The sequence below is a fragment of the Kluyvera sichuanensis genome, from assembly GCF_014218705.1.
Taxonomy (GTDB): Bacteria; Pseudomonadota; Gammaproteobacteria; order Enterobacterales; family Enterobacteriaceae; genus Kluyvera; species Kluyvera sichuanensis.
The window spans coordinates 1-42702 of record NZ_JABBJF010000038.1; the positions used below are offsets into that span (position 1 = coordinate 1).

At 56.3% G+C, this 42702-nt stretch carries 42 protein-coding genes and 5 tRNA genes; 24 read left to right on the plus strand and 23 right to left on the minus strand.

Annotated features, from left to right (window positions below; translation table 11 throughout):
• The first annotated feature begins 111 nt into the window (after positions 1–111).
• The 3 genes from ypfJ to ypfH all read left to right on the plus strand — a co-directional run bounded on the left by ypfJ (position 112) and on the right by ypfH (position 3776).
• Positions 112–984 carry a KPN_02809 family neutral zinc metallopeptidase gene (ypfJ, locus tag HII27_RS24030; RefSeq protein WP_185669885.1) on the plus strand — a complete coding sequence of 291 codons (873 nt, stop codon included), beginning with the start codon at positions 112–114 and terminating at the stop codon, positions 982–984.
• Between the two features lie 16 nt (positions 985–1000).
• Positions 1001–3001 (plus strand): tRNA(Met) cytidine acetyltransferase TmcA, encoded by a 2001-nt coding sequence (locus tag HII27_RS24035; RefSeq protein ID WP_185669886.1) that lies wholly within the window; start codon positions 1001–1003, stop codon positions 2999–3001.
• Between the two features lie 76 nt (positions 3002–3077).
• Positions 3078–3776, plus strand: a complete 699-nt coding sequence (ypfH, locus tag HII27_RS24040; protein ID WP_185669887.1) for an esterase — start codon at positions 3078–3080, stop codon at positions 3774–3776.
• Positions 3777–3865: 89 nt separating this feature from the next.
• Here ypfH and HII27_RS24045 read toward each other — a convergent pair whose 3' ends face one another.
• Genes HII27_RS24045 through HII27_RS24055 form a run of 3 tightly spaced genes read right to left on the minus strand, consistent with a single transcriptional unit; the run spans position 3866 to position 5633 of the window.
• A complete protein-coding gene (locus HII27_RS24045; protein ID WP_185669888.1) occupies positions 3866–4066 on the minus strand; it encodes a YpfN family protein in 201 nt (66 codons plus the stop codon).
• A 25-nt stretch (positions 4067–4091) separates the two neighbouring features.
• Positions 4092–5219: a succinyl-diaminopimelate desuccinylase gene (dapE, locus tag HII27_RS24050; protein ID WP_185669889.1), complete on the minus strand. Its 1128-nt coding sequence runs from the start codon at positions 5217–5219 to the stop codon at positions 4092–4094.
• A 54-nt stretch (positions 5220–5273) separates the two neighbouring features.
• Positions 5274–5633, minus strand: coding sequence for an ArsC family reductase (locus tag HII27_RS24055; protein ID WP_185669890.1), 360 nt, complete (start codon positions 5631–5633; stop codon positions 5274–5276).
• A gap of 357 nt (positions 5634–5990) precedes the next feature.
• Between HII27_RS24055 and ypfM the strand changes: the two genes are divergently transcribed.
• A complete protein-coding gene (ypfM, locus tag HII27_RS24060; RefSeq protein WP_001386977.1) occupies positions 5991–6050 on the plus strand; it encodes a protein YpfM in 60 nt (19 codons plus the stop codon).
• 140 nt (positions 6051–6190) lie between these two features.
• Here the strand turns inward: ypfM and acrD are convergent, their stop codons facing one another.
• Positions 6191–9304 (minus strand): multidrug efflux RND transporter permease AcrD, encoded by a 3114-nt coding sequence (gene acrD, locus HII27_RS24065; RefSeq protein ID WP_185669891.1) that lies wholly within the window; start codon positions 9302–9304, stop codon positions 6191–6193.
• A gap of 327 nt (positions 9305–9631) precedes the next feature.
• Here acrD and aegA point away from each other — a divergent pair, with 327 nt between their 5' ends.
• The 3 genes from aegA (at position 9632) to HII27_RS24080 (ending at position 13402) form a co-directional block, all read left to right on the plus strand.
• Positions 9632–11614 (plus strand): formate-dependent uric acid utilization protein AegA, encoded by a 1983-nt coding sequence (aegA, locus tag HII27_RS24070; RefSeq protein WP_185669892.1) that lies wholly within the window; start codon positions 9632–9634, stop codon positions 11612–11614.
• A gap of 57 nt (positions 11615–11671) precedes the next feature.
• A complete protein-coding gene (gene nudK / locus HII27_RS24075) occupies positions 11672–12250 on the plus strand; it encodes a GDP-mannose pyrophosphatase NudK (RefSeq protein WP_185669893.1) in 579 nt (192 codons plus the stop codon).
• Positions 12251–12352: 102 nt separating this feature from the next.
• A complete protein-coding gene (locus HII27_RS24080) occupies positions 12353–13402 on the plus strand; it encodes a DUF1176 domain-containing protein (protein WP_185669894.1) in 1050 nt (349 codons plus the stop codon).
• Here HII27_RS24080 and HII27_RS24085 read toward each other — a convergent pair.
• Positions 13399–13725 (minus strand): EthD family reductase, encoded by a 327-nt coding sequence (locus HII27_RS24085; protein WP_185669895.1) that lies wholly within the window; start codon positions 13723–13725, stop codon positions 13399–13401. The genes HII27_RS24080 and HII27_RS24085 overlap by 4 nt on opposite strands.
• A 215-nt stretch (positions 13726–13940) precedes the next feature.
• On the opposite strand from HII27_RS24085, the gene HII27_RS24090 reads away from it, so the two are divergent.
• The gene (locus HII27_RS24090) at positions 13941–14852 is read left to right on the plus strand and encodes a LysR family transcriptional regulator (RefSeq protein ID WP_185669896.1); all 912 of its coding nucleotides are present in this window, start codon (positions 13941–13943) and stop codon (positions 14850–14852) included.
• A 245-nt stretch (positions 14853–15097) separates the two neighbouring features.
• Positions 15098–17377 (plus strand): NADP-dependent oxaloacetate-decarboxylating malate dehydrogenase, encoded by a 2280-nt coding sequence (gene maeB, locus HII27_RS24095; protein WP_185669897.1) that lies wholly within the window; start codon positions 15098–15100, stop codon positions 17375–17377.
• A 43-nt stretch (positions 17378–17420) separates the two neighbouring features.
• On the opposite strand, the gene hemF is transcribed toward maeB, so the two are convergent.
• Entirely contained in the window at positions 17421–18320 is a 900-nt protein-coding gene (gene hemF / locus HII27_RS24100; protein WP_185669898.1) for an oxygen-dependent coproporphyrinogen oxidase, read from the minus strand.
• The gene (gene amiA / locus HII27_RS24105) at positions 18320–19189 is read right to left on the minus strand and encodes an N-acetylmuramoyl-L-alanine amidase AmiA (protein WP_185669899.1); all 870 of its coding nucleotides are present in this window, start codon (positions 19187–19189) and stop codon (positions 18320–18322) included. The genes hemF and amiA overlap by 1 nt, the downstream gene beginning before the upstream one ends.
• A 213-nt stretch (positions 19190–19402) precedes the next feature.
• On the opposite strand from amiA, the gene HII27_RS24110 reads away from it, so the two are divergent.
• From HII27_RS24110 to HII27_RS24125, 4 genes are all read left to right on the plus strand, one after another.
• A complete protein-coding gene (locus HII27_RS24110) occupies positions 19403–19828 on the plus strand; it encodes a GNAT family acetyltransferase (RefSeq protein WP_035891508.1) in 426 nt (141 codons plus the stop codon).
• Positions 19815–20264 (plus strand): DUF2919 domain-containing protein, encoded by a 450-nt coding sequence (locus tag HII27_RS24115; RefSeq protein ID WP_185669900.1) that lies wholly within the window; start codon positions 19815–19817, stop codon positions 20262–20264. The genes HII27_RS24110 and HII27_RS24115 overlap by 14 nt, the downstream gene beginning before the upstream one ends.
• Positions 20265–20325: 61 nt before the next feature.
• Complete coding sequence (locus HII27_RS24120; protein WP_185669901.1) at positions 20326–20901, plus strand: RpoE-regulated lipoprotein; 576 nt, start codon at positions 20326–20328, stop codon at positions 20899–20901.
• Positions 20902–20997: 96 nt separating this feature from the next.
• Positions 20998–21897: a Dyp-type peroxidase gene (locus tag HII27_RS24125; RefSeq protein ID WP_185669902.1), complete on the plus strand. Its 900-nt coding sequence runs from the start codon at positions 20998–21000 to the stop codon at positions 21895–21897.
• Positions 21898–21982: 85 nt separating this feature from the next.
• On the opposite strand, the gene HII27_RS24130 is transcribed toward HII27_RS24125, so the two are convergent.
• A complete protein-coding gene (locus HII27_RS24130; protein WP_185669903.1) occupies positions 21983–22345 on the minus strand; it encodes an endonuclease domain-containing protein in 363 nt (120 codons plus the stop codon).
• Positions 22346–22542: 197 nt separating this feature from the next.
• Here HII27_RS24130 and HII27_RS24135 point away from each other — a divergent pair, with 197 nt between their 5' ends.
• From HII27_RS24135 to cysM, 5 genes are all read left to right on the plus strand, one after another.
• A complete protein-coding gene (locus HII27_RS24135) occupies positions 22543–23559 on the plus strand; it encodes a sulfate ABC transporter substrate-binding protein (protein WP_123650234.1) in 1017 nt (338 codons plus the stop codon).
• Positions 23559–24392, plus strand: a complete 834-nt coding sequence (gene cysT / locus HII27_RS24140; protein WP_185669904.1) for a sulfate/thiosulfate ABC transporter permease CysT — start codon at positions 23559–23561, stop codon at positions 24390–24392. Before HII27_RS24135 ends, cysT begins: the two co-directional genes overlap by 1 nt.
• On the plus strand, positions 24392–25267 hold the full coding sequence (gene cysW, locus HII27_RS24145; RefSeq protein WP_185669905.1) for a sulfate/thiosulfate ABC transporter permease CysW: 876 nt from the start codon (positions 24392–24394) through the stop codon (positions 25265–25267). Before cysT ends, cysW begins: the two co-directional genes overlap by 1 nt.
• Positions 25257–26351, plus strand: coding sequence for a sulfate/thiosulfate ABC transporter ATP-binding protein CysA (gene cysA, locus HII27_RS24150; protein WP_185669906.1), 1095 nt, complete (start codon positions 25257–25259; stop codon positions 26349–26351). Before cysW ends, cysA begins: the two co-directional genes overlap by 11 nt.
• A 113-nt stretch (positions 26352–26464) precedes the next feature.
• Entirely contained in the window at positions 26465–27376 is a 912-nt protein-coding gene (gene cysM / locus HII27_RS24155; RefSeq protein WP_185669907.1) for a cysteine synthase CysM, read from the plus strand.
• On the opposite strand, the gene HII27_RS24160 is transcribed toward cysM, so the two are convergent.
• From HII27_RS24160 to ptsJ, 3 genes are all read right to left on the minus strand, one after another.
• The gene (locus tag HII27_RS24160; protein WP_185669908.1) at positions 27373–27774 is read right to left on the minus strand and encodes a YybH family protein; all 402 of its coding nucleotides are present in this window, start codon (positions 27772–27774) and stop codon (positions 27373–27375) included. The two genes, cysM and HII27_RS24160, sit on opposite strands and share 4 nt — an antisense overlap.
• A gap of 99 nt (positions 27775–27873) precedes the next feature.
• Positions 27874–28578: a type 1 glutamine amidotransferase gene (locus HII27_RS24165; protein WP_185669909.1), complete on the minus strand. Its 705-nt coding sequence runs from the start codon at positions 28576–28578 to the stop codon at positions 27874–27876.
• Positions 28579–28591: 13 nt separating this feature from the next.
• The gene (ptsJ, locus tag HII27_RS24170; protein ID WP_185669910.1) at positions 28592–29887 is read right to left on the minus strand and encodes a MocR-like B6 salvage transcription factor PtsJ; all 1296 of its coding nucleotides are present in this window, start codon (positions 29885–29887) and stop codon (positions 28592–28594) included.
• Between the two features lie 84 nt (positions 29888–29971).
• Here ptsJ and pdxK point away from each other — a divergent pair, with 84 nt between their 5' ends.
• Together pdxK and HII27_RS24180 are read left to right on the plus strand one after the other, a co-directional pair.
• Positions 29972–30838 (plus strand): pyridoxine/pyridoxal/pyridoxamine kinase, encoded by an 867-nt coding sequence (gene pdxK / locus HII27_RS24175; protein ID WP_185669911.1) that lies wholly within the window; start codon positions 29972–29974, stop codon positions 30836–30838.
• Positions 30835–31074: a cytoplasmic protein gene (locus tag HII27_RS24180; RefSeq protein WP_115073804.1), complete on the plus strand. Its 240-nt coding sequence runs from the start codon at positions 30835–30837 to the stop codon at positions 31072–31074. Before pdxK ends, HII27_RS24180 begins: the two co-directional genes overlap by 4 nt.
• Before the next feature lie 60 nt (positions 31075–31134).
• Here HII27_RS24180 and crr read toward each other — a convergent pair whose 3' ends face one another.
• The 5 genes from crr to cysZ form a co-directional block, all read right to left on the minus strand.
• Positions 31135–31644 (minus strand): PTS glucose transporter subunit IIA, encoded by a 510-nt coding sequence (gene crr / locus HII27_RS24185; RefSeq protein WP_185669912.1) that lies wholly within the window; start codon positions 31642–31644, stop codon positions 31135–31137.
• Between the two features lie 40 nt (positions 31645–31684).
• The gene (ptsI, locus tag HII27_RS24190; RefSeq protein ID WP_185669913.1) at positions 31685–33412 is read right to left on the minus strand and encodes a phosphoenolpyruvate-protein phosphotransferase PtsI; all 1728 of its coding nucleotides are present in this window, start codon (positions 33410–33412) and stop codon (positions 31685–31687) included.
• 45 nt (positions 33413–33457) lie between these two features.
• Positions 33458–33715 carry a phosphocarrier protein Hpr gene (gene ptsH, locus HII27_RS24195; RefSeq protein ID WP_002913505.1) on the minus strand — a complete coding sequence of 86 codons (258 nt, stop codon included), beginning with the start codon at positions 33713–33715 and terminating at the stop codon, positions 33458–33460.
• 385 nt (positions 33716–34100) lie between these two features.
• On the minus strand, positions 34101–35072 hold the full coding sequence (cysK, locus tag HII27_RS24200; RefSeq protein WP_185669914.1) for a cysteine synthase A: 972 nt from the start codon (positions 35070–35072) through the stop codon (positions 34101–34103).
• A gap of 156 nt (positions 35073–35228) precedes the next feature.
• Entirely contained in the window at positions 35229–35990 is a 762-nt protein-coding gene (cysZ, locus tag HII27_RS24205; protein ID WP_185669915.1) for a sulfate transporter CysZ, read from the minus strand.
• Positions 35991–36220: 230 nt separating this feature from the next.
• On the opposite strand from cysZ, the gene zipA reads away from it, so the two are divergent.
• The 3 genes from zipA (at position 36221) to HII27_RS24220 (ending at position 39531) form a co-directional block, all read left to right on the plus strand.
• The gene (zipA, locus tag HII27_RS24210) at positions 36221–37231 is read left to right on the plus strand and encodes a cell division protein ZipA (RefSeq protein WP_185669916.1); all 1011 of its coding nucleotides are present in this window, start codon (positions 36221–36223) and stop codon (positions 37229–37231) included.
• 70 nt (positions 37232–37301) lie between these two features.
• Positions 37302–39317, plus strand: coding sequence for an NAD-dependent DNA ligase LigA (gene ligA, locus HII27_RS24215; protein WP_185669917.1), 2016 nt, complete (start codon positions 37302–37304; stop codon positions 39315–39317).
• A 1-nt stretch (position 39318) separates the two neighbouring features.
• Positions 39319–39531: a DUF3820 family protein gene (locus HII27_RS24220; protein ID WP_035896906.1), complete on the plus strand. Its 213-nt coding sequence runs from the start codon at positions 39319–39321 to the stop codon at positions 39529–39531.
• Here HII27_RS24220 and HII27_RS24225 read toward each other — a convergent pair.
• The gene (locus HII27_RS24225) at positions 39528–40523 is read right to left on the minus strand and encodes a bile acid:sodium symporter family protein (protein WP_185669918.1); all 996 of its coding nucleotides are present in this window, start codon (positions 40521–40523) and stop codon (positions 39528–39530) included. The genes HII27_RS24220 and HII27_RS24225 overlap by 4 nt on opposite strands.
• Before the next feature lie 89 nt (positions 40524–40612).
• Between HII27_RS24225 and HII27_RS24230 the strand changes: the two genes are divergently transcribed.
• Positions 40613–41539: a LysR family transcriptional regulator gene (locus HII27_RS24230; protein ID WP_185669919.1), complete on the plus strand. Its 927-nt coding sequence runs from the start codon at positions 40613–40615 to the stop codon at positions 41537–41539.
• Here the strand turns inward: HII27_RS24230 and HII27_RS24235 are convergent.
• The 6 genes from HII27_RS24235 to HII27_RS24265 all read right to left on the minus strand — a co-directional run bounded on the left by HII27_RS24235 (position 41530) and on the right by HII27_RS24265 (position 42702).
• Positions 41530–41871 carry a FlxA-like family protein gene (locus HII27_RS24235; RefSeq protein WP_185669920.1) on the minus strand — a complete coding sequence of 114 codons (342 nt, stop codon included), beginning with the start codon at positions 41869–41871 and terminating at the stop codon, positions 41530–41532. The two genes, HII27_RS24230 and HII27_RS24235, sit on opposite strands and share 10 nt — an antisense overlap.
• Before the next feature lie 309 nt (positions 41872–42180).
• Positions 42181–42256 (minus strand) — tRNA-Lys (locus tag HII27_RS24245).
• A gap of 4 nt (positions 42257–42260) precedes the next feature.
• Positions 42261–42336: transfer RNA gene (locus HII27_RS24250), tRNA-Val, on the minus strand.
• 46 nt (positions 42337–42382) lie between these two features.
• A tRNA-Val gene (locus tag HII27_RS24255) sits at positions 42383–42458 on the minus strand.
• Between the two features lie 46 nt (positions 42459–42504).
• A tRNA-Val gene (locus HII27_RS24260) sits at positions 42505–42580 on the minus strand.
• 46 nt (positions 42581–42626) lie between these two features.
• Positions 42627–42702, minus strand: a tRNA-Val gene (locus HII27_RS24265).

Sequence of the window (42702 nt, forward strand, 5' to 3'; positions counted from 1 at the left end):
CGGCCGAGCAAAGCGACGCCGGGAAATCCCCGCACAACATTTCCAGTGGTAATCCCCCCCGTAACCGCCTACGATCATCTCAGTATTTCTGAGAATAAGACTGAGGTAGTTATGCGTTGGCAAGGTCGTCGCGAAAGCGACAATGTAGAAGACCGGCGGAATAATTCTGAATCCCCGATGATGGGCGGGCGCGGCCCGGGTTTTCGCATCCCAAGCGGCAAGGGCGGCATTGTCCTGCTGGTTATCGTGCTGGTGGCGGGCTACTACGGCGTGGATCTGACCGGCCTGATGACCGGCGAACCCATCGGCCAGCAGCAAACTTCCCAGCGAGTTAGCGGCCCGAAAGATGACGAAGCCGCAAAGTTCACTTCGGTGATCCTCGCGACGACGGAAGACACCTGGGCGCAGGAGTTTAAGGCGATGGGCAAAACCTATCAGCCACCGCGTCTGGTGATGTACCGCGGCGCGACCCGTACCGGTTGCGGTACCGGGCAATCGGTGATGGGGCCGTTTTACTGCCCGACCGACAGCACGGTCTATATCGACCTCTCATTCTACGACGACATGAAAAACAAGCTTGGCGCGGGCGGCGACTTCGCTCAGGGCTACGTGATTGCGCATGAAGTCGGCCACCACGTACAAAAACTGCTGGGTATCGAACCGAAAGTGCGTCAGATGCAGCAGGGCGCCTCGCAGGCGGAGGTGAATCGTCTCTCCGTACGTATGGAGCTTCAGGCGGACTGCTTTGCGGGCGTCTGGGGGCATAGCATGCAGAAACAGGGCATTCTGGAAGCCGGTGACCTGGAAGAGGCGCTGAATGCTGCCGAAGCCATTGGCGACGACCGTCTGCAGCAGCAGGGGCAAGGGCGCGTGGTGCCAGATAGCTTTACGCACGGTACCTCACAGCAGCGCTATACCTGGCTGAAACGCGGCTTTGATAGCGGCGACCCGGCGCAGTGCAACACTTTTAGCAAATCACTCTGACGGCGGGTCCTGAGTCATGGATGAACTGCTGGCGCAGGCTGAGCGCATGGCGCAGGAGGGCATTCGCCGCCTGCTGGTGATAAGCGGCGAACGCGCGTGGAGCGAACAGCAGGCCACGGCGTTTCGCGCAGCGGCGGGGGAAGAGGTGCTCTGGGTTGGTTTGAACCCGGCCACCGCGCCATTCTGCCCGTCCTCTAAGCTGGTGACGCTGCTGGGGCGCGAGTTCCAGCACGCTATCTTCGACGCCCGTGATGGCTTTGATGTCTCGGCCTTTGCCGCGCTGGCGGGCACGCTCCGGGCTGGAAGCTGTCTGATACTGCTGGTGCCGGAATGGGCGCAGTGGCCCCATCATGCCGATGCGGATTCACTGCGCTGGAGTGATTCGCTGGAACCCATCGTCACGCCGAACTTTGTTGACCATTTCTGCCGGGCGCTCTCCCGCCATCCAGAGACGCTACTCTGGCTGCAGGGCACACCGCTGCCACCGCTCACGACAATTGAACGACCGGACTGGCAACGCGCGAGCGGCGAGCCCGCACGTGAGCAGCAGGCGATTCTGGCGGCGCTGGAGGAGACGACCGCACCCGTATCGGTGGTGACGGCAGAGCGTGGGCGAGGAAAGTCAGCGCTGGCGGGGATGCATATCCAGCGCCTGCACGGCGAGGCTGTTGTCACCGCACCTTCCCGGGCGTCGGCGGAGGTGATTGCCGCCTTTGCCGGTGAGCGTTTTCGCTTTATGGCCCCTGATGCGCTGCTGGACTCAGACGAATGCGCTGACTGGCTGGTGGTGGATGAAGCCGCCGCTATCCCTGCACCTCTCCTCCAGAAGCTTATCGCTCGCTTTCCCCGTACCCTGCTGACCACCACCGTGCAGGGCTACGAGGGTACCGGACGCGGTTTTTTACTCAAACTCTGCGCCACGTTTCCCAAACGGCAGGTTTTCACCCTTAACCAGCCTATTCGCTGGGCGGCAGGATGCCCGCTGGAAGCGCTGGTTAACGATGTGCTGATTTTCCACGATGAAGCGTTTACCACGTCGCCAGCCGGTGAGGTGACGCTGCTTCCCGTTCCCCAATCGGTCTGGCAGTCCAGCCCTGAGCAACCCATCGCGTTGTATCAACTCCTTTCCGGCGCGCATTACCGCACCTCGCCGCTCGATCTACGGCGGATGATGGATGCGCCGGGGCAGCATTTTATCAGCGCACAAACGCCGCAGGGGCCAGCAGGTGCGCTATGGCTGGTGGATGAAGGGGGATTGTCGCCTGAGCTGAGCCAGGCCGTGTGGGCGGGCTACCGTCGCCCCCGCGGGAACCTGGTGGCGCAGTCGATGGCGGCGCACGGAGGCAGCCCGCTGGCGGCGACGCTTATCGGGCGGCGTATTAGTCGAATTGCGGTTCATCCGCAGCGTCAGCGTGAGGGGATAGGTCAGCGGCTGATTGCGCAGGCGTGGGCAACGGCGGCGGAATATGATTATCTGTCGGTGAGTTTTGGCTACACCGAGGAACTCTGGCGCTTCTGGCAGCGCTGCGGCTTTACGCTGGTGCGCATTGGCACCCAGCGGGAGGCGAGCAGCGGCTGCTATGCAGCGATGGCACTGCGTCCACTCACGGCGGCGGGAGAAGCGCTGATGCTGCGTGAGCACCATCGGCTGTGTCGTGAGTGGCGCTGGCTCTCGCAGTGGGTCGATGAAAAAGTGCCGCTAGCCGATGTGCCAGAGGCTATCCTTACTGAAGATGACTGGTTGGATCTGGCCGGGTTTGCCTTTGCTCATCGCCCGATGCTGGCGGCGCTGGGTAGCCTGCACCTACTTTGTGGCACTAGCGAATTGGCGCTTCCGGCGCTGCGTGGACGTTTATCCGGCGAGAATGAGCAGGCGCTCTGCGCCCGCCTTGGCCTGCACGGGCGGAAAGCGCTGCTGGTCAGGCTGCGTGAAGACGCGGCGCAGGCGATGCTGAACCTCGATGAGGTTCGGACAAATCAGCTCATGAAACAGGTTCAACAACTGCAATTTTTTTAACTGACTCATTCAGTTAAATGGCATGGTCATTATTTTGGCGCGGCGTAAACTGACCGTCAAAACCAAGGAGACAGCCATGACACACGATCATTTTGTTGTTCAAAGCCCCGCGAAGCCCGCTCAACAGCTGCTGCTGTTGTTTCATGGCGTGGGCGATAATCCGGTGGCAATGGGCCAGATCGGCAGCTGGTTTGCGCCGCTGTTTCCGGATGCGCTCATCGTTAGCGTAGGTGGCGCAGAGCCTTGTGGCCCGGCACCGGGCCGCCAGTGGTTCTCGGTGGCGGGCGTGACGGAAGAAAACCGTCAGGCGCGTATTGATGCCATTATGCCGACCTTTATTGAAACCGTGCGCTACTGGCAGAAACAGAGCGGTGTGAGTCCACAGGCGACGGCATTAATTGGCTTCTCGCAGGGGGCAATTATGTCGCTCGAGGGGATTAAAGCGCAGCCGGGGCTGGCATCACGGGTGATTGCCTTTAACGGCCGCTACGCGACGATGCCGGAAAAAGCGGATACCGCGACGACCATCCACCTGATTCACGGCGGGGAAGACCGGGTTATCGATCTTGCCTGGGCGGTGAAAGGCCAGGAAGCACTACAGGCCGCAGGCGGCGATGTGACGCTGGATATCGTTGAGGATTTAGGCCACGCGATAGACGATCGCAGTATGCAGTTCGCGCTGGATCACCTGCGTTATACCGTGCCGAAGCACTATTTCGATGAAGCGTTGAGCGGCAGTACGCCGAAAAATGACGATCTTATTGAGATGATGTAAATCTTGTGTGTTCCCCGGCGTCACTGCGTTCGGCCGGGCTACTATCTGGTAGCCCAGCCGAGCAACGCGACGCCGGGATCGACACCGAACTATTTCTTCGGCTGGTCCTTCTTCGGCCAGTCGTCGTCATCGTCCCACTTGTCGTTAAAGTCGCGGTGCGGCGGAAGGTCCGGTTTATTGGCAAGGAATTTTTTGTGATCGACGCGATTGAGATCTTTGATCACGTTGATAATCACCCCCACCAGAAACACCAGCACCAGAATCCACCAGTATTTTGACAGCCAATCCATGTGCATTACCCCTTATGTTGTGCCGTCAGGCGACAAGTTGTTCCATGATGCGCTGATACATCCGCGCCAGCATCTGCAGGTCTGCCGCGTTCACACACTCATTAATTTTATGAATGGTGGCATTCACCGGACCCAGTTCAACAACCTGCGCACCCATCTGGGCGATAAAGCGACCATCTGACGTGCCGCCGGTGGTCAGCAACTGCGGTTCTATTTCATTATAGTGCGCGATAGCGTTCACCACCGCGTCGACCAGTTTACCGCGTGCGGTCAGGAACGGCTGTCCGGAAATCCACCAGTCAACGCTATAGCGCAGCTGATATTTATCCAGCAGGGCAATAACGCGTGCTTTGATCATCTCATCCGTCAGCTCGGTGCTGAAACGGAAGTTGAACTGCACGAACAGATCGCCCGGGATCACGTTGTTGCTGCCGGTGCCGGCCTGAATGTTGGCGATCTGCATGCTGGTCGGCGGGAAGAATTCGTTGCCCTGATCCCACTCAATCGACACCAGTTCGTTCATCCACGGCGCGGCGCGGTGAACCGGGTTATCGGCGAGGTGCGGATAGGCTACGTGTCCCTGTACGCCATGAATGGTCAGGTTGCAGGTCATTGAGCCACGACGGCCGTTTTTCACGACGTCGCCAACCACTTCGGTGCTGGACGGTTCGCCCACCAGGCAGTAGTCCAGACGCTCGTTACGGGCCATCAGGGCTTCGACCACTTTCACCGTCCCGTGCGTGGCGCTCGCTTCTTCATCGGAGGTGATCAGGAACGCCAGGCGGCCTTTATGGTTCGGATGCTGAGCGACGAAGCGCTCTGCCGCCACGACCATTGCCGCCAGCGAGCCTTTCATATCGGCAGCACCACGGCCAAACAGCATGCCGTCGCGAATCGTGGGTTCAAACGGTGGGTTAATCCAGCGGTCAGCATCGCCTGCAGGCACCACGTCGGTGTGGCCTGCAAATGCCAGGGTTTCTCCTTTGCCGCGCCAGGCCCAGAAGTTCTGGGTATCGCCAAAATCCATCGGCTCAATGGTAAAACCTGCTGCGCGTAGGCGTTCAATCATTAACGCCTGACAGCCCGCATCGTCCGGGCTAAGAGAAGGGCGGCGAATAAGCTGCTGAGCCAGCTCAATGACTGGGCAAGACATAAACTAGACCTCGTTATTTTCGTTATCTGAAACTGTAAAACAGGGCCAACGGCATTAGCGCGTCTGGGCGACCCATTGGCTATAACTGGCATCACTGAAACCCAGCAGCATAGGCTGTGCGGGCGCGCAGAGCAATGGGCGTTTGATGATTGCCGGCATTTCCAGCATCAGCGCCGCAGCGGCATCGGCGTTGTTGATTCCGGCGCGCACCTGTTCATCCAGCTTGCGCCAGGTGGTGCCACGGGTATTCAACAGCGCTTCCCAGCCCAGCTCGCCAATAAAGGTTGCCAGCAGCTCTGGCGTCAGGCCATCGACGCGATAGTCGTGAAAGCGATATTCAACCTGATGCTCATCCAGCCAGCGGCGGGCTTTCTTGATGGTGTCGCAATTCTTTATTCCGTAGAGGATGGTCATGTTGCACCTTTATATCTGCAGGTTTTAGGGGACTCGAATATACACGTAATTCCCGCGGCTGCCTGTTTTAATTTTATCCGGCTAAAGTGGCTGAAAAGCGTACAGTTTATCATGCTATCTACGCGCTTTGGCGTAGCGGGTTTGCGTTGTCATAGGTTAAATATGTATCATATGATTCACATTCTGATAACTATTTCAGAATGTTGCTGTTGGTCACATTAAATGTCAAAATTCCGGCCCATAGTGACCTCAAGCAGTAAACAAAGGTTGGCAGCGTCAATCAAAGTAATCGGATTAACCGTATTCACAGGTCATACATTTGTACGTAAAATACGCATAATAATAAGAGAGGTAGTTATGATCGAACGTGAACTGGGGAACTGGAAAGATTTTATTGAAGTGATGCTTCGTAAATAATTTTCAGCAATGTGATTTAAAAGCGCTGTGTTCTTTCAATAACCATGATGGTGTTGTTTGCAGTACAGAGTCGTTGCATCACATAAAGGTCAAAAGGCGACATTCATCATGTCGCCTTTTCTGTTTTTAGCGTTTACCCGTTATTCCGGCTTCTCTTTTAGCGGGAAGCGGCGGCGCACCAGCACAAAGAACAGCGGCAAAAAGAAGATAGCCAGAATGGTTGCGGAAACCATCCCTCCGACCACGCCGGTACCCACCGCGTGCTGCCCGCCGGAACCCGCACCGGTGGTGAGCGCCATCGGCAGTACGCCGAAGATAAACGCCAGCGAGGTCATCAGGATAGGGCGCAGACGTTGGCGACAGGCTTCAAGCGTCGCTGTCAGCAGATCTTCCCCTTTCTGATTCAGATCGTTGGCAAATTCGACGATCAGAATGGCGTTTTTGGCGGATAGGCCGATAACCGTCAGCAGCCCTACCTGGAAGTAAACGTCGTTTTCCAGCCCGCGCATCCAGGTCGCCAGCAGCGCGCCGATAACCCCTAGCGGTACCACCAGCATGACTGAGAACGGTACCGACCAGCTCTCATACAGCGCCGCCAGACAGAGGAAGACGACCAGCAGTGAGATGGCATAAAGTGCCGGTGCTTGCGCCCCTGACAGCCGCTCCTGATAGGACATCGCCGTCCATTCAAGGCCGAAGCCGGTTGGTAATTGCTGCACCAGGTTTTGCATCACGTCCATGGCAGTACCGGTACTGACGCCCGGTGCGGCTTCACCGATAATCTCAACCGCCGAGTAGCCGTTATAGCGCTCCAGACGCGGTGAACCGGTCTCCCAGCGTGAAGTAGCGAAGGCGGAGAATGGCACCATCTGCCCGGAATTATTACGCACGTACCATAGGTTCATGTCTTCCGGCAGCATGCGGTACTTCGCCGCCGCCTGAACGTAGACCTTCTTCACGCGTCCGCGATCCATAAAATCGTTCACGTAGCTTGAACCCCACGCGGTTTGCAGCGTGTCGTTGATATCATCGATCGACACACCCAGCGCCTGCGCTTTACGCTGGTCGATATCAACCTGCAGCTGCGGGCTATCGTCCAGACCGTTGTGGCGTACGCGCGTCAGCTGCGGATCGTTACCCGCCAGCTCCAGCAGCTTATCGCGGGCGGCCATCAACGCGTCGTGCCCGGCACCGGCGTGATCCTGCAGCTCCATATCGAAACCGGCAGAGCTGCCCAGGCCGCTGATGGCCGGCGGGCTGCTGGCGTAAACGCGGGCCTCTTTAATTTTGTTCAGCGCTTTGGTGGCACGTTCGATAATGGCGAACGAGGAGCCGGTTTTACTGTCACGCTCGTCCCAGTCTTTCAGGCGCACGAACATGCGCGCCACGTTCTGGCCGTTACCGCCGGGGCCGGAGCCAATGGTGGCAAATATTGATGTGACGTTGTCCTTCTCATTTTTGAAGAAATAGTCTTCAACCTGCTCCACCACCTTCAGCGTCTGCTGTTGCGTCGAACCGCTCGGCAGCTGTACGGAGGTAGTGAACATGCCGCGGTCTTCCAACGGCAGGAAGGAGGAAGGCAGGCGCAGGAACAGGAATACCATGCCGCCCAGCAACAGCACGTAAATCAGCATCCAGCGGATACTGCGATGGAGAATTCTGGCCACGCCGGATTCGTAGCGACGCGCGCTGGCATCGAAATGACGGTTAAACCAGCCGAAGAAGCCTTTGGTGCCGTGCACTTCGCCTTTATGAATCGGCTTGAGAAGGGTGGCGCACAGCGCCGGGGTGAGGATCATCGCCACCAGCACCGACAGCACCATTGCTGAAACAATGGTAATAGAGAATTGACGATAGATAGCCCCGGTGGTGCCGCCGAAGAAGGCCATCGGGATAAAGACCGCCGACAGCACCATGGCGATACCCACCAGCGCCCCTTGAATCTGCCCCATTGATTTACGCGTCGCCTGCCGCGGTGTGAGCCCTTCGGTACTCATTATTCGCTCAACGTTCTCGACCACCACGATGGCGTCATCCACCAGCAGGCCGATGGCGAGCACCATCGCAAACATCGTCAGGGTGTTGATACTGTATCCGCAGGCGTAAAGAATGGCGAAGGTACCCATCAATACCACCGGAACGGCAATGGTCGGAATCAGCGTTGCGCGGAAGTTCTGCAGGAACAGGTACATCACCAGGAACACCAGCAAAATGGCTTCCAGCAGCGTTTTTACCACATCCTTAATTGAGGCTTTGACGAACGAGGTGGTCTCGTAGGCCACTTTATATTCCAGCCCATGTGGGAAGTACTGCTTGAGTTCATCCAGACGTTGGATCACGCGCTCGGCGGTCGCCATTTCGTTGGCGCCAGAGGCGAGCTTAATCCCCAGGCCAGAGGCCGGATTACGGTTGTAGCGGCTGAGGTAGTCGTATTTTTCTGCACCCATTTCGACGGTCGCCACATCGCCCAGGGTCACTTCTGAACCGTCCTGGTTGACGCGTAGCGTAATGTCGCGGAACTGCTGCGGTGTTTGCAGCAGCGATTGGGCGTTAATCGTGGCGTTCAGCGCCTGCTTGTCGATGGACGGCGTGCCGCCAAGTTGGCCGACCGCAATCTGGGCGTTCTGGGATTTAATCGCATTTGTCACGTCGGCCGTGGTCATTTGGTAGCTGTTAAGCTTGGCCGGGTCCAGCCAGATGCGCATCGAATACTGTGAGCCATAGGCATCGATATCGCCCACGCCGTCCACGCGGCTGATGGGGTCCTGAATGTTACTGGCGACGTAGTCGGAAATATCCTGCTTATCCATGCTGCCGTCGGTAGAGACGAAGGCGATGGTCAGAATGTTGGTATCCCCGGTTTTACGCACCGTGACGCCCTGAGTTTGTACCGCCTGCGGCAGCTTATTCATGGCGGTTTGTAGCTGGTTTTGTACCTGCTGCACCGCTTCGTCAGGGTCAGTACCTGCTACAAAGCTTAAGGTAATCGTTGCCTGCCCGGTGGCGCTGCTTTGTGAAGACATATACATCAGGTTATCGATACCGGTCATATTCTGCTCGATAACCTGCGTGACGGTGTTCTCCAGCGTTTGCGCGGAAGCACCTGGATAGTTTGCCGTGACGCGCACGTTCGGTGGCGCGAGGTCAGGGTATTGCTCAACGGGTAAAGAAAATATCGCCAGGGCCCCTGTGAGGCACAAAAGGATTGCCAGCACCCAGGCAAAAATGGGGCGATCAATAAAGAAATTCGCCATCAGGATCCGAACCTCGTGTTGTTCATTTTTTTACGTACTGAATTGCGTCAAACACTGTAGCGGTAAGGCCCTCAGCAATCGTGGAGAAAAAAAGGAGATAATGTAAATTATCATTCCGCTTTTCAGAAACGGTTTGCACATCCTTACGCTATCGGCCTTGGCCCCTGAAACGTAATTTCATTTAAGCTGAAATTTTTTGATCTGCCACATCATACTGATAAATAGTCACCGTTTCTGGGCAAATGGACATTGCCTGGGTGAGGAATACTCGGCTAATAAATAGGACTTATAAATATAAGGTTAATTTGAACCATAGGCTGAGAATGTATGAACCGTTTTATTAGGGTAGATAGCCAAAAATGCATTGGATGCAAGGCGTGTGAAGTAGCCTGTGTAATGTCGCATAACGATGAGCAACATGTGCTGACTTCAGCGCAGTTTATTCCGCGCATTACGACCGTGAAGATGAATAATCAACGTGGGGCGGCAACCTGCCACCACTGCGAAGATGCCCCCTGCGCCCGTAGCTGTCCGAACGGCGCGATACGTCAGAACGATGACGCCATTCTGGTCGATCAGGCAAAATGTATCGGCTGCAAATCCTGCGTGGTGGCCTGCCCGTTCGGCACCATGCAGATGGTGCTGACGCCAACCAAAGAGGGTCGCGTCAAAGCCAGCGCTCATAAATGCGATCTGTGCCATGACCGCGCGGCGGGTCCGGCGTGCGTGGAGAACTGCCCGGCAGATGCGCTGCAATTGATGACCAGCCAGCAGCTTACCGATATCGCTAAAAACCGCCGCCTGCAAACTGCCTGCCGGGAAGCGCAGCCATGGCACAGCGACAGCCGTGCCGTTGCCCCTGAGGTGCAGCGCAGCAAAGTTGAGCAGATGGCGCAGACGCCCGCACGCGGTGAGGCGGATAAGCTGAATATCGACGCCCGCAAAACTGGCTTTGCTGAAATCTATCTGCCGCTAAAAGAAGCGCAGGCGCAGCAGGCGGCTTCACGCTGCCTGACCTGCGGTGAACACAGCATTTGTGAATGGACCTGCCCGCTGCACAATCATATTCCGCAGTGGATTGAACGCGTGAACGCCGGGGATATCGACGCCGCAGTAGAACTGTCGCACCAAACCAACCCGCTTCCGGAAATTACTGGCCGCGTCTGTCCGCAGGACCGGCTGTGCGAAGGGGCCTGCACCATTCGTGACGAACACGGCGCGGTAACCATTGGCAATATCGAACGCTATATTTCTGACCGTGCACTGGCCAAAGGCTGGCGGCCTACGGTTGGTAACGTTGCCAGCAGCGGTAAGCGGGTCGCCATTATCGGCGCTGGTCCGGCAGGGCTGGCGTGCGCCGATATCCTGGTGCGCCAGGGCGTGGAGCCAGTGGTGTTTGACCGTCACCCGGAAATTGGTGGCCTGCTGACTTTCGGCATTCCCTCCTTCAAGCTGGATAAATCGCTGATGGCGCGCCGCCGTGAGATCTTTACCGAGATGGGCATTCGCTTTGAGCTGAACTGCGAGATTGGTAAAGATATCGCGCTGGAGACGCTGCTGGCGGATTACGACGCGGTGTTTGTCGGCGTCGGAACCTATCGCTCGATGAAGGCCGATTTGCCGAATGAAGATGCGCCAGGGGTTTACGACGCACTTCCGTTCCTGATTGCTAATACCAAAAACGTGATGGGCATCGGTGAGCTACCTGACGAGCCTTACATCAATACCAAAGGGCTGAACGTGGTGGTGCTCGGCGGCGGTGATACGGCGATGGACTGCGTGCGTACCGCGCTGCGTCACGGTGCACAGAAGGTGACCTGCGCCTATCGTCGCGACGAAGCCAACATGCCGGGGTCGAAAAAAGAGGTGAAGAATGCCAAAGAAGAGGGGGCCGAGTTTGAGTTTAACGTTCAGCCGGTAACCCTCGAACTGGATGAGAAAGGTCACGTTTGCGGCATTCGCCTGCTGCGCACTCAGCTTGGTGAGCCGGATGCGCAGGGCCGTCGTCGGCCGATGCCTATCCCCGGCAGCGAGTTTGTGATGCCCGCCGATGCGGTGATTATGGCCTTTGGTTTCCATCCGCACAGCATGCCGTGGCTTAATGCTAAAGGTGTTGATGTCGACGACTGGGGGCGTATTCGCGCTAACGTCAATTCGCCTTACCGCTATCAGACCAGCAACCCGCAGATTTTTGCCGGTGGCGATGCGGTGCGCGGGGCCGATCTGGTGGTCACCGCGATGGCCGAAGGGCGGCACGCCGCACAGGGCATTCTCGACTGGCTGGGGGTAAAAAGCATCCCTGCGCATTGACGATAGCTGGGCTCGGCGGCGTAATATGTGCTATTCGTATTCCGCCGTGGAGCCCGCATGTCCCTGAATATCACCGTTATCAAAGATAAAATCCTCTCCGAAAACTACTTTATCCTGCGCAATATCACCTACAACTTAACCCAGCGAAACGGTGAGGTCGTCCAGCATAAGCGCGAAGTGTACGATCGCGGCAACGGCGCGACGGTGCTGCTGTATAACCGCCAGAAACAGAGCGTGGTGCTGGTGCGCCAGTTTCGCGTCGCCACCTGGGTTAACGGTAATATCGACGGTATGTTGATTGAAACCTGCGCGGGCCTGCTGGACGATGACGAGCCGGAAGCCTGCATCCGTAAAGAGGCGATTGAGGAGACCGGCTACCAGGTCAGCAACGTGCGTAAAGTGTTCCAGCTGTATATGTCACCAGGCGGCGTTACCGAAATCGTCCACTTCTTTATCGCCGAGTATGACGAACGTCTGCGGCAGAATGACGGCGGTGGGGTGGAAGATGAAGATATCGACGTGCTGGAGCTGCCGTTTACGCAGGCAATTGAGATGATTCGTTGTGGCGGAATTTGCGACGGTAAGACGGTGATTTTGCTCCAGTATCTGCAAAACTCCGGCCTTATGGCGCAATAAGGGACAATGCTCAATCCGATAAATCCGATTGAGCCTTGCCGCTTCGATAGTGAAGATACCCCCAGTATGCTGATGCTTTTTTCTTCTGGGGTTGTACCGTCCATGCGTTACCACGTTCTCCTGTTTTTCTTCTGCATCGGGTGGCTCCCGACGTCGGTGACGTGGGCCGCGCCAGCGCAGCAGCTGTTTTCCGACTGGTTAGTGACCTGTAATAACCAGAATTTCTGCGTCACCCGCAACGTGGGTCTGCACCACGGTCTGGTGATGACGTTAAGCCGTAGCGCCGGAGCGCACACCGATGCGCAGCTGCGTATTGAGCTGGGCGGTCTGGTGAACCCGGTTGCCGCCGTTCCGGCGATTGAGCCGCGGCTGCTGCTGGACGGCAAACCGTTGAAGCTTTCCGGCGAACATTGGAAGGTGCAGCCTAAACTGCTCACCACCGGCGATAGCGTCACCATTGATGCGTTTCTCCAGCAGGTTCAGGATGCCGATGCGATTACGCTGGATAAAGGCGTGCAGGTGATGTCGCTGAAGGGGCTGAAGGCCGCGCTGCTGTTTATCGACGCTCAGCAAAAGCGCGTGGGTAATGAAACCGCATGGGTTCGCAAAGGTGACGAGCCGCCAATGAGCGTGCCGCCCGCACCGGCGCTGAAATCAGCGGTGAAAGCGATCCCCGCGCCCGTGCCGCTGAACCATGATGAGTACAACGATCTGCTCGACTTCGCCACCTGGCGCATGAACAACAACCAGTGCTCTCTGGACCCTATCCGTCGCGAAGTGTGGGTCACCGCCTTAAGCGATGATAAAGCGCTGATCATGACCAGCTGCGAATCCGGCGCCTATAACACCATCTATCTTGCCTGGCTGGTATCGCGTCAGAAGCCGTTCATCACTACGCCAATACGTCTGCGCCTGCCGTTCTTGCCTGCCGGTAGCGATAGCCGTGATATTGAGTTGGTCAATCTGACCTTCAATGAAAATTCCCGGGAGCTGGTGACGCTGGATAAAGGCCGTGGTCTGGGCGACTGTGGCGTGCAAACGCGCTGGCGCTACGACGGCCAACGCTTCCGCCTGGTGCGCTATGCCGCGCAGCCGGAATGCGACAGCTGGCAGAACGCGGATGCATGGGCGACGCAGTGGGTCTCCGGTTAACGCTTTCTGATTTCCGTAATATAGGTAACGGCTACGTGAGCGGCAAAGTTCGGCACGTCGTCGAACGCCTCCTGACCCACCGGGGAAGCAAAGGCCGCCATTGCATCCTCCAGTGAATCAAACCACAGCTCGGAAAAACCGTCGATCGGTGAGTCAGGGTAGACGCGGCGATCGATAGGATTCAGCACATACCCGCGCAGACCCGGCAGTGCCAGGGCAATCTTGCTGTGCACGGCCTGCCAGTGGGCGACAAATTCTTCAAAACTCTGCGTCTCTTTTTTCGTCACCAGACCGACGTGTTTAAAACCGTTTACCGTCGTCATAATGTTCTCCAGCTTATCAACGTAATGATTAATTTAACGATTCAGGATGATGGCTTAACAGGCCTGTTTTGCCGCATGATGGCGATTCGTCATCACGCTGAATACTATGATTGATTTTATTCTGACGATAAATGGGGTTTTAGTTGCTTCTTTGTAGACATAAATTCTCCAATACGCTACAGCTTGAGGGGACTTAATTCCGTGGACGTAGAACGATGCGAAAAACCGACAACCTCGGCGGGATCACCGCTTTTGTGACAACGGCACAGCAGGGCAGCTTTACCGCCGCTGCAGAGCAGTTGGGGCTGACCAAATCGGCGGTGGGCAAGAGCGTGAGCCGTCTTGAAGCGCGCCTTGGGCTAACGCTGTTTCAGCGTTCTACCCGCCGCCTGAGCCTGACCCCCGACGGCGAAGCCTTCCTTTCGCGCTGTCAGCAGGCGATCGATATTCTTGAGCAGGCGGAAGCTGAGCTCACTTCGCACGTGATTCATCCGTCCGGTCGGCTGAGGGTTGATCTACCGTCGGCTTTTGGCCGCCAGCGCGTGCTGCCGATCCTGCTAGCCATTACCCAACGCTATCCTGAACTGTCGCTGACGGTGACCTTCAGCGAGCGCTTTGTTGACCTGATTGAAGAGGGGATTGATCTGGTGGTGCGCATCGGTGAATTGGCCGACAGCAGCGGGCTGGTCGCTCGACGACTGACGACGCAGAAGCTGGTTATCTGCGCGGCCCCGGCCTATCTGGCGGCATTCGGCGAGCCGCTGAGCGCAGAAGCGCTGGCTCACCATCGCTGCGTGGTCGGTTTTCGGCGGAATCAGCCGATTTCGTGGCTGCTAAAATCGGCGGACGGGAGGGTAACGCGCTTCACGCCGCCGCCAACCTTTGAGATGGCCGACAGTGATGCCATGCTGACGGCAACGCTTGCCGGCTGCGGGCTCTCGCAGCTGCCGCGCTGGTTGGTGGCAGACGCGCTGGCACAAGGATTGCTGGTTGAAGTCTTGGCGGAAAGCGCGGGCGCGGAGATGCCCATCAGCGCCATCTGGCCGAAGAATCGCCAGCTGTTGCCGAAGATTCGCTATGCGGTGGATGAGCTGGTGCGGGCGGGTCAGGAGGGGCGGTTGGATTAAGCCCATAACGATTTGGTTATGGCGAACATAACGAAAAAGCATAGATGGAAATCATGATCTTGCTACCGATAGTTGATAACATGCGAGCAATAAATCAATAACAAAGCAAAGCGTGTTCGCAAGAGTATGGCGGCCTTCAAAGTTTGCCGGGCTGCCAAAGGCGATACTAGGCGCTTCCTTCGGGAGTGCATCAGGAACGTAATTGCGCTTCACCTTTTTAGTTCGATACGTGAAAGGAACCCTAAATGGACGACCAATTAAAACAAAGTGCCCTCGATTTCCATGAATTCCCTATCCCAGGAAAAATTCAAGTCTCCCCGACTAAGCCGCTGGCAACGCAGCGCGACCTTGCGCTGGCCTACTCTCCTGGCGTAGCGGCGCCGTGTCTGGAAATCGAAAAAGACCCGCTGGCGGCGTACAAATATACGGCGCGCGGCAACCTGGTGGCAGTGGTATCAAACGGTACCGCGGTACTCGGGTTGGGGAATATCGGCGCGCTCGCCGGTAAACCCGTAATGGAAGGCAAGGGCGTTTTGTTCAAGAAGTTCGCCGGTATTGATGTTTTCGACATCGAGGTGGACGAAACCAACCCTGACAAATTTATCGACGTGGTTGCCGCACTGGAGCCAACCTTCGGCGGCATCAACCTGGAAGATATCAAAGCACCGGAATGTTTCTACATTGAGCAGAAACTGCGTGAACGTATGAACATTCCTGTGTTCCATGACGATCAGCACGGTACGGCTATCATCAGCACCGCAGCTATCCTCAATGGCCTGCGCGTCGTCGAGAAAAATATCTCCGACGTTCGCATGGTGGTTTCCGGCGCGGGCGCGGCGGCAATCGCCTGTATGAACCTGCTGGTGGCACTGGGGATGCAGAAACACAACATCGTGGTCTGCGACTCGAAGGGCGTGATTTACGAAGGCCGCGAGCCGAATATGGCGGAAACCAAAGCCGCTTATGCGGTAAAAGATGACGGTAAACGCAGCCTCGACGACGTGATTGCCGATGCCGATATCTTCCTTGGCTGCTCCGGCCCGAAAGTGCTGACTCAGGAGATGGTCAAGAAGATGGCGCGTGCGCCGATGATTCTGGCGCTGGCCAACCCCGAGCCGGAAATTCTGCCGCCGCTGGCAAAAGAAGTGCGTCCGGATGCGATTATCTGTACCGGCCGTTCAGACTACCCGAACCAGGTCAACAACGTGCTGTGCTTCCCGTTCATCTTCCGCGGCGCGCTGGACGTTGGCGCAACGGCGATTAACGAAGAGATGAAGCTGGCGGCAGTCCACGCGATTGCTGAACTGGCGCACGCCGAGCAGAGCGAAGTGGTGGCCTCCGCCTACGGTGACCAGGACCTGAGCTTTGGCCCGGAATATATTATTCCTAAGCCGTTCGATCCGCGTCTGATCGTCAAGATCGCCCCTGCGGTAGCGAAAGCGGCGATGGACTCCGGCGTGGCGAATCGTCCGATTGCCGATTTTGATGCCTACATCGAAAAACTGAGCGAGTTCGTCTACAAAACCAACCTGTTCATGAAGCCGATTTTCTCTCAGGCGCGTAAAGAGCCGAAGCGTATCGTGTTGGCAGAAGGGGAAGATAACCGCGTACTGCACGCCACGCAGGAGCTGATCACGCTGGGTCTGGCGAAGCCGATTCTGATTGGTCGCCCAAGCGTCATTGAAATGCGCCTGCAGAAGCTGGGGCTGCAAATCAAAGCGGGCGTAGACTTCGAAATCGTTAACAACGAATCGGACCCGCGCTTTAAAGAGTACTGGCAGGAATACTACAACCTGATGAAGCGCCGCGGCATCACTCAGGAGCAGGCGCAGCGTGAAATGCGCAGCAACACCACCGCGATTGGCTCCATTATGGTGCTGCGCGGCGAAGCTGACGGCATGATCTGCGGCACCATTGGCGACTACCACGAGCACTTTAGCGCCGTACAGCCGCTGTTTGGCTACCGTGAAGGCGTTCATACCGCTGGTGCTATGAACGCACTGCTGCTGCCAAGCGGCAACACCTTTATTGCCGATACCTACGTCAACAACGATCCGACGCCGGAGCAGATTGCTGAAATCACCCTGATGGCGGCTGAAAGCGTACGTCGTTTCGGTATCGAACCGCGCGTGGCGCTGCTGTCACACTCTCACTTTGGCTCGTCCGACTGCCCGTCAGCCAGCAAAATGCGTGATGCGCTGGAGCTGGTGAAGGCGCGTGATCCTGAGTTGATGATTGACGGTGAGATGCACGGCGATGCTGCGCTGGTGGAAAGCATCCGTAATGATCGTATGCCGGACAGCCCGCTGAAAGGCTCCGCGAACATTCTGGTGATGCCAAATATGGAAGCGGCGCGCATCAGCTACAACCTGCTGCGCGTATCCAGCTCTGAAGGGGTAACCGTGGGGCCAGTGCTGATGGGGGTATCGAAGCCGGTACATATCCTGACGCCAATCGCTTCCGTTCGCCGTATCGTTAACATGGTGGCGCTGGCGGTAGCCGAAGCGCAAACCCAGCCGCTGTAACAATGCAGCCCGGGCGAGGCGTTTACGCCGACCCCGGGTTAGCTCAGAGCCAGTCTTTCACTTTTATAAACTCGCTCAAGGCGGCTTCCGGGCTGCCTTCTTCCGGCTGGAAGTTATACTCCCAGCGCACCAGCGGCGGCATCGACATTAGAATCGACTCCGTACGGCCCCCGGTCTGCAGGCCGAACAGCGTGCCGCGGTCCCACACCAGATTGAACTCCACGTAGCGCCCGCGGCGGTAGAGCTGAAAATCACGTTCGCGCTCACCGTATGGCATCGCGTTGCGACGCTCAACAATCGGCAGGTAGGCGTCGGTGAAGCCTTTCCCCACGGCCTGCATAAAGCCAAAGCAGTGGTCGAAGTCAGGCGTATTCAGGTCATCAAAGAACAGGCCGCCAATGCCGCGCTGCTCATTGCGGTGCTTGAGATGGAAATAGTCGTCGCACCACTTTTTATAGCGCGGATAGACATCCTCGCCAAACGGCTGACACAGGTCGCGAGCGACGGTATGCCAGTGCACCGCATCTTCCTGAAAACCGTAATAGGGCGTTAAATCGAAGCCGCCGCCGAACCACCACACCGGCTCAGCGCCCGGCTTTTCAGCAATAAAGAAGCGCACGTTGGCGTGGCTTGTCGGCACGTACGGATTACGTGGGTGAACGACCAGAGAAACGCCCATCGCTTCAAAGCTGCGCCCGGCAAGCTCGGGGCGATGTGCGGTGGCGGAGGCGGGCATGGCGTCGCCGTAGACGTGGGAGAAGTTCACTCCGGCCTGTTCAAAGACGCTGCCGTCGCGCAGCACCCGGCTGCGACCGCCGCCGCCTGCTTCCCGCTGCCAGCTATCCTCGATAAAGGCGCTGCCGTCTACGCGCTCAAGCTGCTGGCAGATATCGTCCTGCAGCTTAAGCAGAAAGGCTTTCACCTGTTGTACGTTGATGGTCATTAACGTCTCTTCGCGTGGGCTTTCTGGTTATCAAACCAGTGGAAATAGCTGATGATGCCGGAGGCAATCGCATCGGCAATTTTCTGCCTGAACGCGGTGGTACCCAGCAATTTCTCTTCACCTGGGTTGGTAATAAATGAGGTTTCCACCAGCACCGACGGAATGGACGGCGACTTCAGTACCACAAATGCGGCCTGTTCTGTGCTGCGGCTGTGCAGCTTGTGCACCGGCTTAATTTTCTTCAGTACGTGTGAGCCGAGCGTCAGGCTGTTTTTAATGGTGTCGGTCTGGACGAGGTCAAACAGCACCTGCTGGAGCAGATGGTCTTTATCCTTGGCCTTCTTACCGGCGAGTTCATCGGCGGCGTTCTCTTTATCCGACAGATATTTTGCCATGGCGCTACTGGCCCCACGGTTCGAGAGGGCAAATACCGAGGCGCCCGCCGCAGAAGGGTTGGTAAAGCCGTCCGCGTGAATCGACATAAACAGATCCGCACCGTGCTGATGGGCAATTTCGACCCTGTCGTACAGCGGAATAAAGGTGTCGCCAGAGCGGGTCAATTTGGCATCGATACCGTTCTTTTGCAAAATAGCGCGGACGTTTTTGGCAATCGCCAGCACCACGTGTTTCTCTTTCGAACCGTTATGCCCAATGGCCCCGGTATCAATACCGCCGTGGCCTGGGTCCAGCATCACTAAGCGTCTGCCCGACGATTTTTTTGCCGGTTTGCTGTGACCGTTGCTGGTTTTTAAATTGGTCTCTTTAGCGACTGCCTGGGAGGCGATCCCCGACAGCGTGAGTGCAGCCAATCCGGCTTTTAGCACCTGGCGGCGCGAAGTCAGTATTTTTAAGGGTTTAAAAGTGCTCATTCCGGCCTGAGTTGTAAAAACAAGAATCTATATGTTATATCGTATCGCGATTTCGGTTACGACTGTTCGTGATGAGAATTGTTTTACTTTTCATTTCAATACGTGTCTGTACCGTATTATGCCATTTTTTTCACTGTGCCGCGTCAGATATTGGCTAAATTGCCCGTTCACGCCATAATCACTGTTTTTAAACCTGAAAAGGCGGGTAATACCATGGAGATACGCGTTTTTCGCCAGTCGGACTTTGAAGAGGTCATCACCCTGTGGGAGCGATGCGATCTACTGCGGCCGTGGAACGACCCAGAGATGGACATCGAGCGCAAGGTAAACCACGACGTCAGCCTGTTCCTGGTCGCCGAAGTGAACGGTGAAGTTGTCGGCACCATTATGGGCGGTTACGACGGTCATCGTGGCTCCGCATATTATCTCGGCGTACACCCGGAATACCGGGGGCGCGGCATCGCCAATGCGCTGCTTAATCGCCTTGAGAAGAAGTTGATTGCCCGCGGCTGCCCGAAGATCCAGATTATGGTGCGCGAAGAAAACGACGTGGTGCTGGGGATGTACGAGCGTTTAGGCTATGAACACGCCGACGCACAAAGTTTAGGTAAGCGCCTGATAGAAGATGAAGAGTACTGAGTTTTCGCCCGCTGATTACGACCCGCAGGGCCGTCTGCGCCTGCCTTTCCTGTTCTGGTGCTTGCTGCTATTGCAGGCGCGGACGTGGGTACTGTTCCTGATGGCGGGCGCTTCGCGCGACCAGGGCGATGCGCTGCTGAATCTGTTTTATCCCGACCATAGCCTTTTCTGGATAGGTCTGATCCCCGGCGTACCGGCGGTACTGGCTTTTTTGCTGAGCGGGCGGCGGCATCTGTATCCACGCCTATGGCAATGGCTGCGCCCGGTGCTGATCTTCGCCCAACTGATTTTACTGCTCTGGCAGCCCTGTCTTTGGCTGAGCGGCGAAACGCTCTCTGGCATAGGCTTAAGTCTGTTTTTACTCGATATTTTTGCCTTATGGTGGCTTATCACCAACCGGCGTTTACACGCCTGTTTTACGGATGTCGCAGAATAGACGGCACTTTTTGTGTTTACTGGACTCCAATAGGCCTGACTTGAAAATATAGGAAGTATCAATGAAATCGCTGCGTTTACTCTTGTGTGCCCTCCCGCTGGCGCTGACCGGCTGCTCTACGCTGTCGTCGGTGAACTGGTCCGCCGCCTATCCGTGGAACTGGTTTGGTTCCTCTGCCGGCGTGACGGAGCAGGGCGTGGGCGGGCTTAGCGGCTCAACGGCGCTGAACGAGCAGGCGATTAGCGACGCGCTCGGCAGCAGCTACCGCCTGCGTAGCGGGATGAAAGCGCACGACGGTAATATCGTTCACTACTTTGAAGCACTGCGCGGCGACACGCTGGCGCTGGTGATTAACGGCGATAGCGGCACCGTCAGTCGTATTGATGTTCTTGATGACAGTATTGAAGCCGCTGATGACGTGAAGGTCGGCACCCCGTTCAATAAAGTTTACGATAAAGCCTTCGGCAACTGTCAGGCGACCACGGGGGACGACAGCAACGTCGTTGAGTGTAAGGCCAAAGGCAGCGAGCACATCAGCTATCAGTTCTCGGGCGACTGGCAGGGGCCGCAGGGTCTGATGCCGCCGGACGATACGCTGAAGAACTGGACGCTGAAGAAAATTATCTGGCGTCGCTAAATTTGACGCCAGATAGCCCGCAGATGTCAAAAGCGGGTACAATATGTGAGGTTTTTATATGCCACGATGTCGTGGCATTTTATTTCAGGAGGAGCGATGTCTCAGGTTCAGAGCGGCATTTTGCCGGAACATTGCCGTGCGGCGATTTGGATTGAAGCCAATCTCAAAGGGGACGTAAACGCCCTGCGCGCTGGCAGCAAAATTTTTGCCGAAAAGCTGGCGGCGTTTCAGGATAAATTCCCGGACGCGCATTTAGGCGCGGTGGTGGCGTTTGGTCACAACACCTGGCGTGAGCTGAGCGGCGGCGTAGGTGCAGAAGAGCTGAAAGACTTCCCTCCGTACGGTAAAGGACTTGCACCCTCCACGCAGTTTGATGTGCTGATCCACATTCTGTCACTGCGCCACGACGTTAACTTCTCCGTTGCCCAGGCGGCGCTGGCGGCGTTCGGTGATGCCCTGGACGTGCAGGAAGAAGTGCACGGTTTCCGCTGGGTTGAAGAGCGTGACCTGAGCGGCTTCGTTGATGGCACCGAAAACCCGGCGGGTGAAGAGACGCGCCGCGAAGTTGCGGTCATTAAAGACGGCGTTGATGCGGGCGGCAGCTATGTTTTCGTTCAGCGCTGGGAGCACAACCTCAAGCAGCTTAACCGCATGAGCGTGCCGGATCAGGAAATGATGTTTGGCCGTACCAAAGAAGCCAACGAAGAGATTGACGGCGACGAGCGCCCGGAAACCTCTCACCTGACCCGCGTTGACCTGAAAGAAGACGGCAAAGGGCTGAAAATTGTGCGCCAGAGCCTGCCCTACGGCACCGCGAGCGGCACTCATGGCCTCTATTTCTGCGCCTACTGCGCGCGTCTGCACAACATTGAGCAGCAGCTGCTGAGCATGTTTGGCGACACCGACGGTAAGCGTGATGCGATGCTGCGCTTTACCAAGCCAGTGACCGGTGGGTATTACTTTGCGCCTTCGCTGGATAAGCTGGTGGCGTTGTAGTTCGGCGTAGCCCCCTCACCCTAACCCTCTCCCCGTGGGGGAGAGGGGACCGTTAGGTGCAGTATGCTTTTTCCCCCTCTCCCTTTCAGGGAGAGGGCCGGGGTGAGGGTAATTGCGATACCAATGCCTCCAGAATTTGCGCCAACACCGCCTCCTCATTCCCCATCAACTCATTATTCCAGAACCGCAACACCCGCCACCTTTGTAACTCTAGCCATGCTGTTCTCCTTGCATCATATCCGGCCCTCTCATTATGCTGCCCACCATCCAGCTCCACCGCCAGACGAACCGCGCAGCAGGCAAAATCAAGAATATACGGCCCAACCGGATGCTGGCGACGGAACTTAAACTGCGCAAACCGACGATCCCGGAGCTGATACCACAAGCGGCGTTCATGGGGCGTAAGTCCTCGCCTTAACTGACGAGCAAAATCATAGGTATTTTCCATTCAGGCACTTTGCCTGGATGTTTTCGCTTTGTCAGAATGCTGTTACGATTCTGGAATCTCGCTTCAGAAAGCACCATTCTGGCGCTTATTCTCTTTTCAACTTCCAAATCACCAAACGGTATATAAAACCGTTACTCCTTTCGTCCCCGTTATAAATACACTGATGCTCAGAGAGTCCTCAAACGATAGGGTGCGCAATGGCTATGACGTTACTGAAAAAAAGATACCTGGCGCTGGCTGCTTCAATGCTGCTGGTGGCACAAGCACAGGCAACAGAGCTGTTAAATAGTTCTTATGACGTCTCCCGTGAGCTGTTTGCCGCCCTGAATACGCCGTTTGAGCAGCAATGGGCTAAGGATAACGCAGGTGACAAGCTGACGATTAAGCAGTCGCACGCCGGTTCTTCCAAGCAGGCGCTGGCGATTTTGCAGGGCTTAAAAGCTGACGTTGTAACTTATAACCAGGTGACCGATGTGCAGATCCTGCACGATAAAGGCAATCTGATCCCGGCCGACTGGCAGTCTCGTTTACCGAACAACAGCTCACCGTTCTACTCGACCATGGCGTTCCTGGTGCGCAAGGGCAACCCGAAGCACATCGAAAGCTGGAATGATCTGGTGCGTCCGGACGTGAAGCTGATTTTCCCGAACCCGAAAACCTCCGGTAACGCGCGCTACACCTATCTGGCAGCGTGGGGCGCGGCGGATCAGGCTGACGGCGGCGATAAAGCCAAAACCCAGCAGTTTATGACCCAGTTCCTGAAAAACGTCGAAGTGTTTGATACCGGCGGCCGTGGGGCAACCACCACCTTCGTGGAGCGTGGTCTCGGCGACGTGCTGATCACCTTTGAGTCTGAAGTGAACAATATTCGTAAGCAGTATGAAGATCAGGGCTTCGAAGTCGTGGTGCCGAAGGTCAACATTCTGGCGGAGTTCCCGGTCGCGTGGGTAGACAAAAACGTCAAAGCTAACGGTACCGAGAAGGCGGCGAAAGCCTACCTGAATTACCTGTATAGCCCGCAGGCGCAAACCATCATCACCGACTACTACTATCGCGTGAACAACCCGCAGGTGATGGACAAGCTGAAAGACAAATTCCCGCAGACCGAACTGTTCCGCGTGGAAGACAAGTTCGGTGCTTGGCCAGAAGTGATGAAAACCCATTTCGCCAGCGGTGGCGAGTTAGACAAGTTGTTAGCGGCGGGGCGTAAGTAATGTTTGCAGTCTCCTCCAGACGCGTGCTGCCGGGCTTTACCCTGAGCCTCGGCACCAGTCTGCTGTTTGTATGTTTAATTCTGCTGCTGCCGCTGAGCGCACTGGTTATGCAACTGGCGCAGATGAGCTGGTCGCAGTACTGGGAAGTGATCACCAACCCGCAGGTGGTGGCGGCCTATAAAGTGACGCTGCTGTCGGCGTTTGTGGCCTCGATTTTTAACGGCGTGTTTGGCCTGCTGATGGCGTGGATTTTAACCCGCTACCGTTTCCCGGGCCGCACGCTGCTGGACGCACTGATGGATCTGCCGTTTGCGCTGCCAACGGCGGTAGCGGGCTTGACGCTGGCGTCGCTGTTCTCGGTGAACGGCTTCTACGGCGAGTGGCTGGCGAAGTTTGATATCAAGGTGACCTATACCTGGCTCGGCATTGCGGTGGCGATGGCGTTTACCAGCATCCCATTTGTGGTGCGTACCGTACAACCGGTGCTGGAAGAGTTAGGTCCCGAGTATGAAGAAGCGGCGGAAACTCTGGGCGCAACGCGCTGGCAGAGCTTCCGTAAAGTGGTGCTGCCGGAGCTGTCTCCGGCGCTGGTGGCGGGCGTGGCGCTGTCGTTTACCCGCAGCCTCGGCGAGTTCGGCGCGGTGATTTTCATCGCTGGTAACATCGCGTGGAAGACGGAAGTGACCTCGCTGATGATCTTTATTCGCCTGCAGGAGTTTGATTATCCGGCGGCGAGCGCGATTGCGTCGGTGATCCTCGCGGCCTCTCTGCTGCTGCTGTTCTCCATCAATACCTTGCAAAGTCGCTTTGGTCGACGTGTGGTAGGTCACTAATGGCGGAAGTTACTCAATTGAAACGCTATGACGCCCCCCGCATCAACTGGGGGAAATGGGTGCTGATTGGCATCGGGATGGTGGTGTCGGCCTTTATCCTGCTGGTGCCGATGATTTATATCTTCGTCCAGGCGTTCAGCAAAGGGCTGATGCCGGTACTGCATAACCTGGCCGACCCGGACATGCTTCATGCCATTTGGCTGACGGTGATGATTGCGCTGATTACCGTGCCGGTGAACCTGGTGTTCGGCGTGCTGCTCGCCTGGCTGGTGACGCGCTTTAACTTCCCGGGGCGTCAGCTGCTGCTGACGCTGCTGGATATCCCGTTTGCCGTCTCGCCGGTGGTGGCGGGTCTGGTTTATCTGTTGTTCTACGGTTCCAACGGCCCGCTTGGCGGCTGGCTGGAAGCGCATAACCTGCAGATTATGTTTGCCTGGCCGGGCATGGTGCTGGTCACCATCTTCGTCACCTGCCCGTTCGTGGTTCGTGAACTGGTGCCGGTGATGTTGAGCCAGGGCAGCCAGGAAGACGAAGCGGCAGTGCTGCTTGGCGCTTCCGGCTGGCAGATGTTTAAACGCGTCACGTTGCCGAACATTCGCTGGGCGCTGCTGTACGGCGTGGTGCTGACCAACGCCCGCGCTATCGGCGAGTTTGGCGCCGTGTCGGTGGTCTCTGGCTCGATTCGCGGCGAGACCCTGTCGTTACCATTACAGATTGAACTGCTGGAGCAGGACTACAACACCGTCGGTTCCTTTACCGCCGCCGCGTTGCTGACCCTGATGGCTATTTTGACCTTGTTCTTAAAGAGTGCGTTGCAGTGGCGTTTGCATAATCAAGAAAAACGCGCGCAACAGGAGGGAAATCATGAGCATTGAGATTGCCAATATTAAGAAGTCTTTTGGTCGCACCCAGGTGCTGAATGATATCTCTCTGGATATCCCTTCCGGCCAGATGGTCGCGCTACTGGGGCCGTCCGGTTCCGGGAAAACCACGCTGCTGCGCATTATCGCCGGGCTGGAACACCAGACCAGCGGGCATATTCGCTTCCACGGTACCGACGTGAGTCGTCTGCACGCCCGTGATCGCAAGGTAGGTTTTGTTTTCCAGCACTACGCGCTGTTCCGCCATATGACGGTGTTCGACAACATCGCCTTTGGCCTGACCGTGCTGCCGCGCCGCGAGCGTCCAAACGCCGCGACCATTAAAGCCAAAGTGACCAAACTGCTGGAGATGGTGCAGCTTGCCCATCTGGCAGATCGCTACCCGGCACAGCTGTCCGGCGGGCAGAAACAGCGCGTGGCGCTGGCCCGTGCGCTGGCGGTTGAACCGCAGATTTTACTGCTCGACGAACCGTTCGGCGCGCTGGATGCGCAGGTGCGTAAAGAGCTGCGTCGCTGGCTGCGTCAACTGCACGAAGAGCTGAAATTCACCAGCGTCTTCGTTACCCACGACCAGGAAGAGGCGATGGAAGTCGCTAACCGCGTGGTGGTGATGAGCCAGGGCAATATCGAACAAGCCGACGAGCCGGATCAAGTATGGCGCGAGCCCGCGACCCGCTTTGTGCTGGAGTTTATGGGCGAAGTGAACCGTCTACAGGGCACCATTCGCGGTGGGCAGTTCCACGTTGGCGCGCACCGCTGGCCGCTGGGCTATACGCCGTCTTATCAGGGGCCAGTGGATCTGTTCCTGCGCCCGTGGGAAGTGGACGTGAGCCGTCGTACCAGCCTCGATTCTCCGCTGCCGGTGCAGGTGCTGGAAGCCAGCCCTAAAGGTCACTACACCCAATTAGTTGTTCAGCCTCTGGGGTGGTATCAGGAGCCGTTAACGGTGGTGATGCGCGGTGACGACGCGCCGCTGCGTGGCGATCGCCTGTTTGTCGGCCTGCAGAATGCGCGCCTGTACCACGGCGACCAGCGTATTGAGTCCCATGAGACGCTTGCTCTGGCAGAAACGGCCTGATAGCTTAATCGCACGTGGTTTTGCCGGGTGGCGCTACGCTTACCCGGCCTACAAGACAATATTGACAGGCCCGGTAAGCGAAACGCAGCCGGGTTTTTTATTGGACAGCAGAAGTGAATACATTAGAACAAACGATCGGCAACACGCCGCTGGTCAAATTACAACGTCTGGGGCCGGATAACGGCAGCGAAATCTGGATCAAGCTAGAAGGCAACAACCCGGCGGGGTCGGTCAAAGACCGCGCAGCGCTGTCGATGATTGTCGAAGCGGAAAAGCGCGGCGAAATTAAGCCGGGTGACGTGCTGATTGAAGCGACCAGTGGTAATACCGGCATTGCGCTGGCGATGATTGCCGCGCTCAAGGGCTACCAGATGAAGCTGCTGATGCCCGACAACATGAGCCAGGAACGTCGTGCGGCGATGCGTGCCTACGGTGCAGAGCTGATTCTGGTCACCAAAGAGCAGGGGATGGAAGGGGCGCGTGATTTAGCGCTTGAAATGGCCCAACGTGGCGAAGGCAAGCTGTTGGATCAGTTCAACAACCCGGATAACCCGTACGCGCACTACACCACCACCGGCCCGGAAATCTGGCAGCAGACGGCGGGGCGCATTACCCATTTCGTCTCCAGTATGGGGACCACCGGCACCATTACCGGCGTGTCGCGCTTTTTACGTGAGCAGGACAAAGCGGTCACTATCGTTGGTCTGCAGCCGGAAGAGGGCAGCAGTATTCCGGGCATTCGCCGCTGGCCGGCAGAGTATATGCCGGGTATTTTCAACGCCAGTCTTGTCGATCAGGTGCTGGATATCCACCAGAACGACGCGGAAAACACCATGCGCGCGCTGGCGGTGAAAGAAGGCGTGTTCTGCGGCGTGAGCTCTGGCGGTGCGGTGGCGGGCGCCATTCGCGTGGCCGAGCAAAACCCGGGAGCGGTAGTGGTAGCGATCATCTGCGATCGCGGCGATCGCTACCTCTCAACCGGCGTGTTTGGCGAAGAGCATTTTAGCCAGGGCGCAGGGATTTAAATCTCGGGATTATCCAGCAGGTCTGTACCGTAGGAGTTATCTACGGTACAAAGCCAGCGGCCCGCAAACTGTTGAAAAACGTAGGTGGCGCGGCGCGTGACCTGCGTTGAACCGCCCTCCGCCAACGGAATATCCAGCCGGGTTTCCATGATCACCAGCGCGTTATCACCGCCTTCAATTATTTCCATTCGCCCCTGCGTCACCACCAGCCGGTGCCCAAAGTAGTCGGCAATGGCAATAAACGCTTTGCGGATATTCTCTTTGCCGCTGACGACCATACCCGGCTTGACCACCAGAGTGGCGTCGTCGGCGTAGTATTCCATTAGCGTGGCGTAGTCTTCCTGCGAGATAGCGCGGTCGCAGGCTTCGATAACGGCTTTTAGCGATGTTGCTGGCATGGGTTCTCCTCATCCCCGGAGTCGGCTTCGCCTCGTCCGGGCTACGGTTTGGTTTTTTGTAGCCCGGCCAAGCGTAGCGCCGCCGGGAATGCTTCAACCTTACTGGGTCAGCTTATCAAGGAATTCCCATAACTTCTGGTTCATTTCGCGATAATCGTGCGCGCGCATCTCCTCCACCGAACGGATAAACGGTTTGCCTTTGGCCTCTGCCAGTTCCTGCTCGGAGTGCTGAATTAACCCTTCAATCGCATCGGCGGTGAATTCCATGTGGCACTGGAAACCATAAACCTTATCGCGATACTGAACGATTTGGCGCGGGCAGCCTGCGCTTTCGGCCAGAATCACTGCCTCTGGGGTCAGGCCCGGCATATCGTTGTGCCAGTGGCCTACGGTCAGCGGCGAGCCGAAATGGCTGAACAGCGGATGTTCAAGCCCTGCTGAGGTGAGCGTAATCGGGTAGTGACCAATCTCTTTATCCGGGCTCTGCTGCACTTCTGCACCTAGCGCTTCGCCAATCAGCTGCGAGCCGAGGCAGATCCCTACCACGATACGCCCGGCTTCAATCGCCTGACGAATCAGCCGTTGCTCGGCTTTCGAGTCAAAATAAGGGCACTCGGCAAGCGTGGTGCGCGGCGACTGCGGGCCGCCAAAGACCACCAGCATATCAAAACCATCGGCGCTCTTTGGCACCGCCTCCCCGGTATACACATGGGTCTCGCTCACGATGTGGCCGCGCGTCGCAGCCCAGGGCAGGTAGGCACCCGCAGACTCAAATGATTCATGAATAACAAAATGGACTCGCACGGATGTTCTCCTGTTAGTGGCTCAGCGCCTGACGAATATCGCCAGCCAGTCGGTTGATGTCGTTGTCGTTGAGTGTTGAAAGCGTAATGCGCAGGCCCTGTGCTGGCGCCTGCACGCCAAAAGCGTCCCCCTCGCGCACCAGCCAGCCGGATTTGGCGAGCGCAAAGGCCGTTTCATGGCTGGAATCAGCGAGCGGCAGCCAGAAGTTCAGGCCGTCGCCGGGGGCAATATTTGCGACGCCTTGCGCCTGAAGCGCCTCGGCCATTTTTTGTTGCTGCCCGGCGTAAAACTGGCGAGTCTGCTCAAGGGATTGCTGGAAGTCAGGGTCGCTTAAGCAGGCGTAGACCAGATCCTGCAACAGGTGGCTGACCCATTGGCTGCCGGCGTTCAGGCGCAGTCTCAGCTTCGCAGAAGTGGTTTTATCGCTGGCGACAAAGGCCAGCCGCAGATCCGGACCCAGCGTTTTTGACATCGAGCGCACCACCGCCCAGTGCTGCGTCTGCGGCGTAATGACCGGATGCCATGGCGCTTTGGCGAGCAGAGCAAAGTGGTCGTCGATAATCACCAGCGTTTGCGGATAGCGGTTCAGTACCTGCTGTAAGGCGGCGGCGCGGGCGACGCTAAGGCTGTATCCAGTAGGATTATGGGCGCGCGGTGTCAGAATCACCGCACGAGCGCCTTTGCTCAGCGCCTGCTCCAGCTTTTCCGGCAGCATACCTTCCTGGTCGATGGGAACCGGGCTGGCGCTAAAGCCGCTGTAGCGCAGCATGCTGATGCTGCTCAGAAAGCAGGGGTCTTCAACGGCAACGCTATCACCGGGCAGCAGATGGGCGCTCAGGAGGCGCTCAATGGCATCAATTGCACCGCTGGTGAGGTCGATTTCTCCCGCTGCGGGCATGGCGTCCTGCATCCACTTCGCCGCCCAGTCAGCCAGCGCTGGCAACACCGGCGTATCGCCATACAGGCGCGGTGAGCAGCTAATGTGGGAGAGATACTGAGCCAGGTTTGGCAGCTGTGCCGTGGCGGGATTGCCGCTGGAGAGATCGGTAAGCGGGGTATGCGGGTTACCGCCCTCCAGCGCCACCGGAGCGACGGTCTCTTTAACCACGGTACCGTTACGACCCAGGCTCAGCGCCAGCCCGGAGGTGACCAGCCGCTTATAGGCGGACGCCACCGTATTGCGGTTAACGCCAAGCTGGGCGGCCAGTTCACGTACCGGCGGCAGCGTTTCTCCCTTCGCTAAGGCTCCGCTGGTGATATGCTGACGAATACTGTCAAAGATTTCGTTGGCGCTTTTTCCGTCGATCATTATTGACCTATGACAAAATGAATTTTAGCATATGACGATAATAGTGAGGCGTTAGCCCGCTGTCCAGAGTCAGAGGAGAAGGTGATGGGGCAGGATAGTGAAATACAGTCGGTGCTCTTCAACGATACGCACCGGGCATTACAGACGGACATCGTGGCCGTTCAGTCGCTGGTGGTCTACGGCAGCGTAGGCAACAGCATCGCGGTACCCGCGATTAAATCCCACGGTCTGCGGGTGACCGCCGTGCCGACGGTGCTGTTCAGCAACACGCCGCACTACGAGACGTTCTACGGCGGCGTTATTCCCGGTGAGTGGTTCGGCGGCTACCTGAAAGCACTGAACGAGCGCGATGCGCTGCGTGAGTTGAAAGCGGTCACCACCGGCTATATGGGCAGCGCGGAGCAGATTGCGTTGCTGGCTGAGTGGCTGAAAACGGTACAGGTGTCGCATCCGGATATCTGCATCCTGGTCGACCCGGTGATTGGCGATGTCGACAGTGGGATCTACGTGAAGGCGGAAATCCCGGAGGCCTACCGTACTCATCTGCTGCCGCTGGCGCAGGGGCTGACGCCGAACGTGTTCGAGCTGGAAATGCTCAGCGGCAAGCCATGCCGTACGTTGGGTGAGGCGATTCTGGCGGCGAAATCACTGCTCAGCGACACGCTGAAGTGGGTGGTGATCACCAGCGCGCCGGGGCAGACGGAAAACAATATTACGGTTGCCGTGGTGACGCCGGAATCGACAGAGGTGATTGAGCATCCACGTCTGGAAACGGACCTGAAAGGGACGGGCGATCTGTTCTGTGCTGAGCTCATTAGCGGCATTGTGCAGCAACAGTCGTTGGCTGCAGCCGCGCATGCGGCGGCAGAAAGGGTGCTGGCAGTGATGAGTTGGACGCAGCAATGCGGTTGTGATGAATTAATACTGCCACCGGCAGGGGAGGTGCGATGAAGTGTTATCGTCTGGTTATTCGGCATAATGGCCGTCTGGTAGGGCATTTTGATACCAGCGGGCAGGATGCCCTTGAGGATGCCTGCGTTGCGCGGGCGATGTTTGGCGTGACCGGTGGCTATCAGTGTGAACTACTGGTGTCTGATTCTGAGCGTCGAATGCTGGAAAGCGGGCCGGAAGGGATGAAAGTTCTGATGCGCGAGCCGTGTTTCCGCCCGGTGACGTCGCAGCTGTGACCTGGCCTACAGGCAAAAAAAATGGCGCCAATCGGCGCCATTTCTATATGCAATTAAGCATTACTTCTTAATGCGGATGACTGGGGTTTCACCCACAGTTACGCTACCGGACAGTTTGATCAGTTCTTTGATCTCGTCCATGTTGGAGATAACAACCGGAGTCAGGGTAGACTTGGCTTTTTCTTCCAGCAGAGCCAGATCGAACTCAATCACGGTATCGCCAACTTTAACGCGCTGGCCTTCTTCCGCGATACGAGTGAAACCTTCGCCTTTCAGTTCAACGGTATCGATACCGAAGTGAACGAACAGCTCGATGCCGCTATCGGATTCGATAGAGAAAGCGTGGTTGGTTTCAAAGATTTTACCGATGGTGCCGTCAACCGGCGCAACCATTTTGTTGCCGGTCGGTTTGATAGCAATGCCATCGCCAACGATTTTCTCAGCAAACACTACGTCCGGCACGTCTTCGATGTTGACGATTTCGCCAGAGAGCGGTGCAATGATCTCAATGGTTCCGGTGTCTTTTTTATCATCAGAAACCAGAGATTTCAGTTTATCGAACAAACCCATGATCTTCTCCTAAGCAGTAATTTGGGCCGCATCTCGTGGATTAGCAGATTGTTTTTTCTTCAATGAACTTGTTCACCAACGCCAGCAGTTCGTCTGTAGTTGGTTGAGCAAGTGCTTGCTCTGCTAAAACCTTTGCATCTTCGAAGTTCGTGTTACGGATAATCTTCTTAATGCGTGGGATAGAAATGGCGCTCATAGAGAATTCGTCCAGACCCATACCCAGCAACAGAAGTGTAGCACGTTCGTCGCCTGCAAGCTCACCACACATGCCAGTCCATTTGCCTTCAGCATGAGAAGCATCAATAACTTGCTTGATCAAGGTGAGGACAGACGGTGACATTGGCTGGTAAAGATGTGAAATCATATCATTACCACGGTCAACTGCCAGAGTATACTGCGTTAAATCATTGGTACCGATACTAAAGAAATCAACTTCTTTGGCTAAATGACGAGCGATAGTCGCAGCGGCAGGGGTTTCTACCATCACGCCAATCTCAATCGTTTCGTCAAACGCTTTACCTTCGTCGCGCAGTTCCTGTTTGTAGATTTCGATCTCTTTCTTCAGTGCACGCACTTCTTCAACAGAGATGATCATTGGGAACATGATGCGCAGTTTGCCGAAAGCAGAGGCACGCAGGATAGCGCGAACCTGGTCACGCAGGATCTCTTTACGATCCATTGCGATACGCACGGCACGCCAGCCCAGGAACGGGTTCTCTTCTTTCGGGAAGTTCATGTACGGCAGCTCTTTGTCGCCACCGATGTCCATGGTACGGACGATGACTGCCTGAGAGCCACACGCTTCAGCCACAGCTTTGTACGCCGCAAACTGCTCTTCTTCAGTTGGCAGCGCGTCGCGGTCCATGAACAGGAATTCGGTGCGGTACAGACCAACACCTTCAGCGCCGTTACGCTCAGCACCGTCGATATCACGAACGGTACCGATGTTGGCGCAAACTTCAACCTGGTGGCCATCAAGGGTGATTGCCGGCAGGTCTTTCAGTTTAGCCAGTTCGGCTTTCTCATTGGCAACTTGCTCCTGAATGGCACGCAGTTGCTCAATTTCTTCGTTAGTTGGGTTGACGTAAACCTGGTTGTTTACGGCATCCAGAATCAGATAGTCGCCATTTTTCACCTGAGTGGTGACGCTACCGGTACCCACGATCGCTGGCAGTTCCAGGGAACGCGCCATGATGGAGGTGTGGGAAGTACGGCCACCGACGTCAGTGATGAAGCCCAGCACCTTCTTCAGGTTCAGCTGTGCGGTTTCGGACGGCGTCAGGTCTGCGGCAACCAGGATAACTTCATCCTGAATGGCGCTCAGGTCAATAATGGCCAGACCCAGGATGTTGCGCAGCAGGCGCTTACCGATGTCACGTACGTCAGCCGCACGTTCTTTCAGGTATTCATCATCCAGTTCTTCCAGGGCAGTTGCCTGACCTTCGATAACTTCATGCGCAGCTGCGTCAGCCGTCATGTTCTTATCTTTAATCAGGGCTATGATTTCCTGCTCCAGCTCCTCATCTTCGAGCAGCATGATGTGCCCTTCGAAGATGGCTTCTTTTTCTTCACCGAAAGTTTCGCCAGCTTTAGTCTTGATAGCTTCCAGCTGAGCTGACGCTTTAGAACGGCCGCTCAGAAAACGTTCAACTTCCTGCTCAACTTTATCGGCAGAAATTTTCTTCCGGTCGATGACAATTTCATCTTCTTTCAGCAGCAGTGCTTTGCCGAAAGCGATACCCGGGGATGCTAAAATGCCTGAAATCATAACCCTACCTTACTTGTGACTGATATTTAAAAGAACTCGTTGAACTTACTCGAGTTCAGCCATCAGTTTAACCAGATGTTCAACTGCTTTCTGCTCGTCTTCACCTTCTGCGGACAGGGTAACAACGGTGCCCTGGGTCAGACCCAGAGTTTGCAGTTTGAACAGGCTTTTTGCGCTAGCGCTTTTGCCGTTGGAGGTCACAGTGATCTCGGAAGTGAAGCCTTTCGCTTCTTTAACAAACTGAGCAGCAGGGCGGGTATGCAGACCGTTCGGAGCGGTAATGGTAACTTCTTGCTGGAACATTATATTTCCCCAACTTATAGGTTTAGTGTTGTGGAACTAAAGTCTAGCCTGGTGGATAGACTTTAGCCTGTATTACAAATCAAGCGACGCCCACAAAATCAGCACTACCATCGGCGACAAACCATCCGACGCAGACGCTTCTGGCCTTTGACGTTTCGCTTATCATTAAACATTATGCCGTGAAAGCAGGATTTGAACCAAATCATAAAATCGATTCAGCTTATGGAAAACCTGTTAAGAATAATTTCGCGGCTCAAAATAAATATGAGAGGTTAAATACCAGACCTACGGAGGTGAATCAATGCCAGGGGGGGTAAAAGTTTGATGCATGCCACAAAAAAGCACCCATTTGGGTGCTTTTTTACACGATTTTAACCAACTGGCATTACTGTTGCAGTTCTTTCTCGGTGAAGAGATCTGCGAACAGCGCCGTGCTTAAATAACGCTCACCCGAAGACGGTAGGATAACCACAATATTCTTATTGGTAAAGGTTTCATCTTCCTGGAGTTTCAACGCAGCGGCAACCGCGGCACCGGAAGAGATACCCGCCAAAATGCCTTCTTCTTCCATCAGGCGACGCGCCGTGGAGATAGCTTCTTCGTTGGTGATGGCGACGACTTTATCGATCAGCTTCAGATCGAGGTTGCCAGGGATGAAACCTGCGCCGATCCCCTGAATCTTATGTGGGCCTGGCTTCAGTTCTTCACCCGCCAGCGCCTGAGCGATAACCGGAGAGTCGGTTGGCTCAACGGCGACCGAGATCAGATCTGTTTTGCCTTTGGTATTTTTAATGTAGCGCGTTACGCCGGTCAGCGTACCGCCGGTGCCGACGCCCGCAATGAATACGTCAACCTGACCGTCGGTATCTTCCCAGATTTCCGGGCCGGTGGTCTTTTCGTGAATTTCCGGGTTAGCCGGGTTGCTGAACTGCTGCAGCAGCAGGAATTTTTCCGGGTTGCTGGCAACAATCTCTTCGGCTTTCTGAATCGCGCCTTTCATGCCTTTCGCGCCTTCGGTCAGCACCAGGTTCGCGCCAAGTGCTTTCAGCAGCTTACGGCGTTCAACGCTCATGGTTTCAGGCATGGTCAGCGTCAGCTTATAACCACGGGCGGCAGCGACATAGGCCAGAGCAATACCGGTGTTGCCGCTGGTTGGCTCAACCAGTTCGATGCCAAGCTTCAGCACGCCGCGTTTTTCGGCATCCCAAATCATATTGGCACCGATACGGCATTTGACGCTGAAGCTTGGGTTACGTGACTCAACCTTAGCCAGAATGCGCCCGTTACCGATGCGGTTCAGTCGTACCAGTGGTGTATGACCGATAGTCAGGGAGTTATCTTCAAAAATCTTACTCATGGCCTATCCTTAACTGTATGAAATTTGGGGTACTGGTCCAGCATACCTGCTTAAAGATTCTGCGGAAGTAAGGATTTCGCATATCTATATACTGAAGGGAAATAATGGCAAGCGGGATGGAATAAGGCAGGGCATAAGCCCCGCCTGGAGAGGTGATTACTTCCACATGGCGTGTTTGTCGCGATAGCAGTCAACCCACATCGCCGTTGCGCCGCAGATGGCGACCGGAATAATCACCAGATTCAGCACCGGAATCAGGGTAAACAGACTCACTAGCGACCCGAACTGCATATTGGTGACTTTGCGAGTTCGCAGGGCCTGGCGCATGGTTTTAAACGGTACTTTATGGTTGTCGAACGGGTAGTCGCAGTACTGGATAGCCAGCATCCACGCGCTGAACAGGAACCACAGCACCGGCGCGACCGTCTGACCAATGCCCGGAATAAAGTACAGCAGGAGCAGTACAATCGAGCGCGGCAGATACCATGCCAGCTTCTGCCATTCACGCTTCATGATGCGCGGCAGATCTTTCATGATGCCAACCACTCCAGTATCCGGCGGCGTCGCGCCGGTTAAGCGCGCTTCCAGCTGTTCTGCCAGCAGGCCGTTGAACGGCGCGGCAATCCAGTTGGCAATGGTCGAGAAGAAGTAGCCAAACACCAGCAGAATTGAAATCACCACCACCGGCCACAGTAGATAGCTCAGCCACTGCAGCCAGTCGGGGATACGGTTCATTAAGGATGGGATCCAGCTTTCCAGCTTGCTGAACAGCCACCAGAAGGCGCCGCCCATCAGGATGATATTGACCAACAGCGGTAAGATGACGAATCGGCGGATGCCCGGCAAGCCGATCAGTTTCCAGCCCTGAGAAAAATAGTAGACGCCGCTACGTGCGGCAGGGGTGGACGATGAAACCATGGTCAGGTGAAGCTCCTTTTACGGACTACATTGAAAAGACGACTATATATTATCGGGTTGTTGGACAATGACCAGTTAGGAAATGTTCGAAAAAACAGCAAAAAGTACGATTTAACGCATCTTTATGCGGTGAATGTCATGTGCACACTTGCACTTGACGTGATGGGCAAATACTCTTAGTGAGTAAATGTTTGCCGTGGTGGCAAGGTGTTAGAACAACAGAGAATATAATGATGCAGGATTTGCGTCTGATATTAATCATTGTTGGCGCGATCGCCATACTTGCTTTACTGGTTCATGGTTTCTGGACGAGCCGTAAAGAGCGTTCATCGATGTTCCGCGATCGACCAATGAAGCGAATGAAGTCTCGTGATGCCGACGATGAGTCGGAAGACGATGCTGATGACAATGTTGAAGGCGTGGGTGAAGTTCGGGTCCACAAGGTCAATCACGCCCCTGGGGCAACTGGGGAGCATGAAGCCCCTCGTCACGCGCCTCAACACCAGTACCAGCCGCCTTATGAGCGTCAGGCGCCTCAGACTGCGCGTGCGCCAGAGCCGGTACAGCAACCGCATGTGCAACAGCCTTATCAGCCTGCACAGCCCGCGCCGGTACCGCCGCCGCAGCCTGTTCAGCAGCCTCCGCGTCCGCCGGTTGTCGAACCTCAGCCGGTAGCTCAAGCGCCGCAGCATGTTGCTCAGCAGCCTGTAGCGCCTCAGGCTCCGCAGCCGGTAGAAGCGCCAGTCGCTCAGCCGGTGCAGCCAGAACCGGTTGCAGCACAGCCAGCGCCTGAACCTGTTCAGCCTGAGAAAAAAGAGCGTAAAGAGACGGTTATCGTCATGAACGTCTCCGCGCATCAGGGTACGCAGATTAACGGCGAACTGTTGTTGAATAGCATTCAGCAGGCCGGGTTTAAATTTGGTGATATGAATATTTTCCATCGTCATCTTAGCCCGGACGGCAGTGGACCGGCGTTGTTTAGCCTGGCCAATATGCTCAAGCCAGGCACCTTTGACCCGGAAACGATGGGCGAGATGGAAACCACTGGCGTGACCATTTTCATGCAGGTGCCGTCCTACGGCGATGAGCTGCAAAACTTCAAGCTGATGCTGCAGTCGGCGCAGTACATTGCCGACGAAGTGGGTGGTGTAGTGCTGGACGACCAGCGCCGCATGATGACCCCGCAAAAACTGCGTGAGTATCAGGACCGCATCCGCGAAGTTAAAGACGCCAACGCCTGATAGGCTCGCGCGTTTCCAATCTTTCCTGAACCCCCGCCTGTCGGGGGTTTTTTATCATTGATGGTGTGATATGCAACCTATAGAACAACAACTGAATGAACTGCGAGCGACGCTTCGCCATCATGAATATCTGTATCATGTTTTAGATACCCCGGAACTGCCGGACGCGGAGTATGACCGTCTGATGCGCGAACTGCGCGAGCTGGAAGCGCAGCACCCGGAGCTGATTACCTCCGACTCGCCCACGCAGCGTGTCGGCGCCGAGCCGCTGGCGGCGTTCAGCCAGATTCGCCATGAAGTGCCGATGCTGTCGCTGGACAACGTCTTTGACGAAGAGAGCTTCCTTGCCTTTAACAAGCGCGTCCAGGACCGTCTCAAGAGCACGGATAAACTGACCTGGTGCTGCGAGCTAAAGCTGGACGGCCTGGCGGTCAGCATCCTCTATGAAAACGGCGTGTTCGTCAGCGCGGCGACGCGCGGTGACGGCACCACCGGCGAAGATATCACCTCGAATGTCCGTACTATTCGCGCTATTCCGCTGAAGCTGCGCGGAGAGAACATTCCGGCCCGTCTGGAAGTGCGCGGTGAAGTGTTTATGCCGCAGGCCGGGTTTGAAAAAATCAACGACGAAGCCCGTCGCACCGGTAACAAAGTGTTCGCTAACCCGCGTAACGCCGCCGCTGGCTCGCTGCGTCAGCTTGACCCGCGGATTACCGCGAAGCGACCGCTCACTTTCTTCTGCTACGGCGTGGGTGTGCTGGAAGGGGGCGAACTGCCGGATACCCATCTGGGGCGTTTGCTGCAGTTTAAAGAATGGGGGCTGCCGGTGAGCGACCGGGTCACGCTCTGTGACTCCCCGGAGGAAGTGCTCGCTTACTATCATAAAGTTGAAACCGATCGTCCTACGCTCGGTTTTGATATCGATGGCGTGGTGATCAAGGTGAACTCGCTGGCGTTGCAGGAACAGCTGGGCTTCGTAGCCCGCGCGCCGCGCTGGGCGGTGGCGTTTAAGTTCCCGGCGCAGGAGCAGATGACCTTTGTGCGCGACGTGGAGTTCCAGGTTGGGCGTACTGGGGCAATTACGCCGGTGGCGCGCCTTGAGCCGGTGCAGGTAGCCGGTGTGCTGGTCAGCAACGCGACGCTGCATAATGCCGATGAAATCGAACGTCTTGGCCTACGCATTGGTGACAAGGTGGTGATTCGCCGCGCGGGCGATGTGATTCCGCAGGTGGTCAACGTAGTGCTCTCTGAGCGCCCGGACGACACGCAGGAAATCGTCTTCCCGACTCATTGCCCGGTATGTAACTCTGACGTAGAGCGCGTGGAAGGTGAAGCCGTAGCCCGCTGCACCGGTGGCCTTATCTGTGGTGCGCAGCGTAAAGAGGCGCTCAAGCACTTCGTCTCCCGTCGTGCGCTTGATGTCGACGGCATGGGCGACAAAATTATCGACCAGTTGGTGGAGAAGGAGTATGTCCATACTCCGGCCGATCTTTTCACCCTGACCGCCGGCAAGCTGACCGGGCTTGACCGTATGGGGCCGAAATCGGCGCAAAACGTCGTCAGCGCGCTGGAAAAAGCCAAACAGACCACCTTCGCTCGCTTCCTCTACGCGTTAGGTATTCGTGAAGTGGGCGAGGCAACGGCAGCCGGTCTGGCGGCCTACTTTGGTACGCTTGAAGCACTGGAAGCCGCTTCCATTGAAGAGCTGCAAAAGGTGCCGGACGTCGGCGTGGTGGTGGCGAATCACGTGTTCAACTTCTTTGCCGAAGAGAGCAACCGTAACGTGATTCAACAACTGCTGAAAGAGGGCGTGAACTGGCCTGCTCCGGTGGTGATCAACGCTGAAGAGATCGATAGCCCGTTTGCTGGTAAAACCGTGGTGCTGACCGGCAGCCTGAGCCAAATGTCCCGTGACGATGCCAAAGCGCGTCTGGTTGAGCTGGGGGCGAAAGTTGCCGGTAGCGTGTCGAAGAAGACCGATCTGGTGATTGCCGGTGAAGCCGCTGGCTCGAAGCTGGCGAAGGCGCAGGAGCTTGGCATTGCGGTGATTGACGAAGCCGAAATGCTGCGTCTGTTAGGAGTCTGAGGTGGATAAAGCGCAGCTGATTGAGATTGCCAACACCGAAATGCCGTTTGGTAAGTACAAAGGACGGCGGCTTATTGACGTGCCGGAAGAGTATCTGCTGTGGTTTGCCCGGAAGGATCAGTTTCCTGCCGGGCATCTTGGCGAGCTGATGCAACTGACGCTGCTCATCAAAACAGAAGGGCTGAGCCAGCTGGTTCAGCCCCTTAAGCGCTAGCTGCCTACGTGGGCCTGTTCTTTGGCCTGCAGTTTCACGGCCTGCGCTTTGTAGCGACGGGCCAGAACCGCACAGGTCATCAGCTGAATCTGGTGGAAGATCATCAGCGGTAGCACCATCATCCCCAACACTGAGGTTGGGAAGAGAATATTGGCCATCGGAATACCGTTGGCCAGACTCTTTTTCGACCCACAGAAGACAATGGTAATCTCATCCGCCTTATTGAAGCCCAGCCGACGGGCAACCACGGTGTTAATCAGAATCACCAGCGCCAGCAGCACGATGCTTACCACCACGATAAACAGCAGTGACCCTACGCCTACCTTATGCCAGATACCGTTGACCACTGCTTCGCTGAAGGCGGAGTAGACCACCAGTAGAATCGAGGTCTGGTCGGTTTTGGCAATCCATTTTTTGTGTTTGGTTACAAACGCCGCGGTCCACGGGCGGGAAAGGTGCCCCAGCACAAACGGCAGCAGCAGCTGCAGCATGATTTTGCCTACCTGCTCAAGACTACCGCCCGCGCCGTGGACGTTCATCACCAGGCCAACCAGCAGCGGCGACAGGAAGATCCCCAGCAGGCTGGATGCCGACGCAGAGCACACTGCGGCGGCAACGTTACCGCCCGCCAGCGAAGTAAAAGCGATGGCCGACTGCACGGTAGCAGGCAGAATGCACAGATACAGGAAACCGGCGTAAAGCTGCGGGTCGACGTTGATCGGCGCCCACCAGGCGAACAGCACGCCCAGCACCGGGAAGACCACAAAGGTGCTGCACATCACCCACAGATGCAGTCGCCAGTGGCTGCCGCCGGCAATAATCGACTCACGCGACAGCTTGGCGCCGTGCATAAAGAACAGCAGCGCGATAGCGGCGGTGGTCAGATTTTCAAAAAAGGGAACGAAGTCGCCGCGCGCCGGAAAGAAGGTGGCGAGCAGGACAACCGCAATAAGCGTCAGCGTAAACGGATCTAAAATGCGGAAAAGTTTCATAAAGACTCCTGAAGATCGATGCACACATTTTGCTTTTTTATTTTTGAGAAATAAAATTGATTTATTGCATCCATTCATGAATAAAACAGATGAATTACTCGCTGCGACAGTTGAAGGTGTTTGTAACGGTGGCCCAGGCGAAGAGTTTTAGCCGGGCAGGGGAAATAATCGGCCTGAGCCAGTCGGCGGTCAGCCACAGCGTAAAGGAGCTGGAGAGCCAGACCGGCGTTCGGCTGCTCGACCGCACCACGCGTGAAGTGGTGCTGACGGAAGCGGGGCAGCAGCTTGCCGCCCGCCTGGAACGGTTACTGGATGAGCTACAGGGCACGCTACGGGAAGCCGGGCGCACCGGGCAGCAGCTAAGTGGAACGGTCAGGGTGGCGGCCAGCCAGACGATTTCAGCGCATCTGATTCCGCAGTGCATTGCACAAAGTAATCGCCGGTACCCGGACATTCGCTTTGTGCTGCACGACCGGCCGCAGCAGTGGGTGCTGGAGAGTATTCGCCAGGGGGATGTTGATTTCGGTATCGTTATCGATCCCGGCGTTGTGGGGGATTTGCAGTGCGAAACGGTGCTCTCTGAGCCATTCTTCCTGCTGTGTCGCAGCGATCACCCGTTTGCCGTTATGCCGGAGGTCGACTGGCAGGCGTTGCAGGGCGCGAAACTGGTGCTGCAGGACTACGCTTCCGGCAGCCGGATGTTGATTGATGCGGCGCTCCAGTTGCATCAGATTGAGGCGAATATCGTTCAGGAGATTGGTCACCCGGCGACGCTGTTCCCCATGGTAACGGCGGGCATCGGCATCAGCATTATTCCGGCGCTGGCGCTACCATTGCCGGAGGGGAGCCCGCTAGTGGTGAAGCGGATGTCGCCGGGTGTAGAGCGCCAGCTGATGTTGGCGAGACGGAAAAATCGTTCGCTCTCCACCGCGGCTCAGGCGCTGTGGGACGTGGTACGGGAGCAAAGCCAGCAGCTAATGGATGAACGGCTACAGGACCCGCTGTATCAGACGTAAATATCAATCTGATGATCGTCGCTGGGCTTGTTCACGCCGGTGATGGCGGCAGAAGAGGCTTCCTGTTTTTCCTGCGCTTTTTCTGCCTGTTGATTCTGGAGTTGCGCCAGCTGTGCTTCCAGCATGGCGATCTGCTCCTGAATCATTTCGGCCTGCTTTTGTTTTTCTTCTGTGCTGCCGCTGCCGTCCGCAATCTCTTTAAGCTGCTGGGTCAGCTTAACAATCTGCTGGGTGATACGCGCCATTTGTGATGCCGCATCGTTACCACTCGGCGCGGCAGTGCTGGTGGTGGTTTTTAGTGAAGCGATAGAGGGAGCGCTGATGGTGGTCATGGTGAACGCCTTATTGGGAGAAATATAAGGAGTATCGGCAGAACGGGGGGAGACTTGAGCTTTTCCCGGCGGCGCTGCGCTTGGCCGGGCTACGTTGGAAAACTTCTCAGAACGCAGATAGCAAAAAGGCGCCTTTAGGGCGCTTTTTTACATTGGTGGGTCGTGCAGGATGACTCGCTTCGCTCGCCCTTCGGGCCGTCGCCGCAAGCGGCTCCGTTGTCTCACTGCGTTCGACACCGAACCTGCTGCAGGTTCGAATCGTCTATATCGCAGATAGCAAAAAAGCGCCTTTAGGGCGCTTTTTTACATTGGTGGGTCGTGCAGGATTCGAACCTGCGACCAATTGATTAAAAGTCAACTGCTCTACCAACTGAGCTAACGACCCGAAGTGGTGGGTGATGACGGGATCGAACCGCCGACCCCCTCCTTGTAAGGGAGGTGCTCTCCCAGCTGAGCTAATCACCCACTTCGGTACTTCAATTTTTAGTAAGAAATCCAGCTGGCGAGAAAGTGGTGGGTGATGACGGGATCGAACCGCCGACCCCCTCCTTGTAAGGGAGGTGCTCTCCCAGCTGAGCTAATCACCCACTTCGGTACTTCAATTTTTAGTAAGAAATCCAGCTGGCGAGAAAGTGGTGGGTGATGACGGGATCGAACCGCCGACCCCCTCCTTGTAAGGGAGGTGCTCTCCCAGCTGAGCTAATCACCCACTTCGGTACTTCAATTTTTAGTAAGAAATCCAGCTGGCGAGAAAGTGGTGGGTGATGACGGGATCGAACCGCCGACCCCCTCCTTGTAAGGGAGGTGCTCTCCCAGCTGAGCTAATCACCC

Coding starts and splice junctions, on each gene's coding strand:
- ptsI (WP_185669913.1), bottom strand. CDS start 33,412: ATGATTTCAGGCATTTTAGCATCCCCGGGTATCGCTTTCGGCAAAGCA.
- ypfH (WP_185669887.1), top strand. CDS start 3,078: ATGACACACGATCATTTTGTTGTTCAAAGCCCCGCGAAGCCCGCTCAA.
- HII27_RS24115 (WP_185669900.1), top strand. CDS start 19,815: ATGAAGAGTACTGAGTTTTCGCCCGCTGATTACGACCCGCAGGGCCGT.
- HII27_RS24055 (WP_185669890.1), bottom strand. CDS start 5,633: ATGACCATCCTCTACGGAATAAAGAATTGCGACACCATCAAGAAAGCC.
- HII27_RS24160 (WP_185669908.1), bottom strand. CDS start 27,774: ATGCCAGCAACATCGCTAAAAGCCGTTATCGAAGCCTGCGACCGCGCT.
- HII27_RS24035 (WP_185669886.1), top strand. CDS start 1,001: ATGGATGAACTGCTGGCGCAGGCTGAGCGCATGGCGCAGGAGGGCATT.
- cysZ (WP_185669915.1), bottom strand. CDS start 35,990: ATGGTTTCATCGTCCACCCCTGCCGCACGTAGCGGCGTCTACTATTTT.
- HII27_RS24045 (WP_185669888.1), bottom strand. CDS start 4,066: ATGGATTGGCTGTCAAAATACTGGTGGATTCTGGTGCTGGTGTTTCTG.
- HII27_RS24225 (WP_185669918.1), bottom strand. CDS start 40,523: ATGAAACTTTTCCGCATTTTAGATCCGTTTACGCTGACGCTTATTGCG.
- HII27_RS24230 (WP_185669919.1), top strand. CDS start 40,613: ATGAATTACTCGCTGCGACAGTTGAAGGTGTTTGTAACGGTGGCCCAG.
- cysA (WP_185669906.1), top strand. CDS start 25,257: ATGAGCATTGAGATTGCCAATATTAAGAAGTCTTTTGGTCGCACCCAG.
- crr (WP_185669912.1), bottom strand. CDS start 31,644: ATGGGTTTGTTCGATAAACTGAAATCTCTGGTTTCTGATGATAAAAAA.
- pdxK (WP_185669911.1), top strand. CDS start 29,972: ATGGGGCAGGATAGTGAAATACAGTCGGTGCTCTTCAACGATACGCAC.
- HII27_RS24130 (WP_185669903.1), bottom strand. CDS start 22,345: ATGGAAAATACCTATGATTTTGCTCGTCAGTTAAGGCGAGGACTTACG.
- amiA (WP_185669899.1), bottom strand. CDS start 19,189: ATGAGCACTTTTAAACCCTTAAAAATACTGACTTCGCGCCGCCAGGTG.
- nudK (WP_185669893.1), top strand. CDS start 11,672: ATGTCCCTGAATATCACCGTTATCAAAGATAAAATCCTCTCCGAAAAC.
- HII27_RS24180 (WP_115073804.1), top strand. CDS start 30,835: ATGAAGTGTTATCGTCTGGTTATTCGGCATAATGGCCGTCTGGTAGGG.
- HII27_RS24120 (WP_185669901.1), top strand. CDS start 20,326: ATGAAATCGCTGCGTTTACTCTTGTGTGCCCTCCCGCTGGCGCTGACC.
- HII27_RS24110 (WP_035891508.1), top strand. CDS start 19,403: ATGGAGATACGCGTTTTTCGCCAGTCGGACTTTGAAGAGGTCATCACC.
- maeB (WP_185669897.1), top strand. CDS start 15,098: ATGGACGACCAATTAAAACAAAGTGCCCTCGATTTCCATGAATTCCCT.
- ptsH (WP_002913505.1), bottom strand. CDS start 33,715: ATGTTCCAGCAAGAAGTTACCATTACCGCTCCGAACGGTCTGCATACC.
- aegA (WP_185669892.1), top strand. CDS start 9,632: ATGAACCGTTTTATTAGGGTAGATAGCCAAAAATGCATTGGATGCAAG.
- cysK (WP_185669914.1), bottom strand. CDS start 35,072: ATGAGTAAGATTTTTGAAGATAACTCCCTGACTATCGGTCATACACCA.
- HII27_RS24085 (WP_185669895.1), bottom strand. CDS start 13,725: ATGACGACGGTAAACGGTTTTAAACACGTCGGTCTGGTGACGAAAAAA.
- zipA (WP_185669916.1), top strand. CDS start 36,221: ATGATGCAGGATTTGCGTCTGATATTAATCATTGTTGGCGCGATCGCC.
- ypfJ (WP_185669885.1), top strand. CDS start 112: ATGCGTTGGCAAGGTCGTCGCGAAAGCGACAATGTAGAAGACCGGCGG.
- HII27_RS24090 (WP_185669896.1), top strand. CDS start 13,941: ATGCGAAAAACCGACAACCTCGGCGGGATCACCGCTTTTGTGACAACG.
- HII27_RS24080 (WP_185669894.1), top strand. CDS start 12,353: ATGCGTTACCACGTTCTCCTGTTTTTCTTCTGCATCGGGTGGCTCCCG.
- ptsJ (WP_185669910.1), bottom strand. CDS start 29,887: ATGATCGACGGAAAAAGCGCCAACGAAATCTTTGACAGTATTCGTCAG.
- HII27_RS24135 (WP_123650234.1), top strand. CDS start 22,543: ATGGCTATGACGTTACTGAAAAAAAGATACCTGGCGCTGGCTGCTTCA.
- HII27_RS24125 (WP_185669902.1), top strand. CDS start 20,998: ATGTCTCAGGTTCAGAGCGGCATTTTGCCGGAACATTGCCGTGCGGCG.
- ligA (WP_185669917.1), top strand. CDS start 37,302: ATGCAACCTATAGAACAACAACTGAATGAACTGCGAGCGACGCTTCGC.
- dapE (WP_185669889.1), bottom strand. CDS start 5,219: ATGTCTTGCCCAGTCATTGAGCTGGCTCAGCAGCTTATTCGCCGCCCT.
- cysW (WP_185669905.1), top strand. CDS start 24,392: ATGGCGGAAGTTACTCAATTGAAACGCTATGACGCCCCCCGCATCAAC.
- hemF (WP_185669898.1), bottom strand. CDS start 18,320: ATGACCATCAACGTACAACAGGTGAAAGCCTTTCTGCTTAAGCTGCAG.
- acrD (WP_185669891.1), bottom strand. CDS start 9,304: ATGGCGAATTTCTTTATTGATCGCCCCATTTTTGCCTGGGTGCTGGCA.
- HII27_RS24235 (WP_185669920.1), bottom strand. CDS start 41,871: ATGACCACCATCAGCGCTCCCTCTATCGCTTCACTAAAAACCACCACC.
- cysT (WP_185669904.1), top strand. CDS start 23,559: ATGTTTGCAGTCTCCTCCAGACGCGTGCTGCCGGGCTTTACCCTGAGC.